Consider the following 54,935-nt stretch of genomic DNA (forward strand, 5'->3'; position numbering starts at 1 on the left):
GCCCCGCGCTGCCGTTCGACTTGCATGTGTAAAGCATGCCGCCAGCGTTCAATCTGAGCCAGGATCAAACTCTTCAGTTTAATCTCTGTTTGCGACACTTTCGTGTCATCCGCATTACTGCGGAGTCGCCCACTCAAAATACTGACCGTTACTCATTGCTGAGCAACGTTATACTTTTTGTGAACATTTGATAATTTAAGCATTCAGCACCCCGAAGGATGCTGGCACTTCATCAAACGCCCACACTTATCGACTGTTGATTGTTAAAGATCGTATTCGGTACTGCCTTGCCGCATCCGACGAATCGTTTTGTTCGTCAGCAGCAGAGAAGCGAGATTATGCAGTGTTTCGCAGTGTTCGTCAACTTCTTTTTGCTTCGTGCCTTTCGGACACACCTCGGTGAAACTGCCGTAAAAACTTGAATCGGCGGTCGTATTCAACGAGGGACCGAATGATAGCAAAGCCCCGGCAGCCCCGCAAGGCCCGCACATGCAGCGCCACACTGCAGACGCGCGCCGGACCGGTACAATGCACGCTTTGCCGTCCCGATTTCCGATCCGCACCGCCATGACCATCCTGCTCTCCACCCTCAACGCCCGCTATGCCCACGCTTCGCTGGGCCTGCGCTACCTGCTGGCCAATATGGGAGAGCTGCAGGAGCAGACTGCGCTGATGGAATTCGTCATCGGCGCCAAGACCACCGAAGTGGTCGAACGCCTGCTGGCCAGGAAGCCGCGCATCGTCGGCTTCGGCGTCTATATATGGAACGTCGAGGAGACGACCAGGGTCGTCGCCATGCTCAAGCGCGTCGCCCCCGAGGTGACGGTCGTGCTGGGCGGTCCCGAGGTCTCCTACGAAACGGACAAGCAGGAGATCGTCCGCCTGGCCGACTACACTGTCACCGGCTGGGGCGATGTCAGCTTCCCCAAGCTGTGCGGCGAGATCCTGCACGGCCCGAAGCCGATCATGAAAGTCCATGCCGGCGTCCAGCCGCCGATGGCCGACATCGCCCTGCCCTACTCTTTATATAGCGACGAGGACATCGCCCACCGCACCATCTACGTGGAAGCCTCGCGCGGCTGCCCTTTCAAGTGCGAGTTTTGTCTCTCGTCTCTGGACAAGACCGCCTGGCCCTTCGGCATCGACGGCTTCCTGGCCGAGATGGAAGGTCTTTACCAACGCGGCGCCCGGCTGTTCAAGTTCGTCGACCGCACCTTCAACCTGAACGTCAAGACCAGCCAGCGCATCATGCAGTTCTTCCTCGACAAGATCGCTGCCGCGCCAAACGATCCGGTCTATGCCCACTTCGAGCTGGTCCCCGACCACCTGCCGGAAGCGCTGAAGACGACCATCGCACAATTCCCGCCGGGCGCCCTGCAGTTCGAGATCGGCATCCAGAGCTTCAATCCCGAGGTGCAGGCGCTGGTGAGCCGGCGCCAGGACAATGCCAAGGCCGCGGACAACATCCGCTGGCTGCACGAACACTCGCACGCCCACCTGCACGTCGACCTGATCGCCGGCCTACCGGGCGAGGGCGTCGACAGCTTCGCGCGCGGCTTCGACCACCTGGTATCGCTCGGCCCGCACGAGATCCAGTTCGGCATCCTGAAGCGCCTGCGCGGCACGCCGATCATCCGCCACACCGAGCCTTACGGGATGGTGTTCGATCCCTACCCGCCCTATACCGTACTGGCCACCGACCGCATCGACTTCCCGACAATGCAGCGCCTGGTGCGCTTTGCCCGCTATTGGGACCTGGTCGCCAACTCCGGCCGCTTCGCGCATACCGTCAAAGCGCTGCTGGGCGAGACGCCCTTTGCGAACTTCATGGCCTTCTCCGACTGGATGTACACCCGGACCGACGCCACCCACCGCATCGCCCTCGACCGCCTGGCGAAGCTGGTGCAGGAATGGCTGCAACTGAAGGGCATGAGCGAGGATGCGGCGAAGGCGCTGCTGGCCAGCGACTACGCCGGCAATGTCGACAAGCCGGCCGGCCAGTCCGCGCACAAGCAAAAAGCAGCCGCCGCCGCGCCCGAACGCCAGGTCCGCCACCTGGCCGCCTGAGGACGCCGGCACAGGCACGTTACCGCCGCGCGTGTGGCACCTCCTGCGATTCTCTTTTACACTGCCGTAATGCAGATTGAAAATGCGCCAACATTAACTATCGAACATCCCAGCCCGGAGCAGAGGCCCGCTGGGACGGAGCAGTCCGTGGTGGCGCGCGGCGTATGGCAGGTCCACGCGCTGGCCAGGCGCGGCGCCATCAAGAGCATCAACAAGACCCTGGCCGGACTGGCCGGCAAACCCTCGCTGGCCTGGGACCTGTCGGAAGTGACGAGCCTCGACCACATCGGCGCCCAGATGTTCTGGAGCGCCTGGGGCAAGAAGCGTCCCAGCCACCTGACGCTCGACCCGAAGCAGGAAGAACTGTTCGCGCGCCTCGAGCAGGCCAGCGGCATCGAGCTGCCGCGGGTGCGCACCAGTCCCTTCAACTGGGTGATCAGGCTGGGTTCGGGCGTGCTGTCCTTCTTCGAGCACATGAAGGCGGTGGTGATCCTGGTCGGCCAGGTGGTGCAGGACGTCGGCCGCTTCATCCGCAATCCAGGCACGGGGCCGTGGAAGGAAATCTCGGCCAACATCTACCATTCCGGCTTCCAGGCCCTGGGCATCACCGCCCTGGTGGGCTTCCTGATCGGGATCGTGCTGTCCTACCTGTCGGCGCAGCAGCTGCGCATGTTCGGCGGCGACATCTACCTGGTCAACATCCTCGGCATGGCGATCATCCGCGAACTCGGGCCGCTGCTGGCGGCGATCCTGGTGGCCGGCCGCTCAGGCTCCTCGATCACGGCCCAGCTGGGCGTGATGCGGGTGACCGAGGAACTCGACGCCATGCTGGTGATGGGCATCTCGCACGGCTACCGCCTGATCATGCCGAAGGTGATCGCACTGGCGATCGCGATGCCGCTGCTGGTGGTCTGGACCGACTCCATGGCCCTGCTGGGCGGCATGCTGGCGGCCAAGGTCGAACTGAGCCTGTCGCTGCGCTACTTCATCCAGAAGCTGCCGTCGGCGGTGCCGATAGTGAACTACATGATCGGCCTCGGTAAGGGCATCGTGTTCGGCATGCTGATCGCCCTGACCGCCTGCCACTTCGGCCTGCGCATCAAGCCGAACACCGAAAGCCTGGGGCGCCTGACCACGACCTCGGTGGTCACCGCGATCACCGTCGTCATCATGGCCAACGCCGTGTTCGCGATCGTCTTTTCCGGCGTGGGGTTCAGCTGATGGACAAGACCCAAACCCAGACCCTGAATCTCAAGCCCGACGAAAAAGTCGGACCGCCGGTGGTCCAGATCCGCAACCTCTGGACCCGCTTCGGCCGTACCGTGGTGCACCAGGACCTGAGCCTCGATATTTACGCGGGCGAGATCCTGTCCATCGTCGGCGGCTCGGGCACCGGCAAGACCGTGCTGCTGCGCCAGATGCTGGGTCTGGAACACCCGTCGAGCGGCACGGTGACGGTGTTCGGCGAGGACGTCAGCAGCGCCAGTCCGGAACAGCTGCAGCGTATGCGCAACCACTGGGGCATGCTGTTCCAGCAGGGCGCCCTGTATTCGGCGCTGACGGTGTTCGACAACATCGCCCTGCCGCTGCGCGAGCTGCGCGCCCTGCCCGAGGACGTGATCCGCGATGCCGTGCTGCTGAAAATGAACATGGTGGGCCTGGGCCCGGGCGACGCCAACAAGATGCCGTCCGACCTGTCGGGCGGGATGATCAAGCGCGCCGCGCTGGCGCGCGCGCTGGCGCTCGAGCCCCAGCTGCTGTTCCTGGACGAGCCCACCGCCGGCCTGGATCCCGACCTCTCGGACACCTTCGTCGAGCTGATCCAGACCCTGCACAACGAGCTGCACCTGACCGTGGTGATGGTCACCCACGACCTCGATACCCTGTTCGCGCTGTCCTCGCGCATCGCGGTGCTGGCCGAGAAGCACGTGCTGGCGGTCGGCCCCGCATGCGACGTGCTGCGCGTGAAGCATCCCTTCATCAAACAATTTTTCCTCGGCCCGCGCGGCCAGCGGGCGCTGGAAGTGCTGGAAGAGCGCTACGCCGGAAAGGAAACGGAAGACTGACATGGAAAACAGATCGTATGCCCTGATGACGGGCTTCTTCACGGTCGCGCTGCTGGTGGCGGCCATCCTGGTCGGCCTGTGGCTGAACCGCGACCGCACCCAGATGCATCCCTACGAGATCGTCACCACCCAGACCATTCCGGGCCTGAACCCGCAGGCCGCGGTGCGCTACCGCGGCCTCGAGGTCGGGCGCGTCGACGACATCGTGTTCGACCCGCGCGTGACCGGCCAGATCCTGATCAGGCTGTCGATCGCCGACGGCGCGCCGGTCACCACCACCACCTTCGCCTCGCTCGGCTACCAAGGTGTGACCGGGATCGCCTTCATCCAGCTCGACGACGACCGCACCGGCTCGCCCCTGCTGCAAAGCGACAAGGGCCATGTGGCGCGCATCCCGCTGCGTCCCGGCCTGCTGGACCAGCTGGAAAAGCGCGGCCTGTCCATCCTCGAGAAGACCGAGCAGATCACGAACAGCCTGAACAGCATCCTGAGCCAGGAGAACGCCGACAAGATCACCGGCGCCGTCGACAACATCAGCAAGGCGGCGCAAGCCTACGGCGAGATCCCGAAACAGCTGCAGCCGACGCTGGCGCGCATGCCGGAACTGACCGCCAAGCTCGATCGCACCATGACTTCGGTGAACGAGCTGTCCACCAGCGCCAACAGCGCGGTGCGCAACTACGACCGCCTGGCCACCAACCTGCAGGCCCCGGGCGGCCCGATCGACCGCGCCGCCGGCGCCATCGCCTCGCTCGAAGGCGTGACCTCCGACCTCGAGATGCGCACCCTGCCGCACCTGGTCGAGATGACCGACGAGGCCCGCATCTCGCTGCGCGCCGTCCGCCGCACGGTGACGAATATCGGCGACCGTCCGCAGAGCATCCTGTTCGGCGCGCCCAGGGCCCAGCCAGGCCCCGGCGAACCCGGCTTCGTCCCACCGACCAAATGACCCATGAGGAAACCGTGACCCTGCTCAGTGCAACCCTACTCAAGCACCGTCTCATCGCCCTGGCCGCCGCCGCGCTGCTGCTCGCCGGCTGCGCCTCGCAGAAGGGCGAGCCGACCACCCAGTTCGACTTCGGCCCGGCCATGCAGTCCGCTTCCCAGGCACAGGCGCAGGCTGCGGCGCCGATCGGCGCGATCGTCGTCACCGACATTACCGGCTCGAGCGCCCTCGAGAACGAGCGCATGTTCTACCGCCTCAGCTATGCCGATGCCCTGCAGGCGCGCAGTTATGCGAACAGCCGCTGGACCGCGAACCCGCTGCAGATGATGACCCAGCGGATGAAGACCCGGATCGCGCAGGCGGGCGCCAAGGTGCTGTCCGAAACCGACGCCTCGAACGGGGTTCCGATCCTGCGTATCGACGTCGACGAATTCATCCACAACTTCAGTGGCGCGGCGCAGAGCGAAGGCCAGGTCGCGCTGCGCGCCTCGGTATTCCAGGGCCACGTGCTGGTCGACCAGCGCAGCTTTGCGCGCACCACCCCCGCAGGCACTGCGGATGCCGCCGGCGGCGCGCGCGCACTGGCTGCCAGCACGGATGCCATCGCGGTCGACATCGTGGCCTGGCTGGGTACGCTGAACCTGAACCTGAATCGCCGATGACCGGGACGCAAGACCAGGGCAGGCCGCGCGCATCGCCGGTTGCACGCGCCGCGCTGCTGGCCTACCTGCTGCTGATCGTCTACGCGAGCTGGTTTCCGTTTTCCGGTTGGCGCAGCAGCGGCCTGTCGCCGTTCACCTTCCTGAACCTGCAGCCGCAGCGCTACTGGACCGGCTTCGACGTCATGGTCAACATCGTCGGCTACATGCCGCTCGGTGTGCTGCTGGTGCTGTCCCTGCATCCGCTGGTGCGCGGCGTGTGGGCGGTGGCGGTGGCGGGCCTGACCGGCATCCTGGTGTCCGGCACCATGGAGACGGTGCAGAACTACCTGCCCAGCCGGGTGCCGTCGAACCTCGACCTGCTGACGAATTCGGCCGGCTGCCTGGCCGGCGCGGTGCTCGGGCTGTTCTTCGCCCCGCTGCTGCTCGACCATGGCCGCCTGCAGCGCCTGCGCCAGCGCTGGTTTGCCGCCTACGCCAGCCAGGGCCTGGTGCTGGTCGCGCTGTGGCCGCTGGCCCAGGTCTATCCCCAGGGTTACCTGTTCGGCAATGGCCAGATCCTGCCGCTGCTGTCGGAATGGCTGTCCGACTGGCTCGATGCCGACATCGACCTGGTGAGCATGATCCGCGGCGGCGCCGGCATGACGGTCGAACAGTACTGGCTGTCGGAGATCGTGATCACGGCCTGCGGCATGAGCGGCGCCGCCCTGACCCTGCTGTGCCTGGCCCGGAGCGGCGCGCCCAGGCTGTGGCTGATGCTGGCGCTGGTCTTCACCGGCATCGTGGTTAAGACCCTGGCCAGTTCGCTGTTCTTCTCGCCGGATAACGCCCTCACCTGGATCACGCCCGGCGCCCAGGGCGGCTTTTTGATCGGCCTGATCATGCTGGCCGGCCTGGCCTTCGCGCCCCCGGTGGCGCAGCGCCGCCTGGCCGTGGTAACCCTGGTGCTGTCGCTGATCGTGGTGAACACGATCCCGGCGAATCCTTATTTCGTCGCCACCCTGCAGGCCTGGCAGCAGGGTAAATTCCTGAACTTTAACGGCGCCGCCCAGTTCCTGGGCATGGCCTGGCCCTTCATCGCCCTGTGGTTCCTGCTGCTGCCTTCGCACCGCCTGAACCGCTCCTGACGGGAGAAGGGCGTATCATAGCGGGCAGCTATAGCCCCATCCGGACCCATTCGAGAACGACATGAGCGACGACAAACCCTTTTACGAACACCACGTCTTCTTCTGCATGAACGTGCGCGAAGGCGAAGGCTGCCGCCCCAGCTGCGGCAAGCACGGCGCCGAAACCGCCCAGAAGCATGCCAAGAAGCGCATCAAGGAACTCGGCCTGAACGGCCAGGGCAAGGTGCGCATCAACCAGTCCGGCTGCCTGGACCGCTGCGAGGAAGGCCCCGTCGTGGTGGTCTACCCGCAGGGCACCTGGTATACCTATGTCGATACCTCGGACATCGACGAGATCATCGACCGCCACCTGATCAAGGGTGAAGTGGTCGAGCGCCTGAAAATCTGATCTGCCTTAGCAAGCAATGAACAAGCATTCGCAAAAGTTTTACCTGACCGGCCACGCCGGCAAGATGGAGTGCCTGCTGGACGAGCCGGAAGGTGCGCCGGGAAGCGCACCCCGCGGCATCGCCCTGGTGGCCCACCCGCACCCGCTGTACGGCGGCACGATGGAGAACAAGGTCGCGCAGACGCTGGCGCGCGCCTTCGTCGGCCTTGGCTACGTGACGGCCCGCTTCAACTTCCGCGGCGTCGGCGAATCCGAAGGCACGTATGACGACGGCCGCGGCGAAGTCGACGACATGCAGGTCATGTACGAGCACATGACGGAACAGTACCCCGGCCTGCCGGTGGCGCTGACCGGCTTCTCCTTCGGCACCTTCGTGCAGGCCCAGCTGCAGCAGCGCCTGGAAGCGCAAGGCCGCCCGGCCGAGCGCCTGGTGCTGGTGGGGACCGCGGCCGGCAAATGGCCGATGCCGCCGGTCCCGGCGGACACCATCCTGATCCACGGCGAACTTGACGATACGATCACATTGCAGCAGGTGTTCGACTGGGCGCGCCCGCTCGACATCCCCGTCACCGTGATTCCGGGCGCCGACCATTTCTTCCACCGCAAGCTCGTTCATATTAAAAATCTTGTCGCGCAATTGTGGCGACGTGACATTTGAAGCGATCACTGGCCTATAATGGTCCGTCTTTGTTTTAGGCAATGCTCTTGAGCATTGCCTATGCATCACCATCCACTGATCACCTCGTTTGCTCCCATGAAAAAGTTAATCGCGGCCCTCGCCGCCAGTGCCCTCCTGATGTCGGCCGCCAATGCGCAGCAAGTGCCGGCCCCACAAATCGCCGCCCGTTCGTGGACCCTGCTGGATGTCACCAGCGGCCAGATCATCGCTTCGCAGGATGCGGACATGCGCATCGAGCCGGCTTCGCTCACCAAGGTCATGACCGCCTACGTCGTCTTCGGCGCCCTGCGTGACAAGAAGATCACGCTGGACCAGAAGGTCAATGTGTCGGTACGCGCCTGGAAGGTCGACGGCAGCAGCTCGAAGATGTTCATCGACCCCGCCACCCCGGTCTCGATCAACGACCTGCTGTACGGCCTGATGGTCCAGTCGGGTAACGACGCGGCGGTGGCGCTGGCCGAAGCCGTGGCCGGCGACGAAGGCACCTTCGCGCACCTGATGAACGAACAGGCCCAGCGCATGGGCATGAAGAACACGAAGTTCGCCAATCCGCACGGCCTGCCCAGCCCGGACAACTACTCGACCGCGCGCGACCTGTCGATCCTGGCCTCGCACGTGATCAAGGACTTCCCCGAGTTCTACAAGATCGACTCGGTCAAGGAATTCACTTATAACAAGATCAAGCAGCAGAACCGCAACCGCCTGCTGTGGCTCGACCCGACCGTGGACGGCATGAAGACCGGCCATACCGAAGCCTCGGGCTTCTCGATGATCGCTTCGGCCCACCGCCCGAACGGTACGGCCGGCGAGCGCCGCCTGATCTCGGTGCTGTCCGGCGCCACCTCCGACGGCAACCGCACCGCCGAAAGCCAGAAGCTGCTGAACTGGGGCTTCCAGAACTTCGACACCGTCAAGCTGTACACCAAGGGCCAGGCGATCGCCACCCCGGAAGTGTGGAAGGGCTCGAAGTCGACCGTGAAGATCGGCTTCCCCAACGACGTGCTGGTGACCGTGCCGAAGGGCGTGGCGCAGAAGATGAAGCCGGTCCTGGAGCGCAAGGATCCGCTGGTCGCCCCGCTGGCCCTGAACGGCCGCGTCGGCACCCTCAAGATGATGGTCGACGGTAAACCGCTGCTGGCGCTGCCGGTGGTGTCGCTGGAAGAGGTGTCGGAAGCCTCGATCTTCGGGCGTGCCTGGGACTCGATGCGTCTGTGGATGAAATAATCCAGGCATGACGCAGGGTGGGCACTCCGTGTCCACGCGTGAGGTTAGCGACATGCTGGCTTCCGCGTGGCACAGGGTGCCCACGCTACGTTTACGGGCCAGCTATAATTTGCCGAACCGCTCAAAGGAATACCCACAATGACCCAAGCCCTCCCCCGCGACCTGCACTGCCCCCGCATCGCCACCCGCGCGAACGGACTCGAACTGTCCCGCATCGTCGCCGGCATGTGGCGCATGGTCGAGTGGAACATGACGGTCGAGCAGCGCATCGCGCTGATCGAACAGTGCATCGCGATGGGCGTGACCTCGTTCGACCATGCCGACATCTACGGCAACTACGGCGTCGAAGGCCTGTTCGGCGAAGCCCTGCGCGCCCAGCCCTCGCTGCGCGACCAGATCCAGCTGGTGAGTAAATGCGGCATCAAGCTGCTGTCCAACAAGCGCCCCGAACACAGGATCCAGCATTACGACACCAGCGCCGTCCACATCGTGGCTTCCGCCGAGGAATCGCTGCGCCAGCTGCATACCGACCGCCTCGACCTGCTGCTGATCCACCGTCCGGATCCGCTGATGGACTTCGACGAGATCGCCGACGCCTTCACGCGCCTGAAGCAGGCCGGCAAGGTGCTGCACGTGGGCGTGTCGAACTTCAGCCGCCACCAGTTCGAGGTGCTGAACCGCCGCGTCGAACTGGCCACCAACCAGGTCGAGTTCTCGCCGCTGCACGTGGCGCCGATGTTCGACGAGACCTTCGACGGCCTGCAGGACCTGGGCGTCAACCCGATGATCTGGTCGCCGCTGGCCGGCGGCCGCCTGTTCACCTCGAACGAGGCGAATGCCGAGAACCTGCGCCTGGTGGTCAAGGAAATCGCCGACCGCCTGCACCAGCCCTTCGCCAGCGTGATCTTCGCCTGGATCATGCAGCTGCCGTCGAATCCGGTTCCGCTGACCGGCAGCGGCCGCATCGAGGCGATTGCGGTGGCGGTGGCCGGTACGAGCTTCAAACTGTCGCGCACCGACTGGTTCGCGATCCTGCGCGCGGCGCGCGGCCACGAAGTCGCATGAAGCACGCCGCCATGGCCGAGCCGCTGAAGATCGTCGAGGGCCGCGCCCTCGGCGCGCAGCAGAAGAAGGATTTATTGAACCGCCTGGCGCGGGTCGAGGGCCAGCTGCGCGGCATCCAGAAGCTGGTGGCGCTGGCCGATGCGCCGTCCGACTGCGATGCCGTGGCCCAGCAGATGGCGGCGGCACGCAAGGCGCTCGACCGCTCTTTCGTGCAGCTGCTCACGGCGAGCATCGTCAACCAGACCGGCAACGCGGCGGATCTGGAGGATGCAAAACGAAGCGCCGCTCATTTGGCGGCGCTGTTCGATAAATTTGCTTGAACCTAGGGTGGGGTAAATCAGTCCAGTGGATTGATTTACGTGCCCACGCGAGCGTCAATCCTCGTAAACCTTTGGCGGCGAAATGCCGCGCCATCCCCCCTGCCACGCGATGTTCAGCAGCAGCGCCGCACTGATATACAGCACGAAGAACAGCGCGAAGAAGCGCGTCTGCAGCAGCACCAGCAACAGCACGCACACGCCCAGCGCGACGAACATCGCCTTCGATTTCGGCTGCTTGGAGCTGGGGAATCGGATCGTCGACACCATCAGCGCGCCGACCGCCACCATCAGCAGCATCACCAGGAAGGCCTGCGCCATGCCGGCCGCCGGTTCCGGCCAGGCCACCACCACCGCGGCCACGCAGGCCGCGCCGGCGGTGATCGGCATGCCGACGAAGTAACGCGGATCGGTCCTGCCCACCATGACATTGAAGCGCGCCAGGCGCAGCGCGCCGCAGGCGACGAACACGAAGCAGGCCAGGCCGCCCATGCGCACCAGGGTCGGATGGGCGGCGCTCATCTGCGCGAAGCCGTAGCAGTACAGCAGCAGGCCGGGGGCGCAGCCGAAGTTCATCACGTCGGCGATCGAGTCGAGCTGCACGCCGAAGTCCGACTGGGTATTGGTGGCGCGCGCCACGAAGCCGTCGAGGGCATCGAAGACGCCGGCCAGCACCAGCAGGATGGCCGCCAGGCGGTAGTCGGACGGGTTGCCCACCGGGGCATTGTCGACCGAGATGACGATGCTGCCGAAGCCGCAGGCGATCGACAGCAGGGTCACGAAACTGGGTAGGGCAAACTTGGCGCGGGCGAGGCGCTGCTGGCGGCTAGGCTTCAAATTATCAGCTCGACAAATGGAAAGAATGGCTTATTTTACATGGACTTACGTGCGAACCGGATTTATCGCGCCGCATCGTCATGAATCCACGAATTAGCCTAGAATGGCAGTTCTTTTTAGCCGGTATCGCCGGAAGTTGGGAGTCTTACATGATGATCAAACCGCATTCTGCGAAGAGCATCGTCGCCGCTTTCATGACCACCCTGGCGCTGGCCGCCTGCGGCGGCGGCGGCTCGGGCAACGGCGGCGCGAACGGCGCAAACGGCTCGTCGGGCGGCACGTCGACCGGGTTTTCGGGACAGGACGCCTCGGCGCCGATCCTGACGAACAACGTGGCGACCGATGGCTTCAACTGGATCAACTACCGGCGCACGCAGGCGGGCGTCGGTGCGCTGGCGCGTAACAACATGCTGGACCGGGCGGCCCAGGCCCACTCGGACTACCAGCGCATCAACAATGCGGTGACCCACACCGAGGAGTCCAACAAGGCCGGCTTCACCGGCGCCACGGTGGAAGACCGCGTGCAGGCCGCCGGCTACAAGCTGGTACGCAGCTACGCCACCGGCGAGATCATCGCCGCCACCACCAACAACACCGGCTTCTACCTGGCCGAGGAACTGGTCACGGCGATCTACCACCGCTTCGTGATGTTCGAACCCCTGTTCAAGGACATGGGCAGCGGCTCGGCCACGGCGTCGAACAACTATATCTATTTCACCACCAACCTCGGGGCCACCGGCGGCTACAGCCCGGGCCTGCCCAGCCATACCATCGTCACCTGGCCCTTCGACGGCCAGACCGGGGTGCAGCGCAACTTCCTGAGCGACTACGAGGAGCCGGACCCGGTCCCCGACGTCAATGAGGTCGGCTACCCGATCAGCGTGCATGCGAACCTGACCGAGACCATCGCCGTGCAGAGCTTCACGGTGCGTCCGCGCGGCGGCGCCAACCTGAGCACCCGCCTGCTGGTGAAGGGCCAGGACGCGAACACCACCATGTCCTCGGTGGCGGCCATCATTCCGCTGTCTCCGCTGACTGCCGGCACGACCTATGACGTCAGCTTCAGCGGCACCTTGAGCGGCACGGCGGTCAGCAAGACCTGGTCGTTCACGACCAAGTAAGCGGCGGACATGACGCTGCCGGATCACTATCCCTCCTCTCCCGCCATCCACCACGTGAACGGCGTCGCCCGCCTGATGGGCGACGCCGCCCTGTTCGGGCGCGTGCTGGCGCGCTTCCGCAAGGAGTACCGGAATATGACGGTCGTCATCCGTGGCGCCATCGAAGCCGGCAACGTGCAGCTGGCGCAACGCCTGGCCCACACGCTCAAGGGCGCAGCCGGGATGATCGAAGCGCTGCCCCTGCAGGCGCAAGCGCAGGCGCTGGAGCAGGCGCTGCGCCAGGGCGCCGATCCCGCCCTGCCCCTGGCGCGGCTGGAGCGCGCGCTCGATGAGGTGATGCGCGAACTGGATGCGCTGGAAGGCGCCCCGTCCGGGCCGGCCGCGCTGCAGGACGCGCTGCCGGGAGAGAAAAGCGGCGAGGCCGCGGCGACGTTGCGCGCCCTGCTCGAAGACGGCAACGGCGACGCGATCGACCTGGTGCGGGAGGCCGCGGCAAGCTTGACGAGGGAATTAGGAGAGGATCGCTACCGCCGGGTCGCGGCAGCGATCGAGGTGTTCGACTTCGAAGGCGCGCTGGCCAGGCTCAGCGCGTGAATTCGGCTTCTTCGTCGAAGGAGTCGGAACAGGATTTTCCGCAGAAGCGGCGCACGCTGTCCAAAGGTTTTTCGCAGTACCAGCACGAGCCTTTCGGCGGCAGGCTGAGACGCGCCGGCACCGGCGCTGCGCCGGTGTCGATCGATGCGGCGACGAGCGGCTCGACGGCCAGGCTCTTCTCCGGAAAACCTTCCTGTATCGTTCCCAAGGTCACCCCCTTACCGGCAGCAATTCAGTATCGCAAAGATTACTTTAGTGGAACACCGTGTGCATGAGAAAGCGCAAGCGCGGCTTGTCCATTGCATGCTGATGCGCACCCGAAGCCGTTCCAGTGTGCGCCGATTGCGCTACCTCCGCAATGGCGTGCTGACGACAGTCTTGATGTCGCAACAGTTACGGCACTCCCCGATTCATCGAAGCGAACGATGCCGGACTTCTAGCTGCGAGAAATAATAGCAGTATTGGCAACAGGCGCACGGAGCCTTTCAATCGTGCGCGGCCCGCGTCTCGGATTTGCGACGGGGTAAGTCAGCGCACCGGTTCGACGGTCACGACCAGCGCGCCGGGGATGGTATCGAGGCGGGTCGGCACGAACTGGACGCCGGCATAGCGCAGGTCTTCCGTGCGGAAGCTGTAGATGGCGACGTCACGCACCAGCTGGTTCATGAGCACATCGGCGGCGCGTCCGAGATCGTTGGCGCGGACGCTGTCCATGCCCTGGACGTCGAAGCGGTCGACGTGGGCGTCGGCCATGAACACGCCGCTGCGCGCGGCATCCACGTAGAGGTGGCCGGACAGGGTCATGATGCCGGCCCAGGACTGGCGCAGGAAAGGCGGCGATACCGACAGGTCCAGGGTCAGCGCCACACGGTCGCTGTCGGGCAGGATGTCCAGCCGCGGATGGGTGAGCTGGACGTCGAATAGTTGGAGCAGGCGGTTACGCAGCGGGAAGCGCCGCTCCAGGCCGGCCTGCAGCTTCGCCTGCGGGATCTCGACGCGGCGCGGTCCGGCGAGGCCGGCGCAGGAAGCCAGCATCCCGCCTGCCGCCAGTGCCGCCACCGTCAAACCGAAACGCCGCCGCGTGATCCCCTTTTCCATGCCCGCCTCGCCCTTCAACTGTTCAGATGGGCGAAGCGTAGCATATTCGGCTTACAGCCCCATTCCGCCCGACGCTTCGATGCGCTGGCCGGTGATCCAGGCGCTGCCCCCGGCCAGCAGGCTGGCGGCGGCGCCGCCGATATCGTCGGCCAGGCCGGCGCGGCCCAGCGCCGTCTGCGAAGCCACCCAGGCGTTCATGTTCGCATCGTCGCGCACCCGGCCGCCGCCGAAATCGGTGGCGATGGCGCCCGGCGCCAGCGTGTTCACCGAGATGCCGCGTCCGGCCAGCTCGCGCGCCAGGTAGCGGGTCAGGACCTCGACGCCGCCCTTGGCCGCGGCATAGGCGCCGGCGCCGGCCAAGGTGAAGCGGGTCAGGCCGCTGGAGATGTTCAGGATGCGGCCGCCGTCGTTCAGGCGCGGCGCCAGGGCCTGGGTCAGGAACACGGCCGATTTCAGGTGGACCGCGATCATGCCGTCGAACTGCGCCTCCGTCAGTTCCATCAGCGGCACGTGCAGGCCGCTGCCGGCATTGTTGATGAGGATGTCGAAGCGCTCGCGGCCCCAGCCGGCCAGCACCGCGTCCACCTGGCCGGCGAAGCCCGGGAAGGCGCCGCTGTCCGCCACGTCCAGCTTCAGGGCGGCCGCCTTGCGGCCCAGCGCCTCGATCGCCGCCACGGCGTCCTGCGCGGCCGCTTCGTTCTGCTGGTAGGTCAGGATGATGTCGACGCCGTCGCGCGCCAGGTGCAGGGCCATGCTGCGGCCGAGGCCACGGCTGCCGCCGGTGATGATGGCGATACGGGAGGTGTTCTGGATAGTCATGTCGGGCTCCTTTGCTTCGTTTCGTGGTTTCGTGAGAGGAGTCCAGTGTATTCTTCGTCCACACTGTAATAAACGAACGAAATCCGAATTGACTTTGCAGGATTTACGAAGAATCATGGCTGCATGAACGAACTCGATACGATCCAGGTCTTCCTGAAGGTGGCGGAACTCGAGAGCTTCAGCGGCGCCGCCCGCCAGCTCGGCCTGCCGAATGCGACGGTGTCCGCGGCCGTGCGCCAGCTCGAGCAGCAGCTGGGCACGCGCCTGCTGCAGCGGACCACGCGCCGGGTCCAGATGACGCAGGAGGGCGAAGCCTTCCACGCGCGCAGCCGCGAAGTGCTGAACGAAGTCGAGGCGCTGCGCGGCATGTTCCGCGGCGGCGCCGACGTGCTCACCGGCCGCCTGCGGGTCGACATGTCGGTGATGATGGCCACCAAGCTGGTGCTGCCGCGCATGAAAGAATTCATGGCCCGGCATCCGCAGCTGACGATCGACCTCGGCACCGCCGACCGCCGCGTCGACCTGATCCGCGAAGGCTACGATTGCGTGCTGCGCGCCGGCACCCTGCTCGATTCCAGCCTGGTGGCGCGCCCGCTGGGCAGCTACCGGCAGGTCAACTGCGCCAGCCCGGCCTACCTGGAACGGTACGGCCCCCCGCAGCGTCTCGAAGACCTGGCCCGGCATCGCCTGATCCACTACGACGCCCAGCTGGGCGGCAGCGCCCCGGCCTGGGAATGGTTCGACGGCGAGCGTACGCATTACGCGCCGGTGGGCAGCGCGCTGACGGTGAACGGCACCGCCTCCTACGAAGCCGCCTGCGTGGCCGGGCTCGGGATCATCCAGGTGCCGCAGGCCGGCCTGCGCGAGCAATTCAGCGCCGGCCGGCTGGTCGAGGTGCTGCCGGACTACCGGCCGGCACCGATGCCGCTGGCTTTCGTGTATCCGACCCGGCGCCACGTGCCGGCGCGGGCGGTGGCCTTCATGGACTGGGTGGCGGAGCTGATGGCGCCCTATCTGGATTCGGGCGAGTAGTAATAAGGCGTCTTCCGCGCCCACTCCGTGCCCGGATAGCGCTTTTGCAGCAGGTTGAAGGCCTTGCGCGACAGCTGCGATGCGCCCGGGTCGAGGCAGCCGCCGCGCGTGGACATCACCACGACGTGCAGCAGCCAGGGCAGCTCCGGATCCTTCGGGTGGCTGTCCAGCCAGGCCAGCACATCGTCGCCGACAGTGCCGGTGGCGGTTTTCATCGGCGCCAGGCGGGCCAGCTCGTCGCGCACGGCATCGGCATTGCCGGTGGCCGGCATGACGGGCAGGCGCCAGGCGAAGCGGTCCTCGCCGATTTGCGCAAAGTCGGTCCCGCGGAAGTAGCACCAGTTGGAGGCAGTGACCTCGTCCTCGTTCATGCGCGCAACCGGCTGGGGCGCCATGTCCAGCTGCGCGGACAGGCCGAAGCGCAGGGCCGCCACCAGCGCAATATGGCGCCGTTCAGCGCTCGACCCTGCGCGGCTGTAACGCTGTGCCGGCGCCTCCAGTTCGGGTACCAGCTGCGCGAGCACGGCAGCGGCAGCGGCACCCTGCTCCGGCTTGTCGAGCAGGGAAGCGCGGATCCATGCGGCGCCGGCGGCGCGGGCGCGCAGCGGCTTGGGCAAGCTGTCGACACGCGCCAGCTCGACCATGCCCGCCACCGGCAGGCCGACCTTGAACCACAGCAGGCCGTCGTCGTTGATCATGTCCTCCTTCTGCGCGGGATTGCCCTTGCGGTAATCGACGTTGGTGCGCAACAGCCAGGCAGCGGCGTCCGGCACCGAAGTGGCGACGGCAAAGCGCTCCTCACGGAACAGGTTGCGCGTGCCCGGCGACAGCGTGCGCCGCAGGGCCGCCTCGCTCACGGCGCGCGCTTCCTGCTGCCGGCCCGCCAGGCGGTACAGGCGTGCCAGGTGGTAGCGCAGGGTCAGCCCGGACGGATCATCGACGCCGACCGCCAGCGCCGCACGCTCCATCTCCGGCGGCATGTTTGATGCCAGCATCATCGCCGCTACCAGCCAGGTATTCGCCCTGGTCTGCTGCCAGCGCTGCAGCGCATGCGTGGCCTGGGTGGCGCAGGAAGGCTCCTTGCGCTGCCGGTCGCAGCCTTGCAGGGTCTCGATCCAGTCGATGAAGTCGTACTGCTTGCCCGCCTGCGGCCTGGCGCCATCCATCAGGATCGTCCAGTCGCCCAGCCGGTCCAGCGCGAACGGGTCGGCTGCCGGATCGTCCAGGTAGCGGTTCAGCTCTTCCAGGCGGATCTCGGGCGTGAGATTCACACGCATCGAACGCAGCAGCGCCCGGGTGGGTTCATGCATGGGTGCGAGCGAGGCGTCGGCCAGGATGACTGCACCGCGCTGCTCGAGCGCGCGCGCCTCCCTGTCGCGCGGGGCCAGTTCGTGTTCCTTGACGGCCAGCGCGCGCCGGATGTCCGAGCGCAGCGCCAGGTATTGGCCCAGGCCCTGCATCGGATGGCCGCGCGTGGCGCCGATGCGCTCGAACTGCACCGTGCTCTCCGCATAACGCTGCAGGTAGAAGTTCCAGGCGGCGCGCTGGTAGTCGCGCAGCTGGCGCCAGAATGCCGGCTCGGATTCCGGCAGCGGCGCCGGCAGCACCAGCTGCGGCGGCTTCTGGTTGCCATAACGGTAGCGCGCATCCTCCGCTTCGGCACAGGCTTCGGCAACCTGGTACTGGGCACGCACCCAGGCGGCGCGCCTTTCCTTGTTCGCGTCCGGGCGTGCCGCCAGCATGCGCCAGGTCAGTCTGGCCTGCTCGTTCGCGGCCGCCGGGCAGGCGTCGTATTTGTAGAGCGCCCGATCGTTTTCAGCGACCTGCAGGATCTCCGCGAGAATGGCCAGGGGTCCCTGCAGCGGCGACTTTCTCGCGTCTTCCACTTCGGTCGCGGTGGCATCGGCCCAGCCGTGATCGAAGGCCGAACCGTCGGCGCGCGCCAGGCCGCCAGCGGTGCCCGGCGCTGCGGCCACCTTCGGCCCGAGCGAGATCGCGCGCCACGCCGTGTACAGGTAGACGCGGCGCATGCCCGGCTGCAGGACGCCGAGCTCCCCTGCCTGGAAACGCTCGAGCGGAATGTCCGGCGCGCGGTAGGCCTTGAACATGCTGTAGCTGGGACCGTAGTCGCCGCTGGCGCCGGCATCCACGGTCACCGATAATGCGGCGGCAAGCATGGCGGCGATCATGGCAGCCCTCGGAAAACGCTTCATTCGGAATCTCTCCATCCTTTTTCATCGAACCAGTAAGTGCGCCTGTAGCGCGCCGCCACCGCGGGCGCGAACGGCTCCTGCCGCGAAAAGCCGGCACTGCCCGTGCGGCAAAGCGGATGCAGCAGCTGCGGCCGGGACCCTACGATATCGCGCAGCGCCGCATTGTCGCGGCCCATTCGGAAGAACATCGGCACCACCTCGTCGGCCTTGAGCCCGTCCAGCCAGGACGGCGAGCGGCACCACCAGCCGAGCGCCGTGACGCTCAGGCGTACGCCATGCGGCAGGGAGTCGTGGATGCTGTTCACCAGGGCGCGATAGTCGGCGCGCTGCGAAGGACGGGCCTCGAGGTCCAGCTGGACCCAGCCAGAGGTGGTCGCGCGCGCCGCCTTGCGCATGGCCTCGATCACAACGGCGCGCGCCGGCTGCAGGCTGGCGGGCGGCCGCAGCGCATCGATCTCAACGTGCACCACCGGGACGACCCTGGTGTCCTCCGTCAGCCGCCGTGGCCGGGCGCCGGGACGCACCAGCACCTTGTCGCCGGCCAGCCAGATGTGGCGGTCGACCACGGCGACGGTCGGCCGCGACCAGGCCGGCACCGGCGCGTCGCGCCACAGCCAGGCGACGGCATCCGCGCCGGGTGCGGGCGGCAGGTCGGCGGACAGGGGCGGCATCGAATTACTTGCCGATGCAGAAGCGGCTGAAAATCACCCCCAGCAGATCATCCGGCGTGAACTGCCCGGTAATGCTGGACAGCTGATCCTGCGCCAGCCTCAGCTCCTCGGCAAACAGGTCGAGCGACTGGTCGTCCAGCGCCGCGTGCGCCGCCGCCACATCGAGGTGCTCGCGCGCCGCGCGAAGGGCGATCAGGTGACGTTCGCGCGCCAGGTAGAGCGATTCGCCGGTCTGCTGCCAGCCGGCGATGCGCAGCAGTTCCGCGCGCAGCAGCTCGATGCCGATCTTCTCGTGGGCCGACAGGTAGATGTGGGTCGCGTCCGCGCCCGCGTCCACCGAGGGTTTGTGGCCCGACAGGTCGATCTTGTTCCAGATGCGGATGACCGGCACGCCTTCCGGGAAGGCGGCGACGATCTCCTCGTCGGCTTTGGCCGGACCCAGGTTCGCGTCCAGCAGGTGCAGGATCACGTCGGCCTTGCCGACTTCTCCCCAGGTGCGCTCGATGCCGATGCGCTCGACCACGTCGATGCCCTCGTCCAGCGCGCGGATGCCGGCCGTGTCGATGATGTTCAGCGGGATGCCCTCGACCTGGATGGTCTCGCTGACCTTGTCGCGCGTGGTACCGGCGATCGGGGTGACGATGGCGACGTCGGCGCCGGCCAGCGCGTTCAGCAGCGAGGATTTACCCACATTCGGCTGGCCGACCAGCACCACGTTCAGGCCTTCGCGCAGCAGCGCACCTTGCGCGGCCTGGCGGAACACGTGTTCCAGCGCGTCGATGATGCCAGCCAGCTGGCCGCGCGCATTGGATTTCTCGAGGAAGTCGATCTCCTCCTCCGGGAAGTCGAGCGTGGCCTCGACCAGCATGCGCAAGTTGATGGTCTTGTCGACCAGCTCGTGCACGACTTTCGAGAAGGCGCCGGACAGCGATTGCGAGGCCGACTTGGCGGCGGCTTCCGTCGAGGCGTCGATCAGGTCGGCCACGGCCTCGGCCTGGGCCAGGTCGAGCTTGTCGTTCAGGAAGGCGCGGCGCGTGAATTCGCCCGGTTCGGCCAGGCGCAGGCCGACGTCCGCGCCGGCTTCCAGCACGCGCGCCAGCAGCATGCGCAGCACCACCGGACCGCCGTGGCCCTGCAGTTCCAGCACGTCCTCGCCCGTATAGGAGTGAGGGCCCTTGAAGTACAGGGCCAGGCCTTCGTCGATGACGCTACCCGCGGCGTCCTTGAACGGGATGTAGGTGGCGTGGCGTGGCGCCAGCGTCAAGCCGGGGAACAGGGCGTCGATCAGCGGCGCCAGCGACTTGCCGGAGGCGCGCACGACGCCGATGCCGCCGCGGCCGGGGGCGGTGGCGATGGCGGCTATTGGGGAGGTGTCGAGTTTCATAGAGGAGGATTGTACCTACCATCGTCATTCCCGCGCAGGCGGGGACGACGGTGGCGAAAAAAAAGCCCGTGCGAACACGGGCTTTCCGATCAAAGCATCACAGACTTACTTCGCCGGCGCATACTTCTTGGTGATCACATACTGCTGCGCCATCGAGATCAGGTTGTTCACCACCCAGTACAGCACCAGGCCCGACGGGAAGAAGATGAAGATGACCGAGAACGCCAGCGGCATGAACATCATCATCTTGGCCTGCATCGGATCGGCCGGCTGCGGGTTCAGGCGGGTCGTCACGAACATCGAGATCGCGTACAGGATCGGCAGCACGTAGAACGGGTCCGGGGCGGTCAGGTCGTGAATCCACAGGATCCACGGCGCGCCGCGCATTTCGACCGCGGCCTGCAGGGTCCAGTACAGGGCCAGGAACACCGGCATCTGGATCAGGATCGGCAGGCAGCCGCCCAGCGGATTGATCTTCTCGGTCTTGTACAGCTCCATGGTGGCCTGCTGCATCTTGACCGGATCGTTTTTATGACGCTCGCGGATCGCCTGCATCTTCGGCGTCACGGTCTTCATCTTGGCCATGCTGCGATAGCCGGCTGCGGACAGCGGGAAGAACAGCAGCTTGATCAGGATAGTGAAGGCGACGATGGTCCAGCCCCAGTTGCCGATCATCTGATGCAGCTGGTCCATGGTCCAGAAAATCGGCTTGGCGATGATGGTCGCCCAGCCGTAGTCACGCACCAGCTCCAGGCCCGGGGTGACCTTCTCCAGCACTTTCTCTTCCTGCGGACCCGAGTACAGGCGGGCCTCGTCGGACACGGTCGCGCCCGGCGCCACGGTGCCCAGCGGGATCACGGTGCCGATGGCGAACAGGTTGTTACCCAGGCTCTTCGTGTAGATGTCGCGCTGGACCTTCTCCGGCGGGATGAAGGCCGAGACGAAGAAGTGCTGCGAGATCGCGATCCAGCCGTCGGTGGCCTTGGTCGCGTGCTCGGCGTTGCCCTTGGCGATCTTCTCGAAGGTCAGCTTCTGGTACTTGTCCTGCGAGGTGTACAGGGTCGGACCGGTGTAGCTGCTGTTGAAGTAGGTGTCGCCTTCCGGCTTGCTGCCGTCGTGCTGCAGCTGCAGGTAGAGCGACGGCGATACCGGCACGGTGCCGATATTGGTCACGTCATGGCGCACGCCGATCACGTAGTCGCCGCGGCGGAAGGTGAAGGTCTTGGTCAGGCGCACGCCGCCCTGCTCCGCTTCCAGGACTAATTGAGTCTGGTTGCCGTTATCGAGCGTAACCAGCGGCTTGGCCACGAACGGGGTGTTGTGGTTCGGCAGGACGCCGGTCGCGGCCGGGGTCAGGCCAGTCTGCGCCAGGTAGAGGCGGCCCTTGGCCGGATCGACGTGGAACAGCAGCTGGTTCCTGGTGTTGTCGACCTTGTCGCGGAACTTCAGCAGCTCCAGGCGGCGGATCACGCCACCGGCGGTGTCGATGTCGGCCTTGTAGACGTCGGTCGTGATCGTGATGATCTTGGTCTGGATCGGTGCCGGTGCGGCGGCGGCGCCTTCGGCCGGAACCGGGCTTGCTCCGGACTCGGGCACGGATGCGGGCGTGGCGGCCTGGGCCGGCAGATCGTTCACTTTCGGCTGGGTAGCGGGCGCGGTCGCGACCTTGGCAGGCGGCGCCGGCGAGAACATCGACTGCTTGCCGTTGGCCACCATCCAGTCGTTCCAGAGGACGACCAGCGAGACGGCGAACACGATCCACAGGATGGTACGTTTATTGATTTCCATTGGGTCTTATTCAGGAATGGTTGCAACCGCAAGCGGTTGGTGGGGATGGCACCGGATCGACACCGCCCGCGTTCCAGGGATGGCAGCGGCAGACGCGGCGCAAGGCCAGCCAGCCGCCACGGGCGGCGCCATGCGTGCGCACCGCTTCGATCGCGTAATTGGAACAGGTCGGATAAAAACGGCAGCTCGGCCCGAACATCGGAGACACCAGTAACTGGTAACCGCGCAACAGCCGGACGAGCAGCCAGTTCATGATGGCTGTCGTCCCGAGCTGTCCGGCGCAGGCGCCGGCGCCGGCTTGCGCGGCCTTGGCGCCTGCGACGCGAACAGGCGCGCCAGCTCGGTGCGCAGCAGCGTCTTCAGGGCCGCGGTCGTGGCCGGGCCGTCCTTGGCGTTGACCGGCCGCGCGAGACGCACGATGCAGTCGATGCCAGGGAGCGGCGTGGTGCGGAACAGTTCGCGCGTGATGCGCTTGATGGTGTTACGCGTGACCGCGCGCGGAGCGAAACGTTTGGCCGCGACGACGCCCAGCCGTGCGTGCGGCAGGTCATTCGGTCGGGTATAGAGCACGAAATGCGCGGTTTTTTGTACCGGGCGCAAACGAAAAACGGATGAAAACTCATCCGTTTTTACGATACGCCGAACGCGCGCGAAGTCGTGCGAACCTTCGCCTGTCATTACTTGAAGCGCGGTCGACAGGAGCGTCTGTTGGCTTAGACAGCCAGACGCTTGCGGCCCTTGGCGCGGCGTGCGTTCAGGACCAGACGGCCACCACGGGTAGCCATACGTGCGCGGAAGCCGTGCGTGCGCTTGCGACGAACGACGGAAGGTTGGTAAGTACGTTTCATGGTGGTCTCGCTTAAAGCAAAAAGAATGCAAAAAATCGGAGCCGGCTTCTCGTGAGCCGGCAATACGCCGATGACATTTCGCAGTTGTTAAGCCAGCGTCACGCCTCAGCAAAGCTTGTTCGCCCATGTGCTGAGTGCCTGAGTCGGCAATGCGTGTGGGCGGGGAACCCTGAATTAGACAGCATTTTCAGTCGAGCTGTCAAGGAAGCTGTTGCATTGCAGCGCCGCCGAGGGCGCAGGAAAAACGGTTGCGCATGTGCATCACGCTGTTGAGATTCGGTGGAAAAAACCTGCCGCGCCTGTGGATAACTTTCGAGAAGACAGTTAAAATAGAGTGTTACGCTTTAACTTGGTCGATGTATGGAAAACTTTTGGCAAGCCTGTTCTACGCAGTTGGAACTCGAGCTGACGCCGCAGCAATATACCGCGTGGATCAAACCACTTGTCGCCCTCGACTATGAGGACGGTAAGCTGCGCATTGCGGCGCCCAACCGCTTCAAGCTCGACTGGGTAAAATCGCAGTTCGCCAATCGCATCACCGCCCTCGCCTCCGAGTTCTGGGAGCGTCCGGTTGACGTGCAGTTCGTGCTCGACCCGCGGAACCTGCCGAAAAAGCCGGCCCCGACCACGTCCACCGGCAGCCAGGGCAACGGCGCCGGCCTCAGTGGGATCAACGGTGGCAGCGGCGCGCTGGGCATCAATGCCGCCGCCGACAACACCGTGCCGGCCACCCCGGTGGTCACGCCGGACAACGTCATCGCCAACAACCCGCGCCGCGAGCAGAGCCGCGTCAATCCCGAGCTCACCTTCGAGAACTTCGTGACCGGTAAGGCCAACCAGCTGGCGCGCGCCGCCGCGATCCAGGTCGCGAACAATCCGGGCGTCTCCTACAACCCGCTGTTCTTCTACGGCGGCGTCGGCCTCGGTAAGACCCACCTGATCCACGCGATCGGCAACCAGGTGATGGCGGATCAGCCGGGTGCGCGCATCCGCTACATCCACGCCGAGCAGTACGTGCGCGACGTCGTCACCGCCTACCAGCGCAAGGGCTTCGACGACTTCAAGCATTACTACCACTCGCTGGACATGCTGCTGATCGACGATATTCAGTTCTTCGGCGGCAAGAGCCGCACGCAGGAAGAGTTCTTCTACGCCTTCGAAGCGCTGATCGCCGCCAAGAAGCAGATCATCATCACCTCGGATACCTATCCGAAAGAGATCACCGGCATGGACGACCGCCTGATCTCGCGCTTCGACTCCGGCCTGACGGTCGCGATCGAACCGCCGGAACTCGAGATGCGGGTGGCGATCCTGATGAAGAAGGCGGAATCGGAAGGCGTGGTGCTGAACGACGACGTCGCCTTCTTCGTGGCCAAGCACCTGCGTTCCAACGTGCGCGAGCTGGAAGGCGCGCTGCGCAAGATCCTGGCCTACTCGCGTTTCCACGGCAAAGAGATCACCATCGATGTGGTGAAGGAAGCCCTGAAGGATCTGCTGTCGGTACAGAACCGCCAGATTTCGGTGGAAAACATCCAGAAGACCGTGGCCGACTTCTTCAACATCAAGGTCGCGGACATGTATTCGAAGCGCCGCCCGGCGAACATCGCCCGTCCGCGCCAGATCGCGATGTACCTGGCGAAGGAACTGACCCAGAAGAGCCTGCCGGAGATCGGCGAGCTGTTCGGCGGCCGCGACCATACGACGGTGCTGCACGCCGTGCGCAAGATCGCCCAGGACCGGCAGAAAAATGCCGAATGCAACCATGAACTGCACGTGCTGGAGCAGACACTGAAGGGCTGATGCACGGCGGGTAAAACCCTCTCGCTGTAAGGGATGTGCCGGGAGGGTTTTTCCTTAGTGATTTCTGGCAAAATATTGCGCAGACAACATTTTTACCTTATAAAAACCGAGGGATATTTATGCAACTGGTCAAAACCACCCGAGACACGCTTCTCCGGCCACTGCAGATCGTGAGTGGTATTGTCGAGCGTCGGCACACCATGCCGATTCTGGCCAATATCCTCATCCGCAAGAATGGCGAGAGCGTTTCTTTCCTGTCGACCGACACCGAGGTGCAGATCACGACCCTGGCCAATATCGGCTCGGGCCCTGAAGAAACCGGCACCACCGTCGCGGCCCGCAAGCTGCTCGACATCCTGCGCGCCCTGCCGGAATCGGGCGACGTGACGATGACCCTGCTGAACAAGCGCCTGACCGTGCAGAGCGGCAAGTCGCGCTTTGCCCTGCAGACCCTGGCGGCCGAGGAATTCCCGACCGTCTCCGTGGCCGACACCTACAACGCCTCCGTCACCCTGCCGCAGAAGACGCTGAAGCACCTGTTCAACATGGTGCACTTCGCGATGGCCCAGCAGGACATCCGCTACTACCTGAACGGCCTGTTGCTGGTGCTGGACGGCCACAACGTGATCGCGGTCGCGACCGACGGCCACCGCCTCGCCTTCGCCCAGGTGGAAGCCGAGCAGTCCTTCGAGCGCCAGGAAGTCATCATCCCGCGCAAGACCATCATCGAACTGCAGCGCCTGCTGGAAGAAAGCGACGAGACCGTCCGCCTGGACATCGCCGCCTCGCAGGTGAAACTGACCTTCGCCGACATCGAACTGGTATCGAAGTTGGTCGAGGGCAAGTTCCCTGACTACACCCGCGTGATCCCGAAGGGTTACAAGAACGACTTCACGATCAGCCGCGACGAACTGCTGCGCTCGTTGCAGCGCGCCGCGATCATGACCAGCGACAAGTTCAAGGGCGTGCGCTGCCTGATCGCCCCGGGCTCGATGAAGATCAGCTCGACCAACGCCGACCAGGAAGAGGCGGTGGAAGAACTGGAAATCGACTACGGCGGCGATTCGATCGACATCGGTTTCAACGTGACCTACCTGCTGGACGTGCTGAACAACCTGAAGTGCGACCAGGTGAACATCTCGCTGGGCGATTCGAATTCGTCGGCGCTGATGTCGATTCCTGAAAATGGCGACTTCAAGTACGTCGTCATGCCGATGCGTATTTAATTAGGGCAAAGCGCCCATATATTCGTCTATTGTGGCTACGTCGTTCCCGCGAAAGCGGGAACCCATGCTGAGCTGAACAACACCAGCATCGCACGCCTTCCCCATAGACGATTGAGACAGCAAGCCAAAAGCCAGCCGTCTGATTTACACGTTATTTGAGAAAGCAGTCATGTCCGAGAACACTCAAGCAGTTTTGGAATCCTCTCCTGCCAAGGCGGAAGAGTACGGCGCCTCGTCGATTCAGATCCTCGAAGGCCTGGAGGCCGTGCGAAAGCGTCCGGGCATGTACATCGGCGACACGTCGGACGGCACCGGCCTGCACCACCTGGTGTTCGAGGTGCTGGACAACTCGATCGACGAAGCCCTCGCCGGCTACTGCACCGAGATCCACGTCACGATCCACTCCGACAACTCGATCTCGATCACCGACAACGGCCGCGGCATCCCGACCGGTGTCAAGATGGACGACAAGCACGAGCCAAAGCGCTCGGCAACCGAGATCGCCCTGACGGAACTGCACGCCGGCGGCAAGTTCAACCAGAACTCGTACAAGGTTTCCGGTGGCCTGCACGGCGTCGGCGTCTCCTGCGTGAACGCGCTGTCGAAGTTGCTGCGCGTGACCGTTCGCCAAAAAGGCAAAGTGCACCAGCTCGAGTTCTCGCGCGGCGTTCCGATGGACCGCATCATCGAAGTCGTCGACGGCGTGGAAGTGTCCCCGATGAAGATCATCGGCGACACCGACAAGCGCGGCACCGAGGTCCACTTCTGGGCCGACGAGGAAATCTTCACCCACGTCGAGTTCCACTACGAGATCCTGAGCAAGCGCATCCGCGAACTCTCCTTCCTGAACAACGGCGTCAACATCAAGCTGACCGACCAGCGCAACGGCAAGGAAGAAATCTTCGCCTTCGAAGGCGGCACCCGCGGCTTCGTGGAGTACATCAACAAGGCCAAGAGCGTCCTCCACCCGACCGTGTTCCAGGCCACCGGCGACCGCCTGTCGGACCAGGGCACCAATATCTCGGTGGACGTGTCGATGCAGTGGAACGACTCGTACAACGAGCAGGTGCTGTGCTTCACCAACAACATTCCGCAGCGCGACGGCGGCACCCACCTGACCGGCCTGCGCGCGGCGATGACCCGCGTGATCAACAAGTACATCGACGAGAACGAATTCGCCAAGAAGGCGAAAGTCGAGATCTCGGGCGACGACATGCGCGAAGGCCTGACCTGCGTGCTGTCCGTGAAGGTGCCCGAGCCGAAGTTCTCGTCGCAGACCAAGGACAAACTCGTGTCGTCGGAAGTGCGCGGCCCGGTCGAAGAGATCGTGGCGAAGACGCTCACCGACTTCCTGAACGAAAAGCCGAACGACGCCAAGATCATCTGCGGCAAGATCGTCGAAGCCGCGCGCGCGCGTGAAGCCGCCCGCAAGGCACGCGACCTGACCCGCCGCAAAGGCGTGATGGATGGGCTGGGCTTGTCGTCCAAACTGGCCGACTGCCAGGAACGCGACCCGGCGCTGGCCGAACTGTACATCGTCGAGGGTGACTCCGCAGGCGGTTCGGCCAAGCAGGGCCGCGACCGTAAATTCCAGGCCATCCTGCCGCTGCGCGGCAAGGTGCTGAACGTGGAAAAGGCGCGCTTCGAGAAGATGCTGTCGTCGGAGCAGATCACGACCCTGATCGCGACCCTCGGCACCTCGATCGGCCCGGACGAGTTCAACGTCGACAAGCTGCGCTACCACCGCATCATCATCATGACCGACGCGGACGTCGACGGCGCCCACATCCGCACCCTGCTGCTGACGCTGTTCTACCGCCAGATGCCGCAACTGGTCGAACGCGGCCACATCTACATCGCCCAGCCGCCGCTGTACAAGGTGAAGGCCGGCCGCGACGAGCGCTACCTGAAGGACGACGTCGAGGAAGCGAGCTACATGATGCGCGTGGCCCTGAACGGCGCCGCCCTGCTGCCGAAGGACGGCGCGGAACCGATCACCGACGGCGCCCTGGGCGACCTGGTCGAGAAGTACAACAAGGCCAACGCCATCATGATGCGCCTGACGCGCGTGATCGACCGCGCCGCGCTGTCCGCCATCATGACCGGCGTGACCCTCGACCTGTCGAGCCAGGAAGCCGCCGAGAAATCGGCCCAGGCCCTGGCCGACGCGGTCAAGGACCCGAGCGTGAAGGTTGGCGTGCGCTCCGACGCACTGTCGGACAAGCACGCACTGCGCATCGAGCGCATCCACCACGGCAACGTGCAGGTGACCTCGATCGACGCCGACTTCGTGGCCGGCGCCGACTACGCGACCCTGGCCAGCTCGGCCGCCACCTTCCAGGGCCTGATGGGCGACGGCGCCATCATCCGCCGCGGCGAAGGCGAGAAGATGAAGGAATTCGCCGTGCGCGACTTCCAGCAGGCCATGGAATGGCTGCGCGAGGAAGCCGAGCGTGGCGTGTCCAAGCAGCGCTATAAGGGTCTGGGCGAGATGAATCCGGAGCAGCTGTGGGAAACCACCATGGATCCGACCGTGCGCCGCCTGCTGAAGGTGCAGATCGAGGATGCGATTGCTGCGGACCAGATCTTCACCACCTTGATGGGTGATGAGGTCGAGCCGCGTCGTCACTTTATTGAGTCGAATGCGCTGCAGGCGGGGAATATCGACGTTTGATCCTGCCCGATCGCTGATCGGCCAAAAGCCAGCCTTTCGGGGCTGGCTTTTTCATTTGCGCCGAACCGGCGCCTCAGCCACGTCGATAGACGCTTCGAACTGATTCAGAATCTGCATGATCGTCGAATTGGCCGCGTATTTGCGCTTCAACTGCGCAAGCTCCTTGTCCGTTCCCATGCAGGGCTTGAGGATCCGGCCATCGGCATCCTTGATGCGCCGGACCTGGTCGCAGCTTTCACGGCGGTCCATGAAGCGCTGCACGTCGCGCGGAAGATAATCCTGGGCCGGCACAGGAAATGCCTGCATCGCCAGGACAAGACAAATCAGGGATCGCTGCATTATTCACGCTCCATCGTTCCAAAGCCGGGCACAGGCAGCAATTGAAATACGGGACGGGAATGGACGTGTTGAAATTGCTCAGTCCGGGGAGGTAGCTTCGTCCATGGCGGCCAGGCGGGCGCATTCCATGAGATTCAATTCGATGAATTCATCCCAGCCGACCAGGTGGACATAATGGGCGTCGTAATAACGATCGACGCGGCAAACCAGCGGGCGCTCCGCATAGATCGCGCAGGACCTGCCCGCTTCGTCGAAATGCCTGCACGTGCCGTCGCCGCGGTCGAGGAAACGCGTTTCCTCCGCAAGGCCGACATGCCTGCAGCATGCCCCGCACCCGGTGCAAGGAAAGGTGCGGCGCGGAGCGACGACATCGTGCATGGACATCGTCAGGCAGCCAGTGCGGCGATTTCCTCGGTACGCTTTTCGGTCGACAGCACCAGGGCGCCATTCTCGTCGAGGATAGGCGTATCGATCATTGCCTTGACCAGCTGGGCGAACTTCACCGAGCGGAACACGATTTCGCGCTCCTCGTCCGAATATCTGGCGTAATTGACGCCGCTGGCTTCCACGGTGCTCGTCAGGTCGCTCACGGCACGGCGCAGCTTCGAGCTGACTTTCGAGAAGGTCGTGTTGGCGAGCGAAGACACGCGCTGGATGGCTTCGAGCTTCGAACACATGAGTTCGGCTTCTTTCTTGATCGTACGGGCCTGTTCCAGGTTGCTGTAGGCATTGTTCAGCGCCTCTTCGCCCTTGTTGCCGACGATGTGACCGAAAATGGCCAGGGCCGGGCCGGCTACGATGCCGCCCAATACCATCGTGCCGAGCGCGATGCCGCCACCGCCCGCGGCGAGGGAACCGCCGCCGATCCAGGCCAGGGTCGCGTTGGTTGCCGCCGCGCCGCTCAGGGTCGAGATGGCGGTGCCGGTGCTGGCCGTGGCCAGCAGCATCGTGCCGTTATAGGCGCCGAACGCCAGCGCCGCGCCGCCGCCCAGCCCCGAACCCAGGCCGAGGCCCGAGCTCTTGAGCAGCGCATAGTCGTCGCGCAGCGCCTGCAGCGTGATCTTCGAAAAATCGCCCAGGTTCAGCTTGTCCAGCTCGGGCGTGTGGACGGCCTTCACGTTCTTCAGCTTGCCGAAGGTGTCGACGAAATCGGCGATGACCCCATTGAAAGCGCGCAGCTTGCGGGTGCCGTAGTCCTCGAGGACCGTATTCGTCGCCTTGCGCTGCTCTTCGACGCTGCGGTTGGCGCCGTCGACCAGCGATTGGGCGGTGGTATTGATGTCTTTCGCATTGCTGTGATCGATGGCGCCGCTGGCGCCTTTGACGACGCCGTACAGGGCGGTGGCGCCCGCAATCGCGCCGAGAATGATGGGAACGGCCATGGTTATTGTCCTTATTCGAGAATGATGGCGAGGGTCTTCTGGGTTTCTACATAGGTGGTCCGGGCGCGTTCCAGCAGGTCGTTGAAGATGTAGTCTTCAAGCTGGTAGTGATGCCTGAACTCGTCCAGCAGCTGCCACTGGATATTCGAAATGCTGCCGTCCGCCAGGGCGAGCATCATGAGTTCGAACAGCATCAGCTTGGGCGCGCTGGGAATGTCCGCTTTCTTGTCCTTCAGGATCTCGCGCAGTACTTCGCTTGCCACCCGGACGCGCACGGCCGGGTCGTCCTCGTCGTGCAGTCGCAGAGGCTTGATCCGCGCGACCAGTTCGGATTCGATATCGGAGCGGCCGAGGGGAATGCCGGGAAGCCTGTGGAGGAAGAAACTGCCGCCTCCCTTGTCCGCGGCAATCGACGCCAGTTCTTCCATCATCCGGGTTTCATGCTCGTCACGCTGGATCGTGACGTTCGCGGATTTGGCATTGTCCGCAATCGTTTCGCGCCGCTTGCCGCCCCAAAGAACGGGCTTGTCCGACAGACTCAACAGCTCCGCCATGCAAAGGAAAGTGCGCTTGTCCTCATCAGAAAGCTGCTTCAGCAGCATGTATTACCTCCGGCTTATTTGGAAAAAGTGAATTGACGCGCCACGCTCACAGCCGCAATGGCTCGTCGGAATCCATGAAAGCATCGAATTCCGATTGCGATGCAAACTGCAACTGCTTGCCGAGCAAGGTCGCGTAGTGATTGATGGCGGCGGCGAGGTCGTCGACGCCGCCGCCGCGAAGTGCATCGACCGCCTGGAACAGGTCCTGTGTTTCACGACGCAGCTGCGGCATCTCGCTGGCCACCATCGCGTCCAGCGCGGCCTGCTCCTCGGCGATCTGCGCCCGCGCACCGGCTTCGATGGCGCGCACCCGCGCGAGGTGTTCGCGCGACAGCTCCGCCCCTTTTGCCGCGTCGAGCGCGCTCTGGTAGAAAATCGAGGAAAGGGTGTAGCCGACCATGCCGCCGATCGCGGCGCCAACGAAGGGAATCGGGACCACCACCTGGCCAAGCGCAGCAAACATGCCGCTCGACAGCATGCCCGTACCCTTTTCCCCGATTTCCATGAGCAGCTGCGATTCCGTTATCTCGCCGCGCACGTAGCTGGCGATCGACGTGCCCAGGGACAGGCAGACATTGACCACGAGCGTAGGAGCACTGGTATTCGCCAGCGCGCGGATGCCTTCGCGGCTGGATTGCTGCATCAGGGCCTTGGTTGCCGAGCCGACGAAAGCCGTACCGTAAGCGGTGGCGCCGGACTTGACGACGTCTTTTGCGATCTCGCCGGCGGCTTCGCGCAATTCCTTCTCGTTCTGCGCCACGGCGAAGGCATTCTTGAGCAGGGAAACGCTGCCGCCGATAACGGCGCCGTATTTGGCCGCCTGCGTGCCGGCCCGGTGGCTAGTCCTGGCAATGTCGCGTACCGTGGCGAGCGTCGGATGCTGGCGGTAGAAGATAGCCTCTTGCGTCGTCAGGCCGCTGTCGCAGACGTTGTCGGCAAGTTCCTCGTAATTCGCGGCTTCGCGCCGCAACCTGGCGGCCACCTCGGGCTTGCCGTTCTGCTCGGCCTTCTCGGCATTCTTGCGCAGGTTTTCGGCCTGTTTCTGGCAATAGGCCTTGGCGTCGACAAACTGTTCGGACGGCAGTTCCAGCTTCACGCCGCGATAGCGGGCGAACTTGCCGTCTTCGCCGGCGATCCGGGCAAACAGCTGATTGCGGTTACCGACGAATTTCATTTGGGTTTCGGTACCCTGGACGATCTGCCCGTCGAGAACCTGGACCCGGTCGACCACGTTATGGTTTTTCCCATACTGCGGCAGGTCGTCACTCCTTACCGTACGCTGTTTCGAGCCCTTGATGATGGCTTCCGCGTTATCGCGGCTGGTAGTCGCCACTTCGGCCGAAAAACCGGCCTGCTGCTTGATGTTCTTGGCAGCTTCTTCCGGATTTGCACTGACCTTGTGCTTGGCAATGCCGGCCAGGCCCTTCGCCAGTTTTTGGCCGGTCTCGTTATCGACACCGCGATAACCTTTGATGTATTCGGCGTTCGCGCTGCCGAAACGTTCCACCGTCTCCCTGGCCGACATGACGACGCCTGCGCGCACGGTGTCTGAATCCCGTTTTGCTGTTCCAGCCGACAATTTATCTTTCTTTTTCATAACTTTTATCATAGCACGCTGGTTTTACGGGCTTCAGGACTGGACTTGCATTGTGGAAAATAAATGACGCTTGAGCTGGTTGAATTCTTCCTTCGTCAAGGCGCCGTGCTGGTAAAGCTCGAACAGGCTTTTCAGCTTGTCGACCTGATCCGGATCGCGCCCGGCTGCATCGGCGACAACCGGCTCCGGTTTCGCTACCAGGCGGGAACAGATACGGCCGGCGCCACGCGCGACCGAGGCCAGGCTGGCATAGACGCCGCAAAGCAGGAAGAAAAAGAAAAGGATGACGCCGATCATCAGAATAATGCGCATGATTTATTGAATAAAATTCCAAGCTAGAAGGTATTCTCATCAAGGCAGCGACAAAAGGCGTCGCGGGAATTCATCGATCAAGCCTCAGCTTCGCCATGTGCCGCTGGACTGGCAAAGAAACCACGCTTTCTTTGTTTTTCTATTAATAGAGAATACCGCTGTGATAGTCTGTGCTCATGTTTTCGATAGCCAGCACCAGGCACTTCGGTGGCCTTCTTATGCAGAGCGATCAACGGCGCATGAGCACGGCGCTACTGATCGCCGTGCTGCTTCACGCGCTATTACTCAGCATTACCTTCGGTGGCCAGACCTTCGGCCTTCCCGGCTTCAAGCTGCCATGGAAAGAAAGGCGGCTCGGCGCCGACGATTTACGGGTCATGCTCGCGCCATTGCCGGCGCCGGCACAGGCCCGCAACAGCGTCTTTCCGCCGCGGCCGGAATCGCCCGCCCAGGAAGCCAATCCCGTGCTCGCGCCGGAGAACGTCTCCACGCTCGGCAGCACGGTGTCGTCCGTGTCGACGTCGCCGATTGCGGCGCCGTTGCCGAATCCCAAGCCGGCTGCGGCCTCGGCGCCTGCATCCGCGGTCGAACCCGTCATGACGGTGAACAAGCAAGCCCTTGCAAAGCTGTCGACGGCCCCTGTGCCGCGACAGTCCCCGGCACACATCGACGAAGCGCCAACCGAAAGCATCACCCGCGAAGTCGCGCAGCCTCCGGTTGAACAGGCGATCCAGGAGCGTGCGGCACTCGATCAGGCCGGACTCGAACAGGAGAAGCAGCTTGCTGAAAACCTGAGGCAAACCGAATTGATGGCCGCTGCACAACGCGAGGCAAGCCGCCAGGAGCTGCTCCGCGCAGAGACTGCCCGCGCCGAACGGGCCGCAAAGGACGAGGCGGCCCGACTGGACGCCGAACGCCAGGAACTTGCGCGGCAGGAGAGTCTGCGACGCGAAACTTTGCGTCAGGAACAGGCTAAGCAGGAAGAAAAAGCGCGGGAAGCGGCTGCCCGGCAAGAACAGGAAAAAGCCGAACTCCTTCGGCAGGAAGCGGCGCGCAAGGAAGCCATCCGGCAAGAGCAGGCAAAGCAGGCGCAACTGGAACTGCAGCGCCAGGAACGCGCCCGCCAGGAGGCCGCCCGGCAGGAAGCCGTTCGGCAAGAACAGGCAAAACAGGCGCAGCTGGAAGCACAACGCCAGGAAGCATTGCGTCAAGAGCAGGCCGCTCAGGGCGAAAAGGCGCGCCTGGCGGCAGAAAAACTGGAACAGGAACGCGCCGACGCCGCACGGCGGGAACAGGCGCTACGTGACAAGGCCGCGCAGGAAGCCGAACGCGAAGAGCGCCTCAAGGCGATCGGAAGACAGTTGGCTCAGGAGGCGGCACAACGCGATGCGGCATCGCGCTCTACCCTCCCCTCGGCCAGCAACCTGCGCCGCGGCTGGCTGTTCGGCCGCGCCGATGCGAATCGCGATCTCGTCCTTTACGCCGAGGCGATCAGCCAGAAGATCGAAAAGAACATGACCTTCGAGATGATCCGCGAGGTCATCAAGCAAGCTCACAATCGGCCGACGGTGACGATCGCCGTACGGTCCGACGGGACCGTTGAAAAGGTGACCTTCGTGACGTCGAGCGGCGTTCCCGCCATCGACGACGCAGTGCGCAAGATCATCGCCAGCCAGGCTCCCTATGGGGCATTTCCGCCGTCGCTGGCGCGCCAGTACGACGTGATCGAAATCCGCCGTACCTGGATCTTCGATATTGCCGTCCGGCTGGAATGAATCCCCTTTGGATTAACGATAAAGCCGTAGCTTGGCAACGGCCCGGCTCTGCATTCCTGTCTGGATCGACAGGGATGGCCGAGGCGTCGCAGGCTGCATGAAACTCGTCAGCACCCGGCCCAAGGGCTTTTCCACCCAGCGGTAAAAGGCCGCTCCGGCCGCCAGGCTGGCCATCCACGCCACCAGCATCCCGAGCGCCTGCTCATGCGGCTGATCCGACACGAAACGGGTAAACGCCGCATTCACCACCAGGCATACCGGAAAGTGGACGAGGAAGACCGAAAACGAGATCGCCGCCATGCGATTCACGAGCGCCCATCCATGGCCGCGATAATCCGCGAGCCTGATGCGGCCAAACAGGAACAGCACGCAAGCCACCACCAGCGCCACCGCAATCCGGCTGCGGAATTCGAGATTCAATGCCAGCAGCGTCGGCACCACCATGACCATCAGCAGCACGGCGGTTTCGCCTGGCCGGCGCGCCGGATCGCTCGCCCACCATGCCAGCATGCCGAGCCCGTAACTACCGAAGAAATACGGCGCCCACACATCCCAGTCGGCATCGCGATTGAAATACAGCAGGGAGATGCAGACGCCAATGGCAACCACGGCCGGCGTCAGCCAGGACCGGCGCCGCTGGTTCGAAACGCGGCCGGCACTCCACAACAGCAGGGTCACCAGCGCATACAGCTGAAAATCGATCGCCACATACCAGGCGCCTGCAGACAGGGCCTCATAACCCAGCACGTCATGCAGCAGCAGAAAATGTGCGCTCAGTTGCGGCAGCGTCGGCGGCGCCGAGATCGAATCGTGGGTCATCCATTGGCTGGCCAATGCGGAGGCGCCGATCGCCAGCAGCATCGCCGCCATGAAGGGCAGTGCCAGCCTGATATAGCGGCGCCAGATCGTGGCGAAAGGATGTTCAATGCCGGGATGGGCTTGCGGGGAGAGCGATTTCGCGGCCAGGAAGCCGCCGACGACGAGGAATACCTGCACGGCGATGCGGCCGTATTCGTCGAGCCAGTCGATCAGCGCCGGCATCAGCGGCCGCGCCTGATCGGCCATCGGGCCATAGAACGCCAGGTGGTGCAGGACGATCAGCTGCGCGGCGCCGGCCTTCAGCAGATTAATCAGGCCAAACTGTTTCTGGACCGTCCGTTGGGGCCCACCTGCTCCCATTCCTAACTTCATCGGCAATATCCTCAGCAATTCCTTACCCGACCTTCATCGGGCAAGGTGCTGCCGATATTGCCGAGCGGGCGCGAATGATAGCCCACCAAGGCTGAATACGGCCACTCGTTACATTCAGTAACTTCCGTCAATACGCATCATTTAGCTGTGATTATTCGCGATCAAATTACCTTTTATATGGTGGGAATGTGAGGATTTTCGGCAGGCGTCCATGGAATATAGTTCTATGAAGAAACGTATTAAAAGGCGCCTTTAGTGCAAACGAATAAGCTCAGGCTCTCCATTGGATGCGTACCGAAATTTGTCGCTATATTCCTTTTCGGAACATATACGCTGAGTACCGCAACCGGTGCGTCGGCGCAGACTCTGCACGCGCCTTCGCGGACGCTCTACAAATGTGCGGAACAAGGCAAGCTTACCTACTCGGATTCACCCTGCCTGGGTGCCGAAAAACTGGAGGTCGAGCCGACTCGGGGAGTCAACAAACTTTCCGGGGAAAAGCGAGTTGGTCCCGATGTCCAACGTGAGCTTGAGCGGGAAATGTTCGCCGAAATGGTACGTCCGCTCACCGGCATGAGCAATAAACAGTTCGAAGTCGAAGTGCGACGAGTGAAGCTACCTTGGGTAGCACAACAGGAATGCCGTCGCCTGGATCAGGACCTCGTCACCACGGAAAACGAAGAAAAGCGAGCCGCACAGAACGCATTACGCGACGTCCAGGCACGCCTGTTCTTGATGCGGCAGCGTTTCCGGGAACTCCGCTGCTGACATCCAGTCCAGGCATCACCCCCGCCTCATCGGCACCGCCAACCCGCGCCGGCTCGCCACCTGCACCATCAGCGCCGCCCCGGCCGCCACGCAAAACGCCAGCCCGATCGACTGCCCGCGCAACAGCAGCGACAGCACCACGCAGAAAGTCGCAAACGCGTAATACCCGCGCACCATGCCTAGCAGGATATTTACCGCATACTCGCGCCCCGATGCGGCATGCGAGAAGCCGACCAGGATCGTCCCCATCACCGGGAACATCGCAAAGAAGCCGCTCAGGCGCGGCCCGATGCCGGCGGCGGCATATGTGACCGTCAGGGTCAGGAGGGCGCCGGCCAGCATCCGCAGCGCCAGGTCGTTCGGCTGCACCGGGCTGCGTGCGCCGGCGCCATGCATGCGCGGGAACAGCCGCGGCGCCAGCGCCAGCACACAGACGACCAGGACGAAGCCCGGCAGCAGCGGCAGTTCGATCAGTTGCAGGCCCGCCACCGCGGCCGCATAGGCCGTCAGCGCCGCCAGCAGCGAGCCGGGAACGCCGAAGCGGCCGGAAGCCCAGGCGTAGGCCAGGCAGAACACCAGCACCGCGATCACGGCAATCAGGGTATGCGCGGCGGCGGTCGCCACGAAGCCGGAACCCTGCTCGATCGCCATGGTCAACAGGATAGGGCCGGCCACGATGGGAAGTGCCGACAACCATCCGGCCGCGTTCGGTCCCCAGCGCCGTCCAGCCAGCGTGACCAGGTAGATCAGGGCAGGAACAAGGCACAGCTTCAGGACGAGGACGGTGGTCAAGGCGGGCTCGGGATCATGTATAGTCTAGTCGGCAATTATCCCACGCTGCGGTACCCATGACTTACCGACTCGCCATCTTCGACTTCGACGGCACCCTGGCCGATTCCTTCCCCTTCTTCCTCAGTGTTTTCAACACGATTGCTGACCGTCATGGTTTCCGCCGCATCGATATCGAGAAGTCCGCCCACCTGCGCCACTACAACACGCGGCAGATGATGGAGCACGTCGGCATGCCGGCCTGGAAGCTGCCGGCGGCCTCCCGTACTTTCATGGCGATGATGAAGGAGAGCGCCGGCTCGATCGCGCTGTTCGACGGCGTCGCCGAGGCGCTGCGGCACCTGGCCGAGCGTGGCGTGCTGATCACGGTGGTGTCGTCGAACTCCGAGCACAACGTGCGCACCGTGCTGGGGCCGGAATTGTCCGCCCTGGTCAGGCAGTTCGAATGCGGGATGTCGATCTTCGGCAAGGCCAGCCGCATCCGCGCGGTGCTGAAGCGCTGCGGCGTCGCCGCCGGCGAGGCGATCTGCATCGGCGACCAGGGCACCGACGCCGAAGCTTCGCGCAAGGCCGGCGTGGCCTTCGGCGCCGTGCACTGGGGCTATGCCGCCATCGAGGCGCTGCGGACGGCAGGCTGCGACGTCGAATTCTTCACCCCATCCGAGCTGCGCCGGATAGCTGATTTGTAAGAATTTATTGCAACGCACAAAATTGTGGTTCTCCCTCATTGAAAGCAACTACTTCGCATGCTAAACTTTCGCATTCAAATAGTATTTACATGAATAAATAAATGCGCTTATCGGACCAGACCCTGAGCAATCTCACCGCCGCTCTCACCCTTTCCTCGCGCGTCTACCGGGCCGCCGCCGACAAGGTCGCGGCCGACTACGGCCTGTCGCAGGCAACCGGCCTGCCGGTGCTGGTCATCAGCCGCTTCGGCGAGAACGGCGTGCGACCCGGCGTGCTGGCCGAGACCCTGAGCCTGGAAGCCTCGTCGATGGTGCGCGTGGTCGACCACCTGATCGAGTCCGGCCTGCTGGAGCGCCACGACGATCCGAACGACCGCCGCGCCAAGATCCTGCGCCTGACCGACGAAGGCTACAAAACCGCCGAGCTGATGGACCAGGCCCTGGTCCCGTTCCGCCGCAAGCTGTTCGATGCCTTCGAGCCGGCCGACGTCGAAGCCTGCCTGCGCGTGCTGGCCGGGCTGCCCGACGCCATCACGAATCTCACCCTGTCCCAAGCCGCCGAACGCAAGAGCGCATGAAGCTGTTCACCTGGTCGGAGGCGCTGTTCTCCGTCAAATCATTCGTGGCAGCGATGCTTGCGGTGTACATCTCGATGCGCATCGGACTGCCACGACCTTTCTGGGCGATGATGACCGCCTACATCTGTGCCGCCCCGTTTGCCGGACCGACCCGTTCCAAGGGCCTGTACCGCGCGGGCGGCACCATCCTGGGCGGCACCATGGTCACCTTCGTGGTGCCGCGCCTGGTCAACTCGCCCGAGCTGCTGTCGCTGGTGCTGGCGCTGTGGATCGGCGGCTGCCTGTTCGTCTCGCTGCTGGACCGCACCCCGCGCTCCTATCTCCTGATGCTGGCCGGTTACACCGCCGGCCTGATCGCCTTCCCGGCCGTGAACGACCCGGGCGCCATCTTCGACATCGCGCTGGCGCGCGTGGAAGAGATCACGCTGGGCGTGACCTGCGCGACCCTGATCCACAGCCTGGTGCTGCCGGCGCCCTTCGGCCCGGTGCTGCTGGCGCGCCTGGACCATGCGGTGCGCGATGCCCAGCACTGGATCCGCGACGCCCTGAATCCGGCCGGCGATGCCCGTTCCGCCGGCGACCGCCGCAAGCTGGCCGGCGACATCACCGAGCTGCGCCTGATGAGCACCCACCTGCCCTTCGATACCTCGCACCTGCGCTGGACCGGGCGGGCGGTGAACGCGCTGCAGGAACGCCTGGCGCAGTTCGTGCCGGTCGTCTCCGGCATCGAAGACCGCCTGACCGCGCTGCGCACCATGGGCGCCACCAAGGTGTCGGAGCACTGGAGCGCGCTGCTGAAGGATGTGGTCGCGCTCACCGACAATCCGAAGGAGACCGTGATCGCCAGGCAGGGCAAGCTGCTGCACGACCGCATCGACGAACTCGCACCAAAGGTCCACCGCGACCTCGGCTGGGCCGGCATGATCGAGCTGAACCTGGCCGCCCGCCTGCGCCGCCTGGTCGACATCTGCCTCGAGACGCGCGCCCTGCGCCAGCACATCGATGCCGGCGTCGCCGGCCGCCTGCCGGACGAAGTGCGCAAGCTGCCGAACGTGCCGCCCAGCGCCCTGCACCTGGACTACGGCATGGCCGCGCTGTCGGCCTTCGCCGCCACTTTCGCGGTGCTGATCTGCTGCGCCTTCTGGATCCTGACCGGCTGGCCGGGCGGCGCCACCGCGCCGATGATGTGCGCCGTGCTGTGCTGCTTCTTCTCGACCCAGGACGACCCGGTCCCCTTCATCAAGAGCTTCCTGCACTGGACCATCTATTCGATCCCGGTCTCGGCCCTGTACCTGCTGGTGCTGCTGCCGGCGGTCCACGGCTTCGAAGCGCTGATGCTGGTGTGCGCGCCGATGTTCCTGGTGCTGGGCGTGCTGCTGGCCCGTCCGGCCACCTTCGGGCGCGCCATGCCCTTCCTGTTCGGCATCTGCGGCACCCTGGCCATGGTCGATACCCATAACGCCGACATGATGTCCTTCATGAACATGATGCTGTCGCAGGTGCTGGGCCTGACCGTGGCCGCGGTGACGACCCGGGTGGTGCGCACCGTGGGCGCCGCCTGGACCGCGCGCCGCCTGCTGAAGGCCGGCTGGAGCGAGCTGGCGCGCCTGGGCGGCGGCGAAAAGACCACGCTGCCGGAATTCTCGGCGCGCATGGTCGACCGCATCGGCCTGCTGACCCCGCGCCTGGCCTCGGCCGGCGGCCACCAGGACCTGCAGGCGCGCGACGCGCTGCGCGACCTGCGCATCGGCCTGAACATGACCCTGCTGCAGGAAGCCCGTCCCCAGCTCGGCCGCGGCGACGCCGCCCTGAGCCCCCTGATGTCGCAGCTGTCGCAGCATTTCGCGCGCCTGCCTGCCGTCGACAGGAATGGCGAAGCGCAGCTGCTCGACGCCCTCGACAACTCGCTGCGCGCCATCTGCGAAGGCGCCCAGGATGGCGCCCAGCGCGAGGCGCTGGCGGCGCTCACCGGCATCCGGCGCGACCTGTTCCCTCAGGCGGCGCCGTACCAGCCTGCCCTTATGACTGCAATCTGACAATGGAGATCCGATGATCGGCGAAGTCAGCATCTATGGCCTCTTCCTTCCTCCGCTCCTGCTGCTCACGCTGGCGGCGTTGGTGGTGTCGCGCCTTCTCAACCTGGTCCTGGCCCGCACCGGCTTCTATCGCCTGGTGTGGCACCCGGCACTGTTCGATTTTTCCCTGTTCGTCATCGTGCTTGGCGCACTGACGTATTTCACACGTAACTGGTCCTGACATGGCTTCGAAAAATTTTCTTCCGGCGGTCGGCCGGGTGGGTATCACTTTGCTGGTGGCCGCGGGCGCTGCCTACGCTGGCTGGCAGCTGTGGCGCCATTACGAGGTCGAGCCCTGGACCCGCGACGGCCGCGTGAAGGCCTATGTGGTGCAGGTGGCGCCGGACGTGACCGGCCAGGTGACCAAGGTCTACGTGCACGACAACCAGCGCGTGGCTCTAGGGGAACCGCTGTTCGAGATCGACCGCGCCCGCTTCGAACTGGCGCTGCGCCAGGCCGAGGCCCAGGTGATCGCGGCCCAGGCCGCGCTGTCCCAGGCCCAGCGCGAGAACACACGTAATACCCAGCTCGACGACCTGGTCTCGCAGGAGACCCGCGAACAGGGCCAGACCCGCACCGACCAGGCGCGCGCCGCCCTGGCCCAGGCCGAGGTCAACCGCGATACCGCCAGGCTGAACCTGCAGCGCTCGCACGTGGTGTCGGCGGTGGACGGCATCGTCACCAACCTCGACCTGCGCGAAGGCGCCTACGCCACCGCGTCCCACCCGGTGATGGCCCTGGTCGACCGCAACACCTTCTATGTCGAAGGCTATTTCGAAGAAACCAAGCTGCCCGGCATCCAGATCGGCGACAAGGTCGAGGTGACCCTGATGGGCACGCGCCAGCCGATCTCCGGCCACGTGGAGAGCTTCGCCGAAGGCATCGCCGACCGCGACCGCTCCACCGGCGCCAACATGCTGCCGAACGTGAACCCGACCTTCAACTGGGTGCGCCTGGCCCAGCGTATCCCGGTGCGTGTCGCCCTCGATCCGGTGCCGGCCAACGTGCGCCTGGTGGCGGGCCAGACCGCGACCGTGAAAGTGCTGCCGGCTGTGGCCCAGCCTGCGGCCGCTCCCGCCGCAGCGCCCACCACGGCGCCCACGGCAACGCCTGCCGCGAAGGCGCCGGCCGCCAAGGCAACGCATTAAGGAATGATCATGAACCGATACCGCTCCACTGCTAAAAGAGTACTGACCCTGTCGGTGCTGGCGGCGGCGGTCGCCGCCTGTACCACGGTCGGCCCCGACTACCACGTGCCGAAGAACGCCGTGGTCAAGCGCGACGCCGCCAACGCGCCCTTCATGGGCGCCGCCGAAAAATCCTTCAAGTCCGAGCCGCTGCCAGCCGATTGGTGGCACCTGTACCAGGACCCGGTGCTGGACAAGCTGATCGTCAAGGCCTTCAGCGCCAACGCCGACCTGCGCGTGGCCGCCGCCAACCTGCAGCGCGCGCACGCGGTGCTGGAAGAGGTCGAAGAGAAGAAGCGTCCGGAAGTCGAAGGCAGCGTAGCGCCGCTGTATGGCCGCCTCGCCGGCGAATCGATCGGCATCCCCGAAACGCTGCCGCGCACCGGCATCTACGACGGCGACATCAAGGTCTCCTACCAGCTCGACATGTTCGGCCGCATCCGCCGCGCCATCGAAGCCGTGGAAGCCGACCAGGACGCCGCCCAGGCCGCCGCCGACCTGGCCCACGTGATGGTCGCCGCCGACACCACGCGCGCCTATGTGGAAGCCTGCTCGGCCGGCTACCAGCTGAAGGTGGCGCAGCAGTCGGTCGACCTGCAGCAGAAGTTCGCCAACCTGACCACCGAGCGCGTGCAGCGCGGCCGCGGCATCGCGATCGACACCAGCCGCGTCAACGCCCAGCTCGACCAGCTGCGCGCCAACCTGCCGCCGCTGATGGCGCGCCAGCGCACCGCCCTGTACCGCCTGGCCGTGCTGACCGGCGAAGTGCCGAGCGCCTTCCCGGCCGAGGTGGCGCAGTGCACCACGCCGCCGCGCGTCGCCACCGCGATTCCCGTTGGCGACGGCGCCGCCCTGCTGCGCCGCCGTCCGGACGTGCGCCAGGCCGAACGCCAGCTGGCCGGTGCCACCGCCCGCATCGGCGTCGCCACCGCGGAGCTGTACCCGAACATCACCCTGGGCGCCTCGATCGGCGGGGTCGGCTTCATGAAGGACTTCGGCAACGCGAACACCTGGAAGTTCGCGCTCGGCCCGCTGATCTCGTGGAGCCTGCCGTCGACCAGTTCGGCGCACGCGCACATCGCCCAGGCCAATGCCGGTACGGCGGCCGCGCTGGCCCGTTTCGACTCGGTGGTGCTGAACGCCCTGCGCGAGACGGAATCGGCGCTGACGGTGTATGCCCGTGAACTCGACCGCAACGCCATGCTGCGCTCCTCGCGCGACCAGAGCGCACTCGCCTCGCAGCAGACGGCCAAGCTCTACCGGTACGGCCGCACCGACTTCCTGGCCGCGCTGGACGCCGACCGTACCCTGGCCAGTGCCGAAAACCTGCTGGCGGCGTCGGATGCGCAGCTGGCGGCGGACCAGGTGCAGCTGTTCCTGGCTTTGGGAGGTGGTTGGGAGAATACCCATGGCAAGCATGGGGAGCATGGCGAAGGCAAGGAAGCCAAGGGTGAGCACGAGGCTGCTGCGCAGCAGGCGGCTGGCGCCCACCACTAATGCGTAAACCGTCGTCCCCCCGAAAGCGGGAACGACGGGTCAGAGGAGCTTATCCAGCGTAACCGGCAAATCCCGCACCCGCCTGCCGGTAGCGTGGAACACCGCATTCGCAATCGCGGCCCCCACGCCGGTGATGCCGATCTCGCCGATGCCCTTCGCCCCCAGCGGGTTCACGTGCGGGTCGTCCTCGTCGACGATCTGCACGTCGATGCCCTGGATGTCGGCATTGGTCGGCACGTGGTACTCGGCCAGGTTGCCGTTCACCGCGCGTCCGGAGCGGCCGTCGATGAGGGTTTCCTCGAACATCGCCAGGCCGATGCCCCAGACGATGCCGCCCATCAGCTGGCTGTAGCCGGTCTTCTCGTTCATCAGCTTGCCGACTCCGTAGACGCCGACCACGCGCGGCACGCGGATCTCGCCCAGTGCCTCGTCCACCGTCACCTCGACGAATACCGCACCGAAGGCGTGCATCGAATACTTCTTCTTTTCGTCGCCGGGTTCGGCCTTCGCCGTCACCTCGACCGGCTCGCCGTGGCGCGCGACGATGGCGGCCATGGCTTCGCGGCGCGACGGTTCGTCCAGCAGATAAAGTTCGCCGTTCTCGACGCCGATCCGGTCGGCGGTTGCGCCGAACAGGGGCGAGGCCTGGTCGGCCAGCGCGATGCCCGCCAGCTTCAGGCGCAGCGCATGGCCGGCCGCCTGCACCGCGGGCGCCACGCTGGCCACCGTGGTCGAGCCGCCGGAGACCGGCGCTTCCGGCATCCGCGAGTTGCCGAGTTCGAAGCGCACCTGCTCCACCCTCAGGCCGATGGCGTCGGCCGCCACCTGGGTCATCACGGTATAGGTGCCGGTGCCGAGGTCCTGGGTGGCGGAGCGGAACAGCGCCGTGCCGTCCGGCTGCAGGCTGGCCGAGCACTCGCCGGCCGAGCGGTTGGTCGGATAGGTCGCGGTGGCCATGCCCCAGCCGACCAGCTTATCCCCGCGCTTCATAGAGCGCGGCTGCGGCTTGCGGTCCTTCCAGCCGAAGCGCTCGGCGCCGATTTCGTAGCACTGGCGCAGCGATTTGCTCGACCACGGCAGGTCCTTGCCCGGGTCCTTTTCCGTGTAGTTCTTCAGGCGCAGCGCCAGCGGGTCCATGCCCAGCTCATACGCCAGCTCGTCCATCGCGGATTCGAGCGCAAAGGTGCCGCTGGCTTCGCCCGGCGCGCGCATGAAGGTCGGCGTGCCCAGGTTCATGCACGCCAGCCGGTGCGTGGTCTGCTGGTGCGGGCTCTCGTACATCATGCGCGTGACGATGCCGCAGGGTTCGATCCAGTCCTCAATCATCGAGGTATAGGCGATGGTGTCGTGGCCGGAGGCCAGCAGGCTGCCATCCTCGGTCGCGCCCAGCCGGAAGCGCTGCTCGGTGTTGGGCCGCTGGCCGACCGGGCCGAACATATTGTTCCGGTCCAGCGACAGCTTGACCGGACGGCCCAGCATCTTCGCCGCCATCGCCGTCAGGGGCGCGTGCGACCACACCGATCCCTTCGAGCCGAAGCCGCCGCCGGTGTAGGGGCAGATCGCGGTCACGTTGTCGGGCGAGATGCCGAAGATGGCGGCAAGGATGCGCTGCACGCCCTTCATGTACTGGGTCGATTCGTGGATGGTCAGTTTGTCGCCGTCCCCGCTGTTGCTCCATTCAGCGATGGTGGCGTGGGTCTCGAGCGGATTGTGGTGCTCGATCGGCGTCGTGTAGGTCGCGTCCAGGCGCACGCTGGAGGCGAGCCAGCCGTCCGCCAGGTCGCCACGCCTGGTATCCGTTTCCTCGGCCAGCACCTTCTCGGGCGGATGCAGCTTCTGCCTGGCCTGTTCGAAGTCGAGCACGGCGTCCTTCTTCTCGTACTCGATGTGCAGCCGGGCCGCGGCTTCGCGCGCATGCTCGTAGGTGTCGGCCACGACCACCGCGATCGGCTGGTTGTTGTAATAGACGTCGTCTTCCTGCAGCAGGGTCAGGCGGCGGCCGATCGGCGGCTGCAGCTTGCCGTCCCTGGTTTCCTTCGGCAGGCGCATGGCGTTCTGCGGGGTCATCACCAGCAGCAGGCCGGGCACTTCGCGGGCCGCTCTGTCGTCGATGCGGACTACCCGGCCGCTGGGGATGGTGCTGGTCACCAGCACGGCGTGGGTGAGTCCCTCGACCTGGTGTTCGGCCGTGTAGTGGGCTGCGCCGCTGACCTTGGCCCAGGCGTCGGTACGGTTGATGGGTGCGCCGATTCCGTTCATGCCGCGGTTCCTTTCTCAGCTCCTGCTTTCCTGATGACCGTTTGCAGCGCCCGCACGACCGCGCGACGCGCCAGTTCGACCTTGAAGCCGTTGTGCGCATACGCCTGGGCGCCGGCAACCGCCGCCTCGCCGGCGCGCGCCAGCAGTTCGGCGCTCGGCGCCTGGCCGCGCAGGATGGCTTCCGCATCCGGTACCCGCCACGGCTTGTGGGCCACGCCGCCCAGCGCGATGCGCAGGTCGCGGAGTTTGCCGCCGTCGAGGTCGACGGCCACCGCCACCGACACCAGCGCGAAGGCGTAGCTGGCGCGATCGCGCACCTTCAGGTAATGCGAGTTGCGCGCGAACGGCGTCAAAGGCAGCTCCACCGCCGTGATCAGCTCTCCCGGCTTGACGACGGTATCGACGTCCGGCCGGTCTTCCGGCAGGCGATGGAAGTCGACCAGCGGCACCTGGCGCTCGCCGTCCGCTCCCTGCAGGTGGACCACGGCGTCCAGCGCCGCCAGCGCCACCGCCATGTCAGACGGGTGGGTCGCGATGCATTGCGGGCTGGCGCCGAGGATGGCGTGGATGCGGTTATGGCCGTCGATGGCATCGCAGCCCGAACCCGGGTCGCGCTTGTTGCAGCGGGCGAAGGCGGGGTCGGTGAAGTAATAACAACGGGTGCGCTGCAGCAGGTTGCCGCCCACCGTCGCCATATTGCGCAGCTGGGTCGTGGCGCCGTTCAGCAGGGCTTCGGACAGCACCCGGTAGCGCCGGCGCACCAGCGGGTCGGTGCCGACCGCCGTGTTGCTCGCCATCGCGCCGATGCGCAGGCCGCCGTCCGGCAGTTCCTCGATGGCGGACAGCGCGAGGCGGCTGACGTCCACCAGGCGCACCGGCTTCTCGATGCCGCTTTTGTACAGGTCCAGCAGATTGGTGCCGCCGCCGATGAATTTCGCGCCGGGCTCGCGCGCCAGCTCGATCGCGTGGTTCACGTCACGCGCGCGTTCGTAGAAGATCGATTGCATGCAAAGTTTCCCTTCAGGCCTGGCGCAGCACGACGCTGTGGATCGCCTTGACGATGTTCGGATAGGCGCCGCAGCGGCACAGGTTGCCGCTCATGCGCTCGCGGGTCTCGTCCTCGGTGAACAGGGAGGGTTCGAGCTGCTCGCCTTCCGTGACGGCGCTGGCCTGGCGCTGCTTGACCTCGTCGAGCAGGGCCACCGCCGAACACACCTGGCCCGGCGTGCAGTAGCCGCACTGGAAGCCGTCGCAGTCCATGAAGGCCTGCTGCATCGGGTGCGGCTGTTCGGCCGTGCCCAGCCCCTCGACCGTGACGATCTCGCGGCCGTCGTGCATCACGGCCAGGGTCAGGCAGGAGTTGATGCGCTGGCCGTCCACCAGCACGGTGCAGGCGCCGCACTGGCCGCGGTCGCAGCCCTTCTTGGTGCCGGTCAGGTGCAGGACTTCGCGCAAGGCGTCGAGCAGGGTGACGCGCGGTTCGATGTGGAGCTGGTGTTCGGCGCCGTTGATGCGCAGCTTCAGCGGCTGCGGCGGCGCATAGGGCGCGGGGGACAGGGCATGCGCGCCCTGCCCGATTTCCCGGTGTTCGTCTTGTGGCATGGTTTCGCTCGCTTCTTTAGCTGATTGACATCGGTCCATGATGGCCGAAATCCGGAAAGCGAGGAGCGCGCGTGATGTTATTCCGCCAAGGAATCAATCACTTAGGAAATTTTTGTTTTATACTCCTGACATGACCAAACGCTCCCTCCTGATCCTGGCGACGCCCTTGCTGCTGGCCGGCTGCGTCAACGAAACGGCCAGCTATGCCATCGACAGCAGCGACCACGCACTGACCGTGATCGTCACGCAGGATTATTTCTGGAGCAAGCAGGCCGGACTGCGCCTGATCGCGTCGCGGCTGCCGGACTGCCAGCGCCAGTTCGACCTCGGCAAGACCCCGATGGCCGACCTCAACGTCGAACTGTTCTCGACCGGCGAAGACAGCTACCTGCTGCGCTCGGGCGACGAGATGTGGCAGGTCGACACCCAGAACTGCACCCAACTGCCGCCGCCCGCCGACAATGTGCAGGCCCAGCCGATCGGTGTATTCCACTTCGACGGCAGGAAAAAGCTGGTGTTCGAACGCGCGGAAGGCGCGGCCGCCAGCGCTCAGTAAATCTCCTCGGTCAATCTGTTTGAATACCGCTCACGGCCGCAGCCAGCCGCGCGCGATCGGACCGGCCAGCAGGCGGCGGTACAGCGAGCCCAGCGAAACGGTGAGCAAGGCGCAGACGCTGTCCGCCAGGCGCGTCTGGAACAGCAGGGTCATGCCCAGTGCCACCGCCAGCGCGCCCAGCATATCCAGCGGCCAGTGCACGCCAACGAAGACGCGCGCCCACGCCACCACGAAGGCCAGCGGCAGCAGCGAGCGGCCGAAACGCTTCGCCGCCGGCACGCTGCTGGCGGCCAGCACCAGGGAGACGGTGAACATGATGGTGCCGTGGTCGCTCGGGAAGGAGCTGTCCGGCGCATGGTGCAGGAAATTGTGGCCGACGCCGGCAACGAAGGGCCGCTCGTGATACCACAGCAGGCCGATCACGGCATTGATGCCCAAAGCGCAGCCGGTCGCGGCCAGCGCCTTCACCGCCGCCTCGCGCTGCGCGCCCGCCCCGCGCATCCACAGGCCGACCAGGCCGATCGGCACCAGCAGGATCAGCCATTCGGCGCAGAACAGGGCCAGTTCCAGTCGCCAGCCATGCAGGCCGGCGTTGGAGTTGATCATGGAAAACCACAGCAGATTGATGTTCTCGAACATGACTACATGACGCGCGGATGACAAAACGCGACTGTATCAGCTCGGCAGTGGGAACTCACACACTATTACGCAAATTTAACCAAGTTCGCTGACGCGCTTACGCTGCTTGCACGCTTACTTCAGCGTTGTCCGGTCAGATGGCGCAAGCGTGCGATCTCGGTGCTGCGGCCGAGGCGTTCGAGAGCGCTCTCGAGCAGGGTGCGGTCGCCGTCGCGCAGCATGGTCCATTGCGTAAAGTATTCGTGCACGGTACGCCAGGGAGGGAACTCGGGCGGCATGCTGCGCCAGGCGCTGCCGGTATGCAGGAAGTAGAGGACGGCGCAGAAGACATCGTACAGGTCGTGCTTGCGCGGCCTGGTCTTGCGGCGCGCCGCCTCAAGCATGTCGCGGACGGTCTCGAACTGCTCGCGCGTTAGATCGCTAGGAAATGTAGGCCTGTTCATGTCGTTCGCCTCAGACAAAGTCAATTGGAGACGCGTGATACGGAACGGTTCCCGACTAGCACGTGAAGGCCTCGCGATGCCGACCAGGCGGTCGAACGGCGGGGTTTTGTCAATACAGTGTAGCAGGGGATTCCGCACACTGCTGCGGTTTTTACACAGCGATACACGGCGAGCGCGGCCCTGCGCGGCATGGCGCATCGGACCGGTGGAAGGAATGGGCGGCGCGTGGCCGCCCGGGAAGATCAGTCGCGGGCCAGCGCCAGGAACTCGGTGCGCAATCCCAGGTTCGGCTGCAGTTCGCCCAGCATGGCCGAGGTGATGGTTTCCTCGCCCGGCGTGCGGATGCCGCGGCTTTCCATGCACATGTGGCGGCACTTGATGACCACGCCGACGGCCTTCGGTTCCAGCACTTCCATCAGCGTATTGGCGATCTGGACCGTCAGGCGCTCCTGCACCTGCAGGCGCTTGGCGAACACATCGACCAGGCGAGTCAGCTTCGACAGGCCGACGATCTTGCCGTTCGGCAGATAGCCGACGGTGGCCTTGCCGAAGAAGGGGGCCAGGTGGTGTTCGCAATGGCTGTAGACCGGGATGCCGCGCACCACGATCAGCTCGTTGTATTCCTCGGCGCCATCTTCGAAGGCCTTGAGGATCTCGACCGGATCCTGCTCGTAGCCGGAAGTCCAGTGCTTCCAGGCCTTGGCGACGCGCGCCGGGGTCTCGTGCAGGCCGGGACGATTGGGATCTTCGCCGAGGCTGGCCAGCAGGCGGCGCCAGTCGTTTTCGGTGAAGACTTCTTTGTCAGACATGGTTAACCCTAAAATTGAAGACTGCCGAGAGTATATAGAAAATGCAGTCGATCTACAGACTGCGGGCTATTTCTTTGAGCGAAATGGACGCGGCCTTGGCATCGATGCGCTAGCGTGGTCGACGTCCTTTTCACTGCTAGGAGAACAGCCATGCTCGGCAGCACTGTCCTGGAAGTCGCCATCGGCCTGACCTTCTGTTACGGCACGGTGGCCCTGATCGTCACCACCCTGCAGGAGGCACTGGCCTCCCTGTTCCGCCTGCGCGCCAACACCCTGCTGGCGGGCATCAAGAGCATGCTCAACGACCCGGCCTTCGACGGCCTGGCGCGCGCCGTGTATGCCCATCCTCTGGTCAATCCGCATACCGACGGCAACGCCGCGAACGAGCGCGCGCTGCGCTCGAAACCATCCTACATCGAACCCGCGCATTTTGCGATTGCCCTGGTCGACAGCCTGTGGAAGGTACCGGGCGACTTCCTCCAGCTGCGCAGCGCCATCGACACGATCGCCGACCCGCAGCTGCGGGCCGCCATGCTGGGCATGGTTAGCCGCGCGCGCGACCTGCAGCAGTTCCAGGACATGCTGGCCGGCTGGTTCGACAATGCGATGGCGCGCATGTCCGGCGCCTACAAGCGCAAACAGCTGCTGATCTCGCTGCTGCTGTCGCTGCTGCTGGCGATCCTGTTCAATATCGACAGCATCCACCTGTTCCGCACCCTGTGGCAGCAGCCGGCCCTGGCCGCCCACCTGAAGGACGTGCCCGGCGCGCTCGACCCGGCCGTGATCGACGCCCTGATGGCCCTTCCCATCGGCTGGACGAAATTTCCGCCGGTGCTGGACGCCGACTTCGCGCTGCAGGCGGCGGGCTGGATGATCACCGCCACCACCGCCCTGTTCGGCGCGCCGTTCTGGTTCGACCTGATGCAGCGGGTGGTGCGCATGCGCGCCACCGGCGCCAGGCCGGAAGAGGTGCCGCTGGCGCTGCGGATCGAGGGGAAAGTGGCGGCGACGCCGGTACCGCTACCTTGAATTAACTCAGCGCCCGGAAGGCCGGTGCGCATCCACCAGCACGCTCGACACCGACACGTGCGGCACGCGCTCCGGCCACTCGTCGTCCGGACCGAACCAGCGCGCCTCCATGATCTCGTTGGGATCGGTACGGATCTCGCCGTCCAGGTAATCCGCGGTAAACGCGATCATCAGCGAATGCGGGAAGGGCCAGGACTGGCTGCCGAAATAGCGCAGGTTGTGCACGCGCAGGCCGACTTCCTCGAACACTTCGCGGTGCACCGCCTCCTCGATCGATTCGCCGGCCTCCAGGAAGCCGGCGAGCGGCACGAAGCGCTTCGAGGGCGACTGCGTGTGCAGGGCCAGCAGGAAGGAATCCCCCTTGCGGATCAGTACCATCATCGCCGGCGAGATGCGCGGATAGGCCATGTGGCCGCAGTTCGTGCACTTGAAACAACGTTCCCCCGCCATGCGGAAGGTGGCACTGCCGCAGGCGCCGCAGAAGCGGTGGGTGCGCGCCCATTCGGCTACCTGGGCCGCCCGTGCGGCCACCCCCAGCAGGGTCTCGTCGAATTCCGCGAACAGCGAACGCAGGCCGCGCCAGCCATAGCCCTGGGGCGCGCGCGCTTCGTCCTCGACCCAGCCGGCCTGGCAATAGCGGCCGTCCAGCAGGCCGACCGGCTGCAGGGCTTGCGGGTCGAGAGCCAGGCTGGCGACGGCGGCGCGGTCGGGCAGGGCCAGGTCGGCTTCGCGCACCAGCAGGCGGCCTGCATGAAAGATGAGCGACAGCGCGTCATCCGCTTGCTGCGGGTCCTGCGGAGGCGCCATCAGGGGCGTGAACGAGGCGGGCGTCTGGAGCATGGTGGTATCCGGTAACGAGATACCCGATCATACCGCGACACGCACAGCTTCGATGACCATGCCCTGATATCCCTCGCTTGGTCGCGCAGAACTATTCCCGGCTCATCATGCTCCAAACCTTCGCTGGACCGTTACGGCGCACATGCAGAAGGAGGAAACGATGATCCGCCGTCCATTCCTGCACCGCCTCGACCCGCCATCCGTCGTCGTGTTCCGCGCGCTCGATCTGGGCGACATGCTGTGCGCCGTGCCGGCCCTGCGGGCGCTGCGCTCGGCCGTGCCGCGCGCCCACATCGCCCTGGTCGGCCTGCCCTGGGCGCAGCAGTTCGCCGACCGCTTTACCGGCTACGTCGACGAGTTCATCCCCTTTCCCGGCCATCCGCTGCTGCCCGAACAGCCGGTGCAGCGCGACGGCCTGGCGCGCTTCTACAACAGCCTGTCCGCGCGCGAGTTCGGGCTGGCGATCCAGCTGCACGGCAGCGGCGACGTCAGCAACGACATCGTCAGCGGCTTCGGCGCCAAAGCGCTGGCCGGCTATTCCCGCGGCGAGGCGGTGGTCCGCGGCCGCACCGTCCTGCTGCCCTATCCGGAGACGGGGGCCGAGCCGGAGCGCCTGCTGGGCCTCATGGAGCGACTCGGCGCCGAGGCGGCCGGGCTGCACCTGGAGTTTCCGCTGTCGCAGCAGGACGAGGAAGAACTCGACGCCAGCGGCCTGGCGAAGAAGTTGAAGGACGCCGCCTATTTCTGCATCCACCCCGGCGCGCGCCAGCGCGACAAATGCTGGCCGCCGCCGCGATTCGCCGAAGTCGGCGACCGCCTGGCAGCGGAATTCGGTCTGCAGCCGGTGCTGACCGGATCGGCCGCCGAAGCCGACCTGACGGCCGAAGTGGCATCCCACATGCATCACAAGCCGCTGGATGCCGCCGCCCCGATCTCGATCGGCGCCATGGCCGTGCTGATGCGCAAGGCACAGCTGCTGCTGTGCAACGACACCGGCGTGTCCCACATTGCCGCCGGCCTCAGGCTCAAAAGCGTGGTGGTATTCAGCAAGGCCGACATTGCGCGCTGGGCACCGCTCGACCGTCACAGCCACCGCTGCATCTGGGACCCGGACGCCCAGCGCGCCGCCGTCGTGCTGCAGCATGCGCGCGCCCTGCTTTCCGGCACCGGGCCGAGCCGCCAGCGCAGCGTGGGGATGTGGCCTTACTGGTGACGCTGCGCCGCCGCCTTGTCCGCCGCCTGCGTCTTCCCGTACAGCCAGGGATTCAGGCTGGGATCGTCGTACAGCTTGAACTGGCGGTAGACCTTGAAGAAGGCCTGTCCCGCCCGCGCCTCGGCCAGCAGCTTGTCGAGGCAGGACATCAGGTCTTCGCGCTGCGCAGCCAGGCGCTCCAGCTTGCAGGCGCAGGCGTGCATGTGGTCTGACCCGGCTTCGTGGCGCCGGGCCTGGGCGCGCATGTGGTGGATCTTGAGCGCCAGGATCGACAGGCGGTCGATCATCGCCCCCGCGGTTTCGCTCGACAGGCGGGCGCCGGGACGGCGGCTGATGCGCTCGAACTCGCGCAGCAGGCGTTCGTCGAGGGCCTCGACCGCGTCGTTGCGCTTCTGGTTGTAGCGGTCGATCAGGCGCTTGCCGGCGGCGATCTCGGTGGGCGGCACGTCGAGCCGGCGGGCGCGGTCTTCCTCGCGCCACAGCAGGCCGTTGTAGCGGTGGTTGGCGGCGATCCAGGTCCAGGCGCCGGATTGGGCGTCATCGAAGATGGGCCAGTCGGGATTGCGCAACTGCCGGTCGTGGAAAGCCACGACCGATGCCGCGTCGATGGTGCTGTGCATGAAGACTCCCTGCTGTACGGTGGCGACAGCGTTTGGAGTGCCCAGGCATACGGGGAGTTCACGCGACCACCCCCATGCTTGGCGGGGCGCAAACGGTGGAGACCAGGATAAAAAAGGGCGGCGCCTTGCGGTAACCGCCCCTGATTACTTCAGCATGCGGGCGCGGGTGGCCACCCAGGCGATCAGCGTTGCCAGGCCGCCGACGTAGGCGATGGCGATCTGCATGCCGAAGCTCTGGGCGATGGCGCCGATCACCGGCGGACCCATCAGGCTGCCGCTGTAGGCCATGCTGGCCACGCCGGCCAGTGCTGCCGGACCCTGGCCGCCGGCGGCGCTGAACACGAACGGAAACACCAGCGACATGCCGAGACCGGCGACGGCAAAGCCGAACAGGGCGCAGTAGGCATTCGGCGACAGCACGGCGAAGAACAGGCCGGCCGCGCCCAGCATCGAACCGCTGGTCACCAGCGGACGGGCGCCGTAGCGGGCCTTCAGCTTGTCGCCGATCAGGCGCGACAGCAGCATCATCACCGAGAAGCAGGACAGGGCCAGCGGCGCCAGGCCGTCCGATGCGCCGAAGTGCTCTTTCAGGAACACGCCGCTCCAGTCGGCGATGCTGCCTTCGGCCATCGAACCCAGGAAGCCCAGCGCGCCCAGCACCAGCAGTTCGCCGCGCGGCAGCGTGAACTTCTTCTTCTCGACGGTGGCGCCGGCACTGTCGTCGGCATCCAGCATGGTGTAGGCGTAGTACAGGACGACCGCCAGCGGACCGGCCAGCATCAGGAAGTGGGTGGCCGGCATGATGTGCAGGCTGGCCATCAGGCTGCCCAGGGTCGCGCCCGCCAGGCCGCCGGCGCAGCCGAGGCCGTGCAGCTTGGACAGCTCCGACTTGCCGGTCGCCTTTTCACGGGCGGTGGCGGCCGAGTTGATGGCGACGTCGAAGGTGCTGGCGGTGATGCCCAGGCTCAGCACGGCCATCATCAGCAGCGGTACGGTCGGGGCGGCGCCGATGGCGATCAGCACGCACAGCAGGGCCAGGCCCGAGAACAGCAGGGTCTTGCGCGCGCCGAGCGAGGCCATCATGCGCGACGAGATCGGATAGGACAGGACGGCGCCCAGGCCGCCCATCAGCAGCACCATCGACAGCGCCGAGTGCGAAACGTGCACGCGCTCGGCCATCGCCGGGATGCGGCCGGCCCAAGAACCCATGATCACGCCGAACAGGGTGAACAGGACGGGCAATGCATATTGCTGAGCCTGCGCGATCGACGGGGTGCGGGCGATGGCTCGGGCGGTGCTGGTGCGGGAAGGAGTCGGCATTATTCGTTTTCGGGAAGCTGAAAGCAAAACGCCAACCAGAAGTAGTTGGCGATCGGAAACTGATGGAAGGAAATTCTACGCCCTCCACAGGACTTTTGCTTTGCCGTGCGGAAAAAAATTTCTTTCCATTTGTAAGCATTTATCGAAGCGTTGCGCGATATAGACAAAATGATGCAAGCGA

At 65.1% G+C, this 54,935-nt stretch carries 56 protein-coding genes, 1 rRNA gene and 1 pseudogene; 28 read left to right on the forward strand and 30 right to left on the reverse strand.

Annotated elements, in window-relative coordinates:
• Window positions 1-80: ribosomal RNA gene (locus AC1DOP_RS15680) — 16S ribosomal RNA — on the reverse strand; the annotation flags it as partial.
• 183 nt (window positions 81-263) lie between these two features.
• Window positions 264-569 (reverse strand): hypothetical protein, encoded by a 306-nt coding sequence (locus AC1DOP_RS15685; protein ID WP_442121285.1) that lies wholly within the window; start codon window positions 567-569, stop codon window positions 264-266.
• Here AC1DOP_RS15685 and AC1DOP_RS15690 point away from each other — a divergent pair.
• The 11 genes from AC1DOP_RS15690 to AC1DOP_RS15740 all read left to right on the forward strand — a co-directional run bounded on the left by AC1DOP_RS15690 (window position 568) and on the right by AC1DOP_RS15740 (window position 10,541).
• Window positions 568-2,067, forward strand: a complete 1,500-nt coding sequence (locus AC1DOP_RS15690) for a B12-binding domain-containing radical SAM protein (RefSeq protein WP_442121284.1) — start codon at window positions 568-570, stop codon at window positions 2,065-2,067. The genes AC1DOP_RS15685 and AC1DOP_RS15690 overlap by 2 nt on opposite strands.
• A gap of 69 nt (window positions 2,068-2,136) precedes the next feature.
• Complete coding sequence (locus tag AC1DOP_RS15695; RefSeq protein WP_477252128.1) at window positions 2,137-3,288, forward strand: MlaE family ABC transporter permease; 1,152 nt, start codon at window positions 2,137-2,139, stop codon at window positions 3,286-3,288.
• The gene (locus tag AC1DOP_RS15700; RefSeq protein ID WP_442121282.1) at window positions 3,288-4,133 is read left to right on the forward strand and encodes an ABC transporter ATP-binding protein; all 846 of its coding nucleotides are present in this window, start codon (window positions 3,288-3,290) and stop codon (window positions 4,131-4,133) included. Before AC1DOP_RS15695 ends, AC1DOP_RS15700 begins: the two co-directional genes overlap by 1 nt.
• Before the next feature lies 1 nt (window position 4,134).
• The gene (locus AC1DOP_RS15705) at window positions 4,135-5,082 is read left to right on the forward strand and encodes an MlaD family protein (RefSeq protein WP_442121281.1); all 948 of its coding nucleotides are present in this window, start codon (window positions 4,135-4,137) and stop codon (window positions 5,080-5,082) included.
• Between the two features lie 14 nt (window positions 5,083-5,096).
• Entirely contained in the window at window positions 5,097-5,741 is a 645-nt protein-coding gene (locus tag AC1DOP_RS15710) for an ABC-type transport auxiliary lipoprotein family protein (protein WP_477252131.1), read from the forward strand.
• Complete coding sequence (locus AC1DOP_RS15715; RefSeq protein ID WP_442121279.1) at window positions 5,738-6,865, forward strand: VanZ family protein; 1,128 nt, start codon at window positions 5,738-5,740, stop codon at window positions 6,863-6,865. The genes AC1DOP_RS15710 and AC1DOP_RS15715 overlap by 4 nt, the downstream gene beginning before the upstream one ends.
• 61 nt (window positions 6,866-6,926) lie before the next feature.
• On the forward strand, window positions 6,927-7,253 hold the full coding sequence (locus tag AC1DOP_RS15720) for a (2Fe-2S) ferredoxin domain-containing protein (protein WP_435572599.1): 327 nt from the start codon (window positions 6,927-6,929) through the stop codon (window positions 7,251-7,253).
• A 16-nt stretch (window positions 7,254-7,269) separates the two neighbouring features.
• Entirely contained in the window at window positions 7,270-7,911 is a 642-nt protein-coding gene (locus AC1DOP_RS15725; protein ID WP_442121278.1) for an alpha/beta hydrolase, read from the forward strand.
• A 96-nt stretch (window positions 7,912-8,007) separates the two neighbouring features.
• Window positions 8,008-9,156: a D-alanyl-D-alanine carboxypeptidase family protein gene (locus tag AC1DOP_RS15730; protein ID WP_442121277.1), complete on the forward strand. Its 1,149-nt coding sequence runs from the start codon at window positions 8,008-8,010 to the stop codon at window positions 9,154-9,156.
• 138 nt (window positions 9,157-9,294) lie between these two features.
• Complete coding sequence (locus AC1DOP_RS15735) at window positions 9,295-10,221, forward strand: aldo/keto reductase (RefSeq protein ID WP_477252135.1); 927 nt, start codon at window positions 9,295-9,297, stop codon at window positions 10,219-10,221.
• Complete coding sequence (locus AC1DOP_RS15740; RefSeq protein ID WP_442121275.1) at window positions 10,218-10,541, forward strand: metal-sensitive transcriptional regulator; 324 nt, start codon at window positions 10,218-10,220, stop codon at window positions 10,539-10,541. Before AC1DOP_RS15735 ends, AC1DOP_RS15740 begins: the two co-directional genes overlap by 4 nt.
• 54 nt (window positions 10,542-10,595) lie before the next feature.
• On the opposite strand, the gene pssA is transcribed toward AC1DOP_RS15740, so the two are convergent.
• Window positions 10,596-11,375 carry a CDP-diacylglycerol--serine O-phosphatidyltransferase gene (gene pssA, locus AC1DOP_RS15745; RefSeq protein ID WP_442121274.1) on the reverse strand — a complete coding sequence of 260 codons (780 nt, stop codon included), beginning with the start codon at window positions 11,373-11,375 and terminating at the stop codon, window positions 10,596-10,598.
• Between the two features lie 149 nt (window positions 11,376-11,524).
• Here pssA and AC1DOP_RS15750 point away from each other — a divergent pair, with 149 nt between their 5' ends.
• Entirely contained in the window at window positions 11,525-12,496 is a 972-nt protein-coding gene (locus AC1DOP_RS15750; RefSeq protein ID WP_442121273.1) for a CAP domain-containing protein, read from the forward strand.
• 9 nt (window positions 12,497-12,505) lie between these two features.
• The gene (locus AC1DOP_RS15755; protein WP_477252138.1) at window positions 12,506-13,090 is read left to right on the forward strand and encodes an Hpt domain-containing protein; all 585 of its coding nucleotides are present in this window, start codon (window positions 12,506-12,508) and stop codon (window positions 13,088-13,090) included.
• Here the strand turns inward: AC1DOP_RS15755 and AC1DOP_RS15760 are convergent.
• From AC1DOP_RS15760 to AC1DOP_RS15770, 3 genes are all read right to left on the reverse strand, one after another.
• Window positions 13,080-13,298, reverse strand: a complete 219-nt coding sequence (locus tag AC1DOP_RS15760; protein ID WP_442121271.1) for a hypothetical protein — start codon at window positions 13,296-13,298, stop codon at window positions 13,080-13,082. The two genes, AC1DOP_RS15755 and AC1DOP_RS15760, sit on opposite strands and share 11 nt — an antisense overlap.
• A 320-nt stretch (window positions 13,299-13,618) precedes the next feature.
• Entirely contained in the window at window positions 13,619-14,188 is a 570-nt protein-coding gene (locus tag AC1DOP_RS15765) for a DUF1439 domain-containing protein (protein WP_442121270.1), read from the reverse strand.
• A 51-nt stretch (window positions 14,189-14,239) separates the two neighbouring features.
• Complete coding sequence (locus AC1DOP_RS15770) at window positions 14,240-15,007, reverse strand: SDR family NAD(P)-dependent oxidoreductase (protein WP_442121269.1); 768 nt, start codon at window positions 15,005-15,007, stop codon at window positions 14,240-14,242.
• A 123-nt stretch (window positions 15,008-15,130) separates the two neighbouring features.
• Between AC1DOP_RS15770 and AC1DOP_RS15775 the strand changes: the two genes are divergently transcribed.
• Window positions 15,131-16,039, forward strand: a complete 909-nt coding sequence (locus tag AC1DOP_RS15775; protein WP_477252141.1) for a LysR family transcriptional regulator — start codon at window positions 15,131-15,133, stop codon at window positions 16,037-16,039.
• Here the strand turns inward: AC1DOP_RS15775 and AC1DOP_RS15780 are convergent.
• From AC1DOP_RS15780 to rpmH, 7 genes are all read right to left on the reverse strand, one after another.
• Entirely contained in the window at window positions 16,018-18,252 is a 2,235-nt protein-coding gene (locus AC1DOP_RS15780) for a hypothetical protein (protein ID WP_477252143.1), read from the reverse strand. The two genes, AC1DOP_RS15775 and AC1DOP_RS15780, sit on opposite strands and share 22 nt — an antisense overlap.
• Complete coding sequence (locus AC1DOP_RS15785; protein ID WP_442121266.1) at window positions 18,249-18,923, reverse strand: hypothetical protein; 675 nt, start codon at window positions 18,921-18,923, stop codon at window positions 18,249-18,251. Before AC1DOP_RS15785 ends, AC1DOP_RS15780 begins: the two co-directional genes overlap by 4 nt.
• Window positions 18,924-18,927: 4 nt before the next feature.
• Entirely contained in the window at window positions 18,928-20,307 is a 1,380-nt protein-coding gene (gene mnmE, locus AC1DOP_RS15790; protein WP_442121265.1) for a tRNA uridine-5-carboxymethylaminomethyl(34) synthesis GTPase MnmE, read from the reverse strand.
• A 105-nt stretch (window positions 20,308-20,412) separates the two neighbouring features.
• Window positions 20,413-22,095 (reverse strand): membrane protein insertase YidC, encoded by a 1,683-nt coding sequence (gene yidC, locus AC1DOP_RS15795; protein ID WP_442121264.1) that lies wholly within the window; start codon window positions 22,093-22,095, stop codon window positions 20,413-20,415.
• A 10-nt stretch (window positions 22,096-22,105) separates the two neighbouring features.
• Window positions 22,106-22,348, reverse strand: a complete 243-nt coding sequence (gene yidD, locus AC1DOP_RS15800) for a membrane protein insertion efficiency factor YidD (protein ID WP_442121263.1) — start codon at window positions 22,346-22,348, stop codon at window positions 22,106-22,108.
• The gene (gene rnpA / locus AC1DOP_RS15805; protein ID WP_442121262.1) at window positions 22,345-22,773 is read right to left on the reverse strand and encodes a ribonuclease P protein component; all 429 of its coding nucleotides are present in this window, start codon (window positions 22,771-22,773) and stop codon (window positions 22,345-22,347) included. Before rnpA ends, yidD begins: the two co-directional genes overlap by 4 nt.
• 35 nt (window positions 22,774-22,808) lie before the next feature.
• The gene (rpmH, locus tag AC1DOP_RS15810; protein ID WP_075796440.1) at window positions 22,809-22,943 is read right to left on the reverse strand and encodes a 50S ribosomal protein L34; all 135 of its coding nucleotides are present in this window, start codon (window positions 22,941-22,943) and stop codon (window positions 22,809-22,811) included.
• Between the two features lie 360 nt (window positions 22,944-23,303).
• On the opposite strand from rpmH, the gene dnaA reads away from it, so the two are divergent.
• The 3 genes from dnaA to gyrB all read left to right on the forward strand — a co-directional run bounded on the left by dnaA (window position 23,304) and on the right by gyrB (window position 28,643).
• On the forward strand, window positions 23,304-24,743 hold the full coding sequence (gene dnaA / locus AC1DOP_RS15815; protein WP_442121261.1) for a chromosomal replication initiator protein DnaA: 1,440 nt from the start codon (window positions 23,304-23,306) through the stop codon (window positions 24,741-24,743).
• A gap of 119 nt (window positions 24,744-24,862) precedes the next feature.
• Complete coding sequence (gene dnaN / locus AC1DOP_RS15820) at window positions 24,863-25,969, forward strand: DNA polymerase III subunit beta (protein ID WP_442121260.1); 1,107 nt, start codon at window positions 24,863-24,865, stop codon at window positions 25,967-25,969.
• 169 nt (window positions 25,970-26,138) lie between these two features.
• Window positions 26,139-28,643, forward strand: coding sequence for a DNA topoisomerase (ATP-hydrolyzing) subunit B (gene gyrB, locus AC1DOP_RS15825; protein ID WP_442121259.1), 2,505 nt, complete (start codon window positions 26,139-26,141; stop codon window positions 28,641-28,643).
• Window positions 28,644-28,694: 51 nt separating this feature from the next.
• Here gyrB and AC1DOP_RS15830 read toward each other — a convergent pair whose 3' ends face one another.
• From AC1DOP_RS15830 to AC1DOP_RS15855, 6 genes are all read right to left on the reverse strand, one after another.
• On the reverse strand, window positions 28,695-28,982 hold the full coding sequence (locus AC1DOP_RS15830) for a hypothetical protein (RefSeq protein ID WP_477252149.1): 288 nt from the start codon (window positions 28,980-28,982) through the stop codon (window positions 28,695-28,697).
• Window positions 28,983-29,060: 78 nt separating this feature from the next.
• On the reverse strand, window positions 29,061-29,360 hold the full coding sequence (locus AC1DOP_RS15835) for a YkgJ family cysteine cluster protein (protein WP_442121257.1): 300 nt from the start codon (window positions 29,358-29,360) through the stop codon (window positions 29,061-29,063).
• 8 nt (window positions 29,361-29,368) lie between these two features.
• Window positions 29,369-30,364, reverse strand: coding sequence for a hypothetical protein (locus tag AC1DOP_RS15840; RefSeq protein WP_477252151.1), 996 nt, complete (start codon window positions 30,362-30,364; stop codon window positions 29,369-29,371).
• An 11-nt stretch (window positions 30,365-30,375) separates the two neighbouring features.
• Window positions 30,376-30,966 (reverse strand): hypothetical protein, encoded by a 591-nt coding sequence (locus tag AC1DOP_RS15845; RefSeq protein ID WP_477252153.1) that lies wholly within the window; start codon window positions 30,964-30,966, stop codon window positions 30,376-30,378.
• A gap of 46 nt (window positions 30,967-31,012) precedes the next feature.
• Window positions 31,013-32,563 (reverse strand): hypothetical protein, encoded by a 1,551-nt coding sequence (locus AC1DOP_RS15850; RefSeq protein WP_442121254.1) that lies wholly within the window; start codon window positions 32,561-32,563, stop codon window positions 31,013-31,015.
• A gap of 33 nt (window positions 32,564-32,596) precedes the next feature.
• Window positions 32,597-32,875, reverse strand: a complete 279-nt coding sequence (locus AC1DOP_RS15855; protein ID WP_477252155.1) for an SHOCT domain-containing protein — start codon at window positions 32,873-32,875, stop codon at window positions 32,597-32,599.
• A 218-nt stretch (window positions 32,876-33,093) separates the two neighbouring features.
• On the opposite strand from AC1DOP_RS15855, the gene AC1DOP_RS15860 reads away from it, so the two are divergent.
• Window positions 33,094-34,650 carry a TonB C-terminal domain-containing protein gene (locus tag AC1DOP_RS15860; RefSeq protein ID WP_477252157.1) on the forward strand — a complete coding sequence of 519 codons (1,557 nt, stop codon included), beginning with the start codon at window positions 33,094-33,096 and terminating at the stop codon, window positions 34,648-34,650.
• A 12-nt stretch (window positions 34,651-34,662) separates the two neighbouring features.
• On the opposite strand, the gene AC1DOP_RS15865 is transcribed toward AC1DOP_RS15860, so the two are convergent.
• Entirely contained in the window at window positions 34,663-35,841 is a 1,179-nt protein-coding gene (locus tag AC1DOP_RS15865; RefSeq protein ID WP_477252159.1) for an acyltransferase family protein, read from the reverse strand.
• A 255-nt stretch (window positions 35,842-36,096) separates the two neighbouring features.
• Here AC1DOP_RS15865 and AC1DOP_RS15870 point away from each other — a divergent pair, with 255 nt between their 5' ends.
• Window positions 36,097-36,609, forward strand: a complete 513-nt coding sequence (locus tag AC1DOP_RS15870) for a hypothetical protein (RefSeq protein WP_477252161.1) — start codon at window positions 36,097-36,099, stop codon at window positions 36,607-36,609.
• A gap of 15 nt (window positions 36,610-36,624) precedes the next feature.
• On the opposite strand, the gene AC1DOP_RS15875 is transcribed toward AC1DOP_RS15870, so the two are convergent.
• Window positions 36,625-37,401, reverse strand: coding sequence for a hypothetical protein (locus tag AC1DOP_RS15875; protein WP_477252163.1), 777 nt, complete (start codon window positions 37,399-37,401; stop codon window positions 36,625-36,627).
• A gap of 56 nt (window positions 37,402-37,457) precedes the next feature.
• Between AC1DOP_RS15875 and AC1DOP_RS15880 the strand changes: the two genes are divergently transcribed.
• From AC1DOP_RS15880 to AC1DOP_RS15905, 6 genes are all read left to right on the forward strand, one after another.
• A complete protein-coding gene (locus AC1DOP_RS15880) occupies window positions 37,458-38,087 on the forward strand; it encodes an HAD hydrolase-like protein (protein ID WP_442121248.1) in 630 nt (209 codons plus the stop codon).
• Between the two features lie 101 nt (window positions 38,088-38,188).
• Window positions 38,189-38,665: a MarR family winged helix-turn-helix transcriptional regulator gene (locus AC1DOP_RS15885; protein WP_442121247.1), complete on the forward strand. Its 477-nt coding sequence runs from the start codon at window positions 38,189-38,191 to the stop codon at window positions 38,663-38,665.
• A complete protein-coding gene (locus AC1DOP_RS15890; RefSeq protein WP_442121246.1) occupies window positions 38,662-40,701 on the forward strand; it encodes an FUSC family protein in 2,040 nt (679 codons plus the stop codon). The genes AC1DOP_RS15885 and AC1DOP_RS15890 overlap by 4 nt, the downstream gene beginning before the upstream one ends.
• 13 nt (window positions 40,702-40,714) lie before the next feature.
• Window positions 40,715-40,921, forward strand: a complete 207-nt coding sequence (locus tag AC1DOP_RS15895) for a DUF1656 domain-containing protein (protein ID WP_442121245.1) — start codon at window positions 40,715-40,717, stop codon at window positions 40,919-40,921.
• Window position 40,922: 1 nt separating this feature from the next.
• Entirely contained in the window at window positions 40,923-41,888 is a 966-nt protein-coding gene (locus AC1DOP_RS15900) for an efflux RND transporter periplasmic adaptor subunit (RefSeq protein ID WP_442121244.1), read from the forward strand.
• 9 nt (window positions 41,889-41,897) lie between these two features.
• On the forward strand, window positions 41,898-43,424 hold the full coding sequence (locus tag AC1DOP_RS15905; RefSeq protein WP_477252166.1) for an efflux transporter outer membrane subunit: 1,527 nt from the start codon (window positions 41,898-41,900) through the stop codon (window positions 43,422-43,424).
• Between the two features lie 39 nt (window positions 43,425-43,463).
• Here the strand turns inward: AC1DOP_RS15905 and AC1DOP_RS15910 are convergent, their stop codons facing one another.
• The 3 genes from AC1DOP_RS15910 to AC1DOP_RS15920 are packed head-to-tail and all read right to left on the reverse strand — an operon-like array spanning window position 43,464 to window position 47,324.
• Entirely contained in the window at window positions 43,464-45,683 is a 2,220-nt protein-coding gene (locus AC1DOP_RS15910; protein WP_442121242.1) for a xanthine dehydrogenase family protein molybdopterin-binding subunit, read from the reverse strand.
• Entirely contained in the window at window positions 45,680-46,690 is a 1,011-nt protein-coding gene (locus AC1DOP_RS15915) for an FAD binding domain-containing protein (RefSeq protein ID WP_442121241.1), read from the reverse strand. The genes AC1DOP_RS15910 and AC1DOP_RS15915 overlap by 4 nt, the downstream gene beginning before the upstream one ends.
• 13 nt (window positions 46,691-46,703) lie before the next feature.
• Window positions 46,704-47,324: a 2Fe-2S iron-sulfur cluster-binding protein gene (locus AC1DOP_RS15920; protein WP_477252169.1), complete on the reverse strand. Its 621-nt coding sequence runs from the start codon at window positions 47,322-47,324 to the stop codon at window positions 46,704-46,706.
• Window positions 47,325-47,415: 91 nt separating this feature from the next.
• Between AC1DOP_RS15920 and AC1DOP_RS15925 the strand changes: the two genes are divergently transcribed.
• Window positions 47,416-47,841 carry a hypothetical protein gene (locus AC1DOP_RS15925; RefSeq protein WP_442121239.1) on the forward strand — a complete coding sequence of 142 codons (426 nt, stop codon included), beginning with the start codon at window positions 47,416-47,418 and terminating at the stop codon, window positions 47,839-47,841.
• A 30-nt stretch (window positions 47,842-47,871) separates the two neighbouring features.
• Here AC1DOP_RS15925 and AC1DOP_RS15930 read toward each other — a convergent pair whose 3' ends face one another.
• The 3 genes and pseudogenes from AC1DOP_RS15930 to folE form a co-directional block, all read right to left on the reverse strand.
• Window positions 47,872-48,480: a phosphatase PAP2 family protein gene (locus AC1DOP_RS15930; protein ID WP_442121238.1), complete on the reverse strand. Its 609-nt coding sequence runs from the start codon at window positions 48,478-48,480 to the stop codon at window positions 47,872-47,874.
• 167 nt (window positions 48,481-48,647) lie between these two features.
• A pseudogene (locus AC1DOP_RS15935) lies at window positions 48,648-48,923 on the reverse strand (transposase); the annotation flags it as partial.
• Window positions 48,924-49,165: 242 nt separating this feature from the next.
• The gene (gene folE, locus AC1DOP_RS15940; protein ID WP_442121237.1) at window positions 49,166-49,732 is read right to left on the reverse strand and encodes a GTP cyclohydrolase I FolE; all 567 of its coding nucleotides are present in this window, start codon (window positions 49,730-49,732) and stop codon (window positions 49,166-49,168) included.
• Between the two features lie 150 nt (window positions 49,733-49,882).
• Between folE and AC1DOP_RS15945 the strand changes: the two genes are divergently transcribed.
• Window positions 49,883-50,761 (forward strand): hypothetical protein, encoded by an 879-nt coding sequence (locus AC1DOP_RS15945; protein ID WP_442121236.1) that lies wholly within the window; start codon window positions 49,883-49,885, stop codon window positions 50,759-50,761.
• Window positions 50,762-50,767: 6 nt separating this feature from the next.
• On the opposite strand, the gene nudC is transcribed toward AC1DOP_RS15945, so the two are convergent.
• Window positions 50,768-51,601 carry an NAD(+) diphosphatase gene (gene nudC, locus AC1DOP_RS15950; protein WP_442121235.1) on the reverse strand — a complete coding sequence of 278 codons (834 nt, stop codon included), beginning with the start codon at window positions 51,599-51,601 and terminating at the stop codon, window positions 50,768-50,770.
• A 160-nt stretch (window positions 51,602-51,761) separates the two neighbouring features.
• Between nudC and AC1DOP_RS15955 the strand changes: the two genes are divergently transcribed.
• The gene (locus AC1DOP_RS15955; RefSeq protein WP_442121234.1) at window positions 51,762-52,814 is read left to right on the forward strand and encodes a glycosyltransferase family 9 protein; all 1,053 of its coding nucleotides are present in this window, start codon (window positions 51,762-51,764) and stop codon (window positions 52,812-52,814) included.
• Here the strand turns inward: AC1DOP_RS15955 and AC1DOP_RS15960 are convergent.
• Together AC1DOP_RS15960 and AC1DOP_RS15965 are read right to left on the reverse strand one after the other, a co-directional pair.
• Complete coding sequence (locus AC1DOP_RS15960; RefSeq protein WP_442121233.1) at window positions 52,805-53,434, reverse strand: DUF4254 domain-containing protein; 630 nt, start codon at window positions 53,432-53,434, stop codon at window positions 52,805-52,807. The two genes, AC1DOP_RS15955 and AC1DOP_RS15960, sit on opposite strands and share 10 nt — an antisense overlap.
• A gap of 144 nt (window positions 53,435-53,578) precedes the next feature.
• Window positions 53,579-54,754: an MFS transporter gene (locus tag AC1DOP_RS15965; protein WP_442121232.1), complete on the reverse strand. Its 1,176-nt coding sequence runs from the start codon at window positions 54,752-54,754 to the stop codon at window positions 53,579-53,581.
• Window positions 54,755-54,935: the final 181 nt, after the last annotated feature.

This window comes from Massilia sp. 01N410 (assembly GCF_056399665.1).

Coding starts and splice junctions, on each gene's coding strand:
- AC1DOP_RS15690 (WP_442121284.1), top strand. CDS start 568: ATGACCATCCTGCTCTCCACCCTCAACGCCCGCTATGCCCACGCTTCG.
- AC1DOP_RS15685 (WP_442121285.1), bottom strand. CDS start 569: ATGGCGGTGCGGATCGGAAATCGGGACGGCAAAGCGTGCATTGTACCG.
- AC1DOP_RS15695 (WP_477252128.1), top strand. CDS start 2,137: ATGCAGATTGAAAATGCGCCAACATTAACTATCGAACATCCCAGCCCG.
- AC1DOP_RS15700 (WP_442121282.1), top strand. CDS start 3,288: ATGGACAAGACCCAAACCCAGACCCTGAATCTCAAGCCCGACGAAAAA.
- AC1DOP_RS15705 (WP_442121281.1), top strand. CDS start 4,135: ATGGAAAACAGATCGTATGCCCTGATGACGGGCTTCTTCACGGTCGCG.
- AC1DOP_RS15715 (WP_442121279.1), top strand. CDS start 5,738: ATGACCGGGACGCAAGACCAGGGCAGGCCGCGCGCATCGCCGGTTGCA.
- AC1DOP_RS15720 (WP_435572599.1), top strand. CDS start 6,927: ATGAGCGACGACAAACCCTTTTACGAACACCACGTCTTCTTCTGCATG.
- AC1DOP_RS15725 (WP_442121278.1), top strand. CDS start 7,270: ATGAACAAGCATTCGCAAAAGTTTTACCTGACCGGCCACGCCGGCAAG.
- AC1DOP_RS15730 (WP_442121277.1), top strand. CDS start 8,008: ATGAAAAAGTTAATCGCGGCCCTCGCCGCCAGTGCCCTCCTGATGTCG.
- AC1DOP_RS15735 (WP_477252135.1), top strand. CDS start 9,295: ATGACCCAAGCCCTCCCCCGCGACCTGCACTGCCCCCGCATCGCCACC.
- AC1DOP_RS15740 (WP_442121275.1), top strand. CDS start 10,218: ATGAAGCACGCCGCCATGGCCGAGCCGCTGAAGATCGTCGAGGGCCGC.
- AC1DOP_RS15750 (WP_442121273.1), top strand. CDS start 11,525: ATGATGATCAAACCGCATTCTGCGAAGAGCATCGTCGCCGCTTTCATG.
- AC1DOP_RS15755 (WP_477252138.1), top strand. CDS start 12,506: ATGACGCTGCCGGATCACTATCCCTCCTCTCCCGCCATCCACCACGTG.
- AC1DOP_RS15765 (WP_442121270.1), bottom strand. CDS start 14,188: ATGGAAAAGGGGATCACGCGGCGGCGTTTCGGTTTGACGGTGGCGGCA.
- AC1DOP_RS15770 (WP_442121269.1), bottom strand. CDS start 15,007: ATGACTATCCAGAACACCTCCCGTATCGCCATCATCACCGGCGGCAGC.
- AC1DOP_RS15775 (WP_477252141.1), top strand. CDS start 15,131: ATGAACGAACTCGATACGATCCAGGTCTTCCTGAAGGTGGCGGAACTC.
- AC1DOP_RS15780 (WP_477252143.1), bottom strand. CDS start 18,252: ATGAAGCGTTTTCCGAGGGCTGCCATGATCGCCGCCATGCTTGCCGCC.
- AC1DOP_RS15785 (WP_442121266.1), bottom strand. CDS start 18,923: ATGCCGCCCCTGTCCGCCGACCTGCCGCCCGCACCCGGCGCGGATGCC.
- mnmE (WP_442121265.1), bottom strand. CDS start 20,307: ATGAAACTCGACACCTCCCCAATAGCCGCCATCGCCACCGCCCCCGGC.
- yidC (WP_442121264.1), bottom strand. CDS start 22,095: ATGGAAATCAATAAACGTACCATCCTGTGGATCGTGTTCGCCGTCTCG.
- yidD (WP_442121263.1), bottom strand. CDS start 22,348: ATGAACTGGCTGCTCGTCCGGCTGTTGCGCGGTTACCAGTTACTGGTG.
- rnpA (WP_442121262.1), bottom strand. CDS start 22,773: ATGACAGGCGAAGGTTCGCACGACTTCGCGCGCGTTCGGCGTATCGTA.
- rpmH (WP_075796440.1), bottom strand. CDS start 22,943: ATGAAACGTACTTACCAACCTTCCGTCGTTCGTCGCAAGCGCACGCAC.
- dnaA (WP_442121261.1), top strand. CDS start 23,304: ATGGAAAACTTTTGGCAAGCCTGTTCTACGCAGTTGGAACTCGAGCTG.
- dnaN (WP_442121260.1), top strand. CDS start 24,863: ATGCAACTGGTCAAAACCACCCGAGACACGCTTCTCCGGCCACTGCAG.
- gyrB (WP_442121259.1), top strand. CDS start 26,139: ATGTCCGAGAACACTCAAGCAGTTTTGGAATCCTCTCCTGCCAAGGCG.
- AC1DOP_RS15830 (WP_477252149.1), bottom strand. CDS start 28,982: ATGCAGCGATCCCTGATTTGTCTTGTCCTGGCGATGCAGGCATTTCCT.
- AC1DOP_RS15835 (WP_442121257.1), bottom strand. CDS start 29,360: ATGCACGATGTCGTCGCTCCGCGCCGCACCTTTCCTTGCACCGGGTGC.
- AC1DOP_RS15840 (WP_477252151.1), bottom strand. CDS start 30,364: ATGGCCGTTCCCATCATTCTCGGCGCGATTGCGGGCGCCACCGCCCTG.
- AC1DOP_RS15845 (WP_477252153.1), bottom strand. CDS start 30,966: ATGCTGCTGAAGCAGCTTTCTGATGAGGACAAGCGCACTTTCCTTTGC.
- AC1DOP_RS15850 (WP_442121254.1), bottom strand. CDS start 32,563: ATGAAAAAGAAAGATAAATTGTCGGCTGGAACAGCAAAACGGGATTCA.
- AC1DOP_RS15855 (WP_477252155.1), bottom strand. CDS start 32,875: ATGCGCATTATTCTGATGATCGGCGTCATCCTTTTCTTTTTCTTCCTG.
- AC1DOP_RS15860 (WP_477252157.1), top strand. CDS start 33,094: ATGCAGAGCGATCAACGGCGCATGAGCACGGCGCTACTGATCGCCGTG.
- AC1DOP_RS15865 (WP_477252159.1), bottom strand. CDS start 35,841: ATGAAGTTAGGAATGGGAGCAGGTGGGCCCCAACGGACGGTCCAGAAA.
- AC1DOP_RS15880 (WP_442121248.1), top strand. CDS start 37,458: ATGACTTACCGACTCGCCATCTTCGACTTCGACGGCACCCTGGCCGAT.
- AC1DOP_RS15885 (WP_442121247.1), top strand. CDS start 38,189: ATGCGCTTATCGGACCAGACCCTGAGCAATCTCACCGCCGCTCTCACC.
- AC1DOP_RS15890 (WP_442121246.1), top strand. CDS start 38,662: ATGAAGCTGTTCACCTGGTCGGAGGCGCTGTTCTCCGTCAAATCATTC.
- AC1DOP_RS15895 (WP_442121245.1), top strand. CDS start 40,715: ATGATCGGCGAAGTCAGCATCTATGGCCTCTTCCTTCCTCCGCTCCTG.
- AC1DOP_RS15900 (WP_442121244.1), top strand. CDS start 40,923: ATGGCTTCGAAAAATTTTCTTCCGGCGGTCGGCCGGGTGGGTATCACT.
- AC1DOP_RS15905 (WP_477252166.1), top strand. CDS start 41,898: ATGAACCGATACCGCTCCACTGCTAAAAGAGTACTGACCCTGTCGGTG.
- AC1DOP_RS15910 (WP_442121242.1), bottom strand. CDS start 45,683: ATGAACGGAATCGGCGCACCCATCAACCGTACCGACGCCTGGGCCAAG.
- AC1DOP_RS15915 (WP_442121241.1), bottom strand. CDS start 46,690: ATGCAATCGATCTTCTACGAACGCGCGCGTGACGTGAACCACGCGATC.
- AC1DOP_RS15920 (WP_477252169.1), bottom strand. CDS start 47,324: ATGGACCGATGTCAATCAGCTAAAGAAGCGAGCGAAACCATGCCACAA.
- AC1DOP_RS15925 (WP_442121239.1), top strand. CDS start 47,416: ATGACCAAACGCTCCCTCCTGATCCTGGCGACGCCCTTGCTGCTGGCC.
- AC1DOP_RS15930 (WP_442121238.1), bottom strand. CDS start 48,480: ATGTTCGAGAACATCAATCTGCTGTGGTTTTCCATGATCAACTCCAAC.
- folE (WP_442121237.1), bottom strand. CDS start 49,732: ATGTCTGACAAAGAAGTCTTCACCGAAAACGACTGGCGCCGCCTGCTG.
- AC1DOP_RS15945 (WP_442121236.1), top strand. CDS start 49,883: ATGCTCGGCAGCACTGTCCTGGAAGTCGCCATCGGCCTGACCTTCTGT.
- nudC (WP_442121235.1), bottom strand. CDS start 51,601: ATGCTCCAGACGCCCGCCTCGTTCACGCCCCTGATGGCGCCTCCGCAG.
- AC1DOP_RS15955 (WP_442121234.1), top strand. CDS start 51,762: ATGATCCGCCGTCCATTCCTGCACCGCCTCGACCCGCCATCCGTCGTC.
- AC1DOP_RS15960 (WP_442121233.1), bottom strand. CDS start 53,434: ATGCACAGCACCATCGACGCGGCATCGGTCGTGGCTTTCCACGACCGG.
- AC1DOP_RS15965 (WP_442121232.1), bottom strand. CDS start 54,754: ATGCCGACTCCTTCCCGCACCAGCACCGCCCGAGCCATCGCCCGCACC.